This window comes from Flammeovirga sp. OC4, assembly GCF_000812565.1.
Taxonomy (GTDB): domain Bacteria; phylum Bacteroidota; class Bacteroidia; order Cytophagales; family Flammeovirgaceae; genus Flammeovirga.
The window spans coordinates 1-49,851 of the sequence record NZ_JTAM01000021.1; the positions used below are offsets into that span (position 1 = coordinate 1).

The 49,851-nt window shown below is 35.6% G+C and carries 33 protein-coding genes; 18 read left to right on the forward strand and 15 right to left on the reverse strand.

The annotated features are described in order from the left end of the window. From PL77_RS14065 to PL77_RS14085, 5 genes are all read left to right on the forward strand, one after another. A partial coding sequence (locus PL77_RS14065; protein WP_044206429.1) for a T9SS type A sorting domain-containing protein occupies positions 1-578 on the forward strand: 578 nt, incomplete at its 5' end. A 634-nt stretch (positions 579-1,212) separates the two neighbouring features. After that, positions 1,213-4,965, forward strand: a complete 3,753-nt coding sequence (locus PL77_RS14070; RefSeq protein WP_044206431.1) for a sulfatase-like hydrolase/transferase — start codon at positions 1,213-1,215, stop codon at positions 4,963-4,965. Positions 4,966-4,999: 34 nt separating this feature from the next. Next, a complete protein-coding gene (locus PL77_RS14075) occupies positions 5,000-5,644 on the forward strand; it encodes a hypothetical protein (protein ID WP_044206433.1) in 645 nt (214 codons plus the stop codon). A gap of 702 nt (positions 5,645-6,346) precedes the next feature. Further along, a complete protein-coding gene (locus tag PL77_RS14080; RefSeq protein WP_156152371.1) occupies positions 6,347-7,102 on the forward strand; it encodes a hypothetical protein in 756 nt (251 codons plus the stop codon). A gap of 120 nt (positions 7,103-7,222) precedes the next feature. Beyond that, positions 7,223-8,134, forward strand: coding sequence for a metallophosphoesterase (locus PL77_RS14085; protein WP_044206439.1), 912 nt, complete (start codon positions 7,223-7,225; stop codon positions 8,132-8,134). Positions 8,135-8,456: 322 nt separating this feature from the next. Here the strand turns inward: PL77_RS14085 and PL77_RS14090 are convergent, their stop codons facing one another. Together PL77_RS14090 and PL77_RS14095 are read right to left on the reverse strand one after the other, a co-directional pair. Further along, the gene (locus PL77_RS14090; protein ID WP_172665858.1) at positions 8,457-12,467 is read right to left on the reverse strand and encodes an ATP-binding protein; all 4,011 of its coding nucleotides are present in this window, start codon (positions 12,465-12,467) and stop codon (positions 8,457-8,459) included. 521 nt (positions 12,468-12,988) lie between these two features. Beyond that, entirely contained in the window at positions 12,989-14,548 is a 1,560-nt protein-coding gene (locus PL77_RS14095) for a sulfatase (protein ID WP_253273989.1), read from the reverse strand. Between the two features lie 681 nt (positions 14,549-15,229). Between PL77_RS14095 and PL77_RS14100 the strand changes: the two genes are divergently transcribed. From PL77_RS14100 to PL77_RS14130, 8 genes are all read left to right on the forward strand, one after another. Next, entirely contained in the window at positions 15,230-18,283 is a 3,054-nt protein-coding gene (locus tag PL77_RS14100; protein WP_044206444.1) for a TonB-dependent receptor, read from the forward strand. 10 nt (positions 18,284-18,293) lie between these two features. Then, positions 18,294-19,832, forward strand: coding sequence for a RagB/SusD family nutrient uptake outer membrane protein (locus tag PL77_RS14105; protein WP_044206447.1), 1,539 nt, complete (start codon positions 18,294-18,296; stop codon positions 19,830-19,832). A gap of 127 nt (positions 19,833-19,959) precedes the next feature. Further along, the gene (locus PL77_RS30585; RefSeq protein WP_052444415.1) at positions 19,960-22,344 is read left to right on the forward strand and encodes a glycosyl hydrolase; all 2,385 of its coding nucleotides are present in this window, start codon (positions 19,960-19,962) and stop codon (positions 22,342-22,344) included. Positions 22,345-22,504: 160 nt separating this feature from the next. Next, positions 22,505-24,952 (forward strand): glycoside hydrolase family 2 TIM barrel-domain containing protein, encoded by a 2,448-nt coding sequence (locus PL77_RS14115; protein WP_044206450.1) that lies wholly within the window; start codon positions 22,505-22,507, stop codon positions 24,950-24,952. A 144-nt stretch (positions 24,953-25,096) separates the two neighbouring features. Beyond that, positions 25,097-25,960 carry a family 16 glycosylhydrolase gene (locus PL77_RS14120; protein ID WP_172665859.1) on the forward strand — a complete coding sequence of 288 codons (864 nt, stop codon included), beginning with the start codon at positions 25,097-25,099 and terminating at the stop codon, positions 25,958-25,960. 31 nt (positions 25,961-25,991) lie between these two features. Beyond that, complete coding sequence (locus PL77_RS14125; protein WP_044206457.1) at positions 25,992-27,536, forward strand: arylsulfatase; 1,545 nt, start codon at positions 25,992-25,994, stop codon at positions 27,534-27,536. Positions 27,537-27,733: 197 nt separating this feature from the next. Beyond that, positions 27,734-27,868, forward strand: a complete 135-nt coding sequence (locus tag PL77_RS32480; RefSeq protein ID WP_256380339.1) for a hypothetical protein — start codon at positions 27,734-27,736, stop codon at positions 27,866-27,868. A gap of 343 nt (positions 27,869-28,211) precedes the next feature. After that, positions 28,212-29,168 (forward strand): tetratricopeptide repeat protein, encoded by a 957-nt coding sequence (locus tag PL77_RS14130; protein ID WP_044206460.1) that lies wholly within the window; start codon positions 28,212-28,214, stop codon positions 29,166-29,168. 118 nt (positions 29,169-29,286) lie between these two features. On the opposite strand, the gene PL77_RS14135 is transcribed toward PL77_RS14130, so the two are convergent. After that, positions 29,287-30,924 carry a sulfatase gene (locus tag PL77_RS14135; RefSeq protein WP_044206463.1) on the reverse strand — a complete coding sequence of 546 codons (1,638 nt, stop codon included), beginning with the start codon at positions 30,922-30,924 and terminating at the stop codon, positions 29,287-29,289. Between the two features lie 386 nt (positions 30,925-31,310). Here PL77_RS14135 and PL77_RS14140 point away from each other — a divergent pair, with 386 nt between their 5' ends. After that, entirely contained in the window at positions 31,311-32,942 is a 1,632-nt protein-coding gene (locus PL77_RS14140) for a sulfatase (protein ID WP_044206500.1), read from the forward strand. Positions 32,943-33,088: 146 nt separating this feature from the next. Here the strand turns inward: PL77_RS14140 and PL77_RS14145 are convergent, their stop codons facing one another. The 9 genes from PL77_RS14145 to PL77_RS14185 all read right to left on the reverse strand — a co-directional run bounded on the left by PL77_RS14145 (position 33,089) and on the right by PL77_RS14185 (position 41,630). Beyond that, positions 33,089-33,688 carry a superoxide dismutase gene (locus PL77_RS14145; protein ID WP_044206502.1) on the reverse strand — a complete coding sequence of 200 codons (600 nt, stop codon included), beginning with the start codon at positions 33,686-33,688 and terminating at the stop codon, positions 33,089-33,091. A gap of 185 nt (positions 33,689-33,873) precedes the next feature. Then, complete coding sequence (locus tag PL77_RS14150; protein WP_044206466.1) at positions 33,874-34,248, reverse strand: hypothetical protein; 375 nt, start codon at positions 34,246-34,248, stop codon at positions 33,874-33,876. A 314-nt stretch (positions 34,249-34,562) separates the two neighbouring features. After that, complete coding sequence (locus PL77_RS14155) at positions 34,563-35,186, reverse strand: TerD family protein (protein ID WP_044206469.1); 624 nt, start codon at positions 35,184-35,186, stop codon at positions 34,563-34,565. Positions 35,187-35,377: 191 nt separating this feature from the next. Then, entirely contained in the window at positions 35,378-35,938 is a 561-nt protein-coding gene (locus tag PL77_RS14160; protein WP_044206472.1) for a TerD family protein, read from the reverse strand. A 112-nt stretch (positions 35,939-36,050) separates the two neighbouring features. Beyond that, positions 36,051-36,749 (reverse strand): hypothetical protein, encoded by a 699-nt coding sequence (locus tag PL77_RS14165; RefSeq protein ID WP_044206475.1) that lies wholly within the window; start codon positions 36,747-36,749, stop codon positions 36,051-36,053. Between the two features lie 107 nt (positions 36,750-36,856). Then, complete coding sequence (locus PL77_RS14170) at positions 36,857-37,669, reverse strand: patatin-like phospholipase family protein (protein WP_044206478.1); 813 nt, start codon at positions 37,667-37,669, stop codon at positions 36,857-36,859. Beyond that, the gene (locus tag PL77_RS14175) at positions 37,653-39,002 is read right to left on the reverse strand and encodes a 1-acyl-sn-glycerol-3-phosphate acyltransferase (RefSeq protein WP_044206481.1); all 1,350 of its coding nucleotides are present in this window, start codon (positions 39,000-39,002) and stop codon (positions 37,653-37,655) included. Before PL77_RS14175 ends, PL77_RS14170 begins: the two co-directional genes overlap by 17 nt. A 10-nt stretch (positions 39,003-39,012) precedes the next feature. After that, positions 39,013-39,855: an exonuclease domain-containing protein gene (locus PL77_RS31330; protein WP_063769020.1), complete on the reverse strand. Its 843-nt coding sequence runs from the start codon at positions 39,853-39,855 to the stop codon at positions 39,013-39,015. Positions 39,856-40,079: 224 nt separating this feature from the next. Then, positions 40,080-41,630 (reverse strand): bifunctional response regulator/alkaline phosphatase family protein, encoded by a 1,551-nt coding sequence (locus PL77_RS14185; protein WP_044206483.1) that lies wholly within the window; start codon positions 41,628-41,630, stop codon positions 40,080-40,082. Between the two features lie 322 nt (positions 41,631-41,952). On the opposite strand from PL77_RS14185, the gene PL77_RS14190 reads away from it, so the two are divergent. After that, positions 41,953-43,167 (forward strand): hypothetical protein, encoded by a 1,215-nt coding sequence (locus PL77_RS14190; RefSeq protein ID WP_044206484.1) that lies wholly within the window; start codon positions 41,953-41,955, stop codon positions 43,165-43,167. Between the two features lie 119 nt (positions 43,168-43,286). Continuing rightward, positions 43,287-43,580 (forward strand): Dabb family protein, encoded by a 294-nt coding sequence (locus tag PL77_RS14195; RefSeq protein WP_044206486.1) that lies wholly within the window; start codon positions 43,287-43,289, stop codon positions 43,578-43,580. A gap of 69 nt (positions 43,581-43,649) precedes the next feature. Here the strand turns inward: PL77_RS14195 and PL77_RS14200 are convergent, their stop codons facing one another. From PL77_RS14200 to PL77_RS14210, 3 genes are all read right to left on the reverse strand, one after another. Then, positions 43,650-44,357, reverse strand: coding sequence for a hypothetical protein (locus PL77_RS14200; protein WP_044206488.1), 708 nt, complete (start codon positions 44,355-44,357; stop codon positions 43,650-43,652). A gap of 191 nt (positions 44,358-44,548) precedes the next feature. Next, complete coding sequence (locus tag PL77_RS14205; protein ID WP_044206490.1) at positions 44,549-45,256, reverse strand: phosphoadenylyl-sulfate reductase; 708 nt, start codon at positions 45,254-45,256, stop codon at positions 44,549-44,551. Between the two features lie 168 nt (positions 45,257-45,424). After that, positions 45,425-46,609, reverse strand: a complete 1,185-nt coding sequence (locus tag PL77_RS14210; protein WP_156152372.1) for a hypothetical protein — start codon at positions 46,607-46,609, stop codon at positions 45,425-45,427. 585 nt (positions 46,610-47,194) lie between these two features. On the opposite strand from PL77_RS14210, the gene PL77_RS14215 reads away from it, so the two are divergent. Together PL77_RS14215 and PL77_RS14220 are read left to right on the forward strand one after the other, a co-directional pair. After that, the gene (locus PL77_RS14215) at positions 47,195-48,343 is read left to right on the forward strand and encodes a hypothetical protein (protein ID WP_172665860.1); all 1,149 of its coding nucleotides are present in this window, start codon (positions 47,195-47,197) and stop codon (positions 48,341-48,343) included. A gap of 119 nt (positions 48,344-48,462) precedes the next feature. Continuing rightward, positions 48,463-49,806 carry a lipopolysaccharide assembly protein LapB gene (locus PL77_RS14220; protein WP_082026537.1) on the forward strand — a complete coding sequence of 448 codons (1,344 nt, stop codon included), beginning with the start codon at positions 48,463-48,465 and terminating at the stop codon, positions 49,804-49,806. Positions 49,807-49,851 lie beyond the last annotated feature (45 nt).

Below are 49,851 nucleotides of genomic sequence, written 5' to 3' on the forward strand. Positions count from 1 at the left end.
AAGAAGAAACGACGACCAAAACGTTCGATGTGACTGTAATAGCAGCAGAGAAAACGATCGCTGAATTATTGCAGGAAGCCTCAGACGCCTTGATGATCACATATGCAGAAGGCGACAATGCTGAAAGTGTAACCTCAAGTCTTACGTTACCATTGACTTCATCGCATGCCAGTACAGTGGCTTGGAGTTCATCCAATGAAGCAGTGATATCATCAGACGGTACAGTGACAAGACCATCAGCGACTACAACGGTAACGCTTACAGCGACTTTAAGTTTGGAAGAGGAAACAGTGACTAAACTTTTTGAAGTAGTTGTATTGAAAGAAGAGGTTCCTACTTCAGTAGAAGATGGACTTTTGATCCTGAATATATATCCAAACCCAACAGTGGATCACTTAATGGTGAGCACGCCTCAAATGGATGCAGACATTGCAGTGTTTGACTTATTGGGTAAATCGATTGACAATTTTACAATAGAGAAAACAGCCAACGGATACAAACTGAATGTACAGTCATTACCAAACGGTAAGTATATCCTGAAGGTGAACACTCAGAGTAAATTGTTTATCAAAAAATAATCCATCAATTGGAATAAGTAGACCACACATAGGCTGTTAAGTGAGGGTAAAGTCTACAGGAGTTTCGAATCCGAAAGTTAAAATATGGGTAGGTGATAGCGCAATCTCATCAAGACTGAAACTAAAGAAGGTTAAAACACTCAGTTTTGGTGAAGCAATGATCACTTGCCCATTATTTCAGCGATCATACACGATATTCTCCATGATGCTTTATGCTATTTTACATAATACATTGTAAACTAATTGACTTTTAGAAATCAGGAGATTTCTGCCGATCCTTAGGCCACGAATGACACTAACGCTTAACATTCGCGCCAGTGAGCTTTCTACCATTTTAGTTTGGTAGTATTCCCCCCGGCATTGAAGGGAAAAGCGTTAAGAATTTCATGAATTGAGCCGTTAAAAATGATTTTCTTGTTTGAGCAAAGCGAGTTTAAAATCATTTAGGCGAGAGGAATGAAATTTAGCTTTTGACTTCTAAGCCTAGATTTTTTGCTTCGTTTTTCATCAATGGAAAAATGAAGAAGAAGGAAGCCTGAAAGTAGGCCCTATAAAATCTAGCAGAAATACAGATCGAAATTTTACGATAATTCAGTTTACAGTGCACTTAACAGCCTTTTTTAATATTCGACAAATGAAAAAATTCATACTAATCTATTTTTTACTCTTTTTTTCCTCATTACTTCAAGCACAAACTCCCGCTCATGATATGGCCAAAAAGCTAGGAAATGGCTACAATTTTGGAAATGTGATGAGTGCCAAAAATGAAGGAGACTGGGCTGACCCAATAGAGGAATTTATGATGGATGATGTGGCAGCAGCTGGTTTTGACCATATACGTCTGCCCGTTCGCTGGGGAAGCCATACTACAGAAACTTCACCTTACACGATCGACGAAGCATGGTTGTTACGTGTAGAAGAAGTAGTGGAGTGGGCCACTGAAAGAGGATTGATTGTGGTGTTGAATGCCCATGGTGAACATTGGTTTATAGAAGAAGTGACCAAAGAAGATGAAGTTTATACTGATCCTGCAAAGTGGGAAAGGTTTTTAGCCATTTGGACGCAGATCAGTGCTCATTTCAAAGATAAAAGTAATGATGAATTAGTCTTTGAGTTGATCAATGAACCTTATTTTAACATGAATAAAGGATTAGTAGATCAGCTGAATGTTGAATTAGTAGAGACAGTACGCAAAGACAATCCTGACCGTATTTTGATGGTAGTAGGAGGTGGAGATAATGCCATTTTTGCTCCTCAACAAATGGACCCGGCTCTTTTTGAAAATGAAGATAAACTGATACCATGGTTTCATTATTATTGGCCCAATACATTTACAAAATACCCGGAAACGAATAACAGTATTCCGGATTGGGGAACAGCAGAAGAGTATGCTTCATTGAGAGCTGATTTTGAAAATGTAAAACAGTGGGCAGACAATTTGAATTTGCCTTTATATTTAGGTGAATTTGGATCAAATAACTTATGCTCACCTTTGAGCAGAGCAAAATACCATCAAGCCGTAGCCACCTTGGCAGAAGAGTTAGAGATTCCAAGAGCCATTTGGTGTGCCGGTCCAAAAGCCAACAAAACCGTTTATAATCGTAAAGCAGGCGATTGGGTTGAAGGACAGTTACAGCCCTTATTTCCTAAAACACAAAGGAAAAATATTCTCTTTATCATGGTTGATGATTTGAATACTGACCTGACCGCTTTTGGAAATGAGGAAGTGATTACTCCTACTTTCGATAAGCTATCGCAACAAGGTATTCAGTATGCCAACACCCAATGTTCTTATCCTGTTTGTGGTCCTTCAAGAGCTAGTTTCCTTACCGGAACTTATCCTGAAAGAAATGGTATTACCAACCTTACTTTAAAACTGGAAGAGACCGCTCCAAACCTCACCACCTTACCCCAATATTTGGCATTGAACGGTTATAGAACTGCTGCTGTTGGGAAAGTCTTTGACCCAAGAAATGTGGACAATGGACACAATGCTACTTCATGGACTGACGATTATAAAGATCCAAATCATTACGATTATCCAGAAGAATATGGAGATTTTGTATCGGGCAATAACTACAGAGTAGAGGCAGGGGTGTCTTATGAAAAAGGACCGGAAGGAGTAGGAGATGATGGCTATCAAGATGGGCAATTTACATTAGAGGCGATCAAGATGATGAATAAGTTTTCAGTGACGGAACAACCGTTTTTCTTATCTGTAGGTTTTAAGAAACCACACTTGCCTTTTGTAGCTCCGCAAAAGTATTTTGATTTATACAAAGACAAAACCATTACGCTAGCAGATTATCAAAAATTACCTGAAGGAACGGATAGCATTGCTTACAAAGCACCATCAGAACTATTGGGCTACAAGGATATTCCTCAGACATGGGAAGATATTTATAAAGATGCGGAAAAAGTATTGAACCTTGAAAAGCAAAGAGAATTATTGACCGCTTATTACGCTTGTGCATCTTACATTGATGCTCAAATTGGGATGTTGGTCGATCACCTAGACGCGATTGGTGAGAAAGACAACACTTTGATTATTGTTTCTTCGGACCATGGATTCAATTTGGGAGATCATAATATGTGGGGGAAACATAACCTTTTGCAAAATTCGGCTCAGGTGCCATTAATCATCATAGATCCTTCAGAACGATTAAAAGAGTCGGAGAGAGCAGTACAGTTGATAGATCTATATCCTACCATTTGCGACTATGCGTACTTACCCAAACCAACGTTTTTACAAGGTAATTCTCTCTATCATAATGATGAGGAAGAAAGAGCTTACCCATTGGATTTGGCGGTAACTTATTATAAAAGAAATGGTAAAAATGGCTATTCGTTTAAGAAAGGAAACGAACGTTATACCCTTTGGACAAGTAGCAAAGAAATGACTCCGCTGAATGTTCCTTATTCAGAAGTGACGGCCTTTCATGAAGAGTTTTATGTTTATGAAAATAGCCAAGTAATAGAGACTAAAAACGAGATCAATAATGCAGAATTTAGTCAAAATATTGCTCAGCTAAAACAAGATGTAGAGCAATGGTGGAATCAATATTATGCCACAAATGAAGAGCAAATCAATGGTAATCTCATTAAGACGAACCCTAGTTTTGAGAATGGTGTAGAAGAAGGTTGGATCATGACATCGAAGGAGGGTTTAGGGATAGAATATCAACTTCAAAATGATATTCACCCCACTACTTCCTCCAAATCGGCTGCCTTCCATATCACTTCCAATGGTGGGAATTTCTCTAACCTAGGATTTAGAACATCGGATCACGCTATTGGTTTTCCAACCGCTGAAGCTCAAAAGTTTCTGGTGAAATTTTCCGTTTATGCAGATGTTGATACAGAGCTAAGATTTCAGTTACAGTTGGATAAGGGAGTGGATAAAATCAATAGTGAGTCCATTGTAATAGAAAAAGATAAGTTGTACCAAGTGGAACAAGAGATCACTGCTACAATGGAAGGTATGACCACTCTTCGCCTTTTATTACAATTGGGTAAAGTGGTTGGGACAATTTATATCGATGATGTATTTGTATCCGTGGATGGAGCATTAGATGATAATCTTTTCTTGCAAGAAGCTGTCAATGCCACTGAAATAGGGTTTCAATATGAAGATCATAAAAATAATGTTGTACATAATATTTATCTTCCCACGCAGTCAAGTTATGAAGCCACTGTCACATGGAACTCTCATACGGAAGATTTGGTAAGAGTGCAAGGAGATTCAGGCTTTGTTACAACACCTGAAATAGAACATGTTGTCAGATTGGATGCAGAAATCAAATACAAACATTTGGTAGGTCACAAGTCATTTGTCATTAAGTTGAAGGGGGAAATGTCAAGTGAATTAAAAGCCCTAGAAAAAGAGGTATACATTGGTTTTAATGAAAATGATGATGTGCAATCTGTCACACAAAACATCCACCTTCATGCTCCTGAAAGAACGGGATTGGAAGTGCAGTGGGTATCGTCTAATAGTGATATTATTGAAATCGATGGAACCAAAGGTATTGTAAAACCGACTGAACAAAACGAAAAAATCATCATTACGACCCTCTTAAAATTAGGAGAAGAGGAATTGATCAAGACGTATGAATTAACAGTTATCAAGACCAAAACGGAAATTCCTCCAACCTCTATTACTCCTCCGGTCGACTTTAAATTATATCCTAATCCAGCCCTTGGTTTATTGTATATCAGAGGCCTAAATCTAAATAAAAAAGACGTCTATATTTTCGGGATAGATGGAAGGAAAGTCAATGGATTTCAGATTAATGAATCAATGGAAGCTTTAGATATATCCACACTTCAAAGCGGTGTTTACATTCTTCAAATTGATAAAACACGAAAGAAATTCATTAAGCAGTAGTAATCATTTTATTCATTTTTTTAAATCATATACCATGAAAACAAAACTATTGATCGGTGTTCTTTTGATGTGTTCCACGATTGCATGGGGGCAAACCGATGAACAAAAATTGTATGCCAAGAAATTTACAGATTGGGTCAATAAAGTAGTGCAATTATCTCCCGAACAATACGAGCAGATGAAGGCATTGCGAGTGAAATATAATATGCAAAAGGATTCATTAGAAGCCAGGCCTTATTATAGTCACGAGGATAAAGTGAAAATGAACAAGCAGTTTTATAAAGACCGAGATAAGATTTTGACCCTTGATCAACAGTCTGAATTACTGTCCTTCTTGATTACTTCAAGGGAATTGAAAATCATTACGTCTGAGATACCATTGGAGCAAGAAAAAGTGGCAGAACTAAGAGCAAAAATGATGTTGGTCAACAAAAGAATGGTCATCCATATTATCAAACTTGGAAAATTTAATATCAAGTACCTTGAGATGGAAAAGTCATTTGCAATCGAGAAAGACTTGATTTTAGGGAAGGTCCTCACACCTGAACAATATAATTATTATATCTCTGTAAGAGAACAAAAATTGAAAGAACATGCCACTTCTTCTGTAGATTATATGAACATGAAAGCAGATTCTGTTTTGGAAGGCTACAATGTTCTTTTACCAGATGATATTTAAACCAACATTTCTATATATAGAAGCACCAAGACAAAATTATTTAATACTAATTCTATTTATTGTTTTGCGATTACTTCCTTCAAAAAACGCTAAATAGAACCACTATTTATACGTTTTTTAGCGTTGTACTCACAAAAAACAAATTAGAATTAACTATGATCTAATTTTGCCTTAGTACTTATAACTTTTAGATAAGAGGAAAAGTCAAGCTGTTTTAGTTTGGCTTTTTTTATTTTGAAGGATAATAGTACATTGTAAACTAAGTTTACGTTGTTTATATTATTTAGAAATCAGGAGATTTCTGATGATCTGAAGGACACGAATGACGCTGACGCTTAACATTCGCACCATTGAGTTTTCTACCATTTTAGTTTGGTAGTTTTCCCCCTGGCATTGAAGGGAAAAGCGTTAAGAATTTCATGAATTGAGCCGTTAAAAATGATTTTCTTGTTTGAGCAAAGCGAGTTTAAAATCATTTAGGCGAGAGGAATGAAATTTAGCTTTTGACTTCTAAGCCTAGATTTTTTGCTTCGTTTTTCATCAATGGAAAAATGAAGAAGAAAGAAGCTTGAAAGTAGAGCCTATAAATGTTTGTAGAAAGCTTGATTAAAAGTTAACGAAAACTTAGTTTACAATGTAATAGTAACAAATGATACAATTATTTTAGACCTTTGGAGAGGTAAGCAACAACCTCCATTTTTTATGAAACGAACACTTCCCTTATTAGATCAAATGATTCTCTACGTTAATGGCAAATACGGTATAATACCCATAGTTACGTTATTGCTTGGGCTATTCTTACTGTTGCAAACATTTAGCGTAAGTGATATTGATTTTGCTGAAATGAGGTATTTAAATCAAAACACGTCAATTGGAAAAGGGGTAATTACTACTATTTTTGAAACCAACACACTGATTAATGAAGAATATATTTATGGTTATGATTATATATTTTTCTCCCCAATGGGAAATTTCAATTGGACATCCTATTCTATTGGTTATACATATGACGTTAATGATACTGTCGATATTGAATATAATGTATTGAGACCTGATGTAAGTAGAATAAAAGGAATGAGCAATACACCGGGTGGACTATCTTCATTACTATTTACTATACCATTTTTTGTAGGTTTGCTATGGGTATCTTTTAATTTTATCAATGGTTTGATGAAATATCAGTTATTGAAGAAAGGAAAATTCACGAAAGTAAAACTCCTTCGAAAAAAAGCAACTTCTTTGGAAATAGAGGATAGTAGAGTTTATAAATTCATATTTTCATTTTTCGACAAATCAGGAAAAGAACATCGAATAAAGACGATGACAAGTGATCCTAGTAAGTATATGTACCTTGAACAGTTGATCGCTGTTTATGATCCCAAAAATCCCAAAAAATCATTTATGGTAAATAGTTTACCTTCAAGTGTAGCTTATTACGTAAAGAAAAATTGGACTTAGTATTATTTCTTATTTGAATATTTCAAGAATTTAGAACCTTGACTTTTTTGCAATAATTTTGTTTTAAGACAAAACATGAAAAGTAGAAACCATCCATTTCAACATAATTATTAATTAACCATGCTAGACCTTATAGGAGACATCCACGGACATGCCGATGAACTTGAAAGACTTTTACAAAAGCTGGGCTACAAAAAAGTATCTGGAGTGTATGGACATCCTGACCGAAAAGTACTTTTTGTGGGAGATTACATTGATAGAGGTCCTAAAATCAGAGAAACACTTCAGATTGTAAAAGGTATGACAGAAATGGGGCATGCGATTGCGTTGATGGGGAATCACGAGTACAATGCCATCTGTTTTCATTTGCAAAACAAAGAAGGCGGGCATCTCCGAAAACATTGGATCAAGAATATCATTCAGCACTATGAGACTTTAAAACAATTTCAAAACCGACAAAAAGAATACAATGAGTATATCGAATGGTTTTTGACATTGCCTCTATTTTATGAAGATAAAAACCTCAGAGCTGTTCATGCTTGTTGGAATGAGAAAAATATTACGTTTTTGAAAGGTAAATTAAAGCAAAATCGTCTCACCAAATCATTGATTGAAGAAGCGAATACCACAAATGACGCATTGAACAATGCCATTGAGCAAACATTGAAAGGAAAAGAATTGAGATTGCCGGATGGGCTTACTTTTGCTGATAAAGACGGTAATCTTCGTAAAGACATAAGGTATAAATGGTGGGAAGATCCATTAAAAATGACTTTTGAAACAATCAGTGTTCACCCTGTTGAGAACCTTCCATCCCTTCCAATAAAAGCTTCCATTTTGGATGACCTCAGTTATTATAAAGCAGTGGAACGCCCTGTATTTTTTGGACATTATTGGCTAAAAAATCAACCTATGCTTTTCAAACCCAATGTTTGTTGTTTGGACTACAGCGTAGCAAAAGGTGGACTGTTGGTGGCGTACCGATTTGATGGTAAGAAAGAATTACAGCAGGATAATTTTGTAATGGCCTAGTCTCTCTAGAAATCGGGAGATTTCTGGTGATTATAGGGTACGAATGTCGCTCTCGCTTAACATTCGCACCATTGAGCTTTCTACCATTTTAGTTTGGTAGTACTCCCCCCGGCATTGAAGGGAAAAGCGTTAAGAATTTCATGAATCGAGCCGTTAAAAATGATTTTCTTGTTTGAGCAAAGCGAGTTTAAAATCATTTAGGCGAGAGGAATGAAATTTAGCTTTTGACTTCAAAGCCTAGATTTTTTGCTTCGTTTTTCATCAATGGAAAAATGAAGAAGAAGGAAGCTTGGAAGTAGAAAATAAAAGACTTGCAGAAATATCAATTGATAGTATTTTCAACTAGTGTAACCGACTTATTTTTTCTGCAATAATCAGGCTCTACCCCATATTGTTTTTTAAACTCTCTTTTGAAATACCTTACGTCATTGATACCGACCCTTTCAGCAATTTCTTTTAAACTTAAATTGGTATCGATCAATAATTGAGCTGCCTTCTTTAACCTTACAGAACGGATAAAACCAACAATCGTATTATTCGTTGCGGCCTTAATTTTTCGGTATAATGTCGACTGACTCATACACATATGATCCGATAATTGCTCAACATTGAGTTCATCATTGTCAATATTATCTTCAATATATATAACCGCTTTTTGGATGAATTTTTCATCTTCTGAGAGTATCTTGGAAGTGGTTTCTACTTCTTGTTGGGGAGCACTTTGAGGTTGAAGCTGAGAAGTATAAAATGCGATCAAATGTGCTTTGTAAGCCAGTATATTATTGACTTTCTCTTTAATGATTTTACTATTGAAAGGTTTTCTCAAGTAATCATTTGCTCCAATTTTTAAGCTGTTGAGTTCACTTTCTGTAGTGGCATTTGCAGTGAGCAGTAATAGTGGAATACTTTGGTGGTCAGGGTGATTTTTGACTTTCTGACAAAACTCCATTCCATCCATGACAGGCATCATCACATCTGAAATAATCAAATCAACGGGCTGTTTCTCCAAAATTTGAAGCCCCTCTTTTCCGTTTTCTGCTTTGAAGATATGATAGTCTTTTTCAAAGATCGATTCGAGATAACGTAAAATATCGAGATTGTCGTCCACCAAAAGTAAGCTTCTTTGGGTTTCTGAAGCTGTAGTGAATTCAGTGATTTGTTGTTCTTCTACTTTAGCATCTAAAACGGGGAGTTCTACCGTAAATACGGTTCCTTTTCCATAAGAACTTTTGACGTGAATATCGCCACCGTGTAAGTTGACAATACTTTTAGAAAGTGCCAGTCCAATCCCTGTTCCTGCTTGAGGACTTGGAGTTGTACCTTGATAATAGCGATTGAAAATGTTTTTCAGATCCTCTTCTTTGATTCCTACACCTTGGTCGATGACTTTAATTTCAATATGATCTTTCACTGCCAATTCCAGTGTGATAGTCTTTCCTTTTGGTGTAAATTTTATCGCATTGGAAAGAAGATTATTCAATACAATCTCGACCTTTTCCTGATCTAATTTGTAGAGTTGGTTTTCATTGACTTTGGATTTGAAATCAAGATGTAACCCCGACAATTGTAATAAAGATTGAAACTCCCAACACTTGCTTTCAACAACTTTTCGAATAGAAACATAGTCATAAGAAAGCTCCAATTTATTGTTTTCCATTTTTCTGAAATCCAATAATTGATTTACAAGAACCAATAAGTTGTCTGCATTTTTATTGATGATCTGTAACTTACTTTTGTATTTTGAAGGAAGATCTTCTTCCTCCAAGAGATCTTCTAATGGAGAATGAATAAGCGTAAGAGGAGTTCTGATTTCGTGTGAAATATTGGTGAAGAAACGTACTTTGGCTTCTGTAATTTCATGTTCCTTTTCTTTTTCCAAATGGATCAAACGCACTTGGTTTTCTAGTTTCTCTTTGCGAATAAAGAATTTGAAAACACCATAAATGATCAAGAGTGCCACTAAGATATAAAAGAGAATAGCAGGAGTCGAAAACCAAGGAGCCGGTTTCATATCGATCACCAATTGATTGGTTTCACCGCAGTTACCATACAAGCATGCTTTGATTTCCAATACGTTTTTACCAACGGGCAATTGAGTGAAATTGATACTTGAAGAATGTTGATTGTCGATCCATTGATCCGATACTGTTTTTATTCTATAATAGTAATCCACATTTTTTTGATCCACATAGTTGGTGGTGTTCACACTCAAGCGAATCACCTTATCCTTGTACCCCAATTGTATTGCTTTAGTAAATGGTAAAGCCTGTTGCAAAAGCACTCTATTGTCTAATGTGTCATCTACCTGAATGTAGTGATTATTGATATAAAGTTGGGAGAAATAGACATTGGGGAGCGTCACATTGTCGGAGATAAAAGAAGGCGAAAAAAGCACCATTCCTTTTTGTCCACCAAAGTAAATCAGGTCTTTCTTATTGTAAACCGCACCAATATTAATGGAAGAGATATCTACGCCGTCTTCTTTAGTGTAGTTTTGAACGGTATGATTGTCGAGGTGAATACAACTGATACCTTTTGAAAGCCCCACCCAAAGCCTGTTTTGTTGATCCATGGTGATGGCATTGATACAATCATTTTCTAAACCGCTGGTGTGATCATAAAAATGAACAGCCTGCAGACTGTCTTTAGAAGTGTCTAATACCAATAAACCATTCGCACTTCCCACATAAAGTAACGGTAGGTCAGGGTGTTTGAATAACGATAAAATGATATTAGAAGGGAAGTTAAACATTGCCTTGAGGTCAATGAAAGTAGAGGTTTTATCACTTTTATTGAATTTATATAAACCATTAAAAGTACCCAACCAAAAATGTTCTTGATCTGCCTCTACAATATGCTCAATACGGTCTGCTTCAAAATAATATTTTCCTTTACTGACAGGATTAAAATACTCGATTTTAGATAAATCAAATGCTTCTAATGCATTGATACAAGCAATACCATTTTGCTGTAAACCAAACCATATCTTTTGATTTTTTTGATCATAGAAAATGGTTTTTATCTTTCTGAATTTAGAAGAACCATAAAACTCGCTTTTCCCAAAGGGGTCATGAATGGAAAAGATAAAGATGCCTTCAGAGGTGGTAACATAAACTTGATCGCCGATAGTTTTAAAATCAGAAATGATAAGATTCCTTGAAACAGGAAGGTGTTTATATTGTTTCTCAGCTTGTTTCTTATAGGCAATACCGCCGTTTTTTGTGCCAATCCATTGATTATCGAATCGGTCTACAAAAATGCTGTTGATGTTATTGTCTGGAAAGCCGACCTTCTCTTTAAAGGAATTCGCAATTTTATAGATTCCTTTGTTCTCGGTCAGTTTCACTACACCACCATGCGTGGTCGTAATCCATATAATATCATTATTATCAATAAAAATATCCGTGACTCCCTGATAATTCTTATTTAGTTCGTGCGCCGGTCTCAAATCAATTTTATGAAAAATCGATTTCTCAGGATTACTTCGGTACAGACCATTTTTCCAGGTTCCTACCCAAAGTCTGCCCTGTTGATCTATACTTAGTGAATTGATGAGTTTGAGTTTTTCGTCATTTTTTCCAATGAATTTTTTAGTAGAATGCGTATCAATGGAATATTCGAATACTCCTTTTGAGCTACCAAAATAGAGTGCATCTCTTTTATGATCATAAATGATCTTCGTAATCCAAGGTACTGATTTGATAGGGTGTCTTTGAATCTTTAAGGTCTTAAAGTCAAACTCATGCAGGTTTCCCCCTGACCCAAACCATACATTACCATTATTAGTTTCTTGGATGGATTGTATGACTTTGTTGTTAGGATGATGAAAAATAACTTCTTGCTTTTCAATGTCCATTACAAAAAAGCCGCTCATCCAAGTACCGATGCATAAGTAACCATTACTTGTTTCTTTTAATGAAGTAATTCTCAAGAAAGAATTATTTCTACTGTAGTTTTTGAACACATGGTGATAACTCACAAATTGATCTTTAGCAATGTTGTAACTGGAAAGACCACCACTTTTGGTGCCAACCCATAGGGTGTGATGTGCTCCTAATTCAAGAGTTTCAACATCTTCACTGTAAAAATGCTCATAACGGGGCGAAGGCTTCAAATGTTCAAAACCTTGTGCATCAAGCTTTACAATTCCTTCACTACTCGCAAACCAAAATTGCCCCAATTCATCTTTAACTACTCTTGTGACGGAGTTGTTTGATAATCCATTGGAGACGTTGAGGTACTCATAAAGATAACCTTCACTAGCATTTGAGAATCCGAAATTTGGGAGGTGAAAAAATAAAATTAGTGATAATAAGTAATGGTAGTATTTCATTTCATTGTTCATTAAGTCGCTGTACCGTTAGAAGAGTACAATTGCTTACCACTCAAATAAACCTTATTTCAATGGGAAATAATAAGTAAAAAGTATTTATTAATGTTAATACATTGTAAACTCAGTCTTCGTGAACTTCCAATCGATTTTTCTACAAGACTTATAGGATCTACTTTCAAACTTCCTTCTTCTTCATTTTTGTCTTAACACAAAAACGAAGCAAAAAAGTCAAGGCTTAGAAGTCAAAAGCTAAATTCCATTCCTCTCGCCTAAATGATTTTAAACTCGCTGCGCTCAAACAGCAAAATCATTTTTAACGGCTCACTCCATGAAATTCTTGACGCTTTTCCCTTCAAGGCCGGGGTTAGAACTACTAAACGATTAGAGTAGTAGTCCCACTGGCGCGAATGTTAAGCGATAGCGTCATTCGTGTCCTACAGATCATCAGAAATCTCCTGATTTCTAAAAGTCGAAAACATAGTTTACAATGTATTGAATATCAGAAAAAAAAACGTAGGCTATTAATCCACTATACGTTGCGATCCCCACCAATCTGTATTGGGTTGAAAGTCTTCCGCTAACATTTCCATACGTTTTTTCTCTAGTGATTTCATTTTTTTCGTTCTCACTTTTTCCAAATAGCGTTCTTCTTTTTCTTCCGACCAAGTATTATCTCTTTCAGGATATTTTGCTCCTAAGTCATTCAAATAAGTAAATAAATCATCACTCAATTTCTTTACGATGTTAGGGTACTCATTGGAAAGGTCTTGTTTTTCATGAACGTCTTCATTCAGATTATAAAGTTCATTGCGGTTATCTTCATAATAATGAATCAATTTCCATTTTCCAGCACGGATCACAGAAGACGGTTCTCCACCTTGATTACCGTAATGTGGGTAGTGCCATACAATAGAACGATCATCGATGGTTTCACCCACAAAAAGAGGAGCGAGACTTACACCATCTTGGTGTTGATCAGGATGTAAAGGAAGTCCAGTAAGTTCCAATAAAGTAGGGTAGAAGTCCGTGTGTGTAACAGGCACATTGGAATGAATGTTTGATTGCTTTAACCAAGGTACTTTAATGATATATGGAGTTCTCAATCCACCTTCAAACTGATAACCCTTACCCCCTCTAAGCGGATAATTGGAAGTAGAGAAAGCATCGCCTGCGGCTACTCCTCCGTTATCTCCTGTAAACACAACGATAGTATTCTCACTTAATCCTAATTCTTCTAATCCCGATAACACTTTACCTACGGCATCATCCATAGATTCTACAAGGCCAGCATAAACAGGGTTGTCTTGATGTTGGCGGATCGGTAAAAACCTACCCATTTTATATCCCACACTGTCTATGCCTTGTGTTAATGCTTTATCTCTATATTTTCTCCATTTTTCCTCAGTGGTTTGTATTGGACCATGTACCGCATAAAAAGACAAACAGGCAAAAAAGGGTTTCTCTTTATTTTCTCTCATAAAGTCGACTGTTTCTTGTGCAAGTCGGCTACTTAAATTTTCTCCTTTAGGACCATCTTCCAGTCTCGGGTTTTTATAAGGTGAAAAATAACCACCATGAGGACTTCCTGCATGGAAACCACCTTTATTGATATCAAAACCGTGATCCTCAGGAAGTGACCCTTCACCGCCTACATGCCATTTTCCGGCAAAGAAGGTGGTATAACCGTGGGCTTTGAAAGCCTCAGGCATTGTGATATAATTTGTATCTAATTGATGTTGATAATAGGCAGGAAGTAGTTGATTAAATCGCTTTGTTTTTCTCCAGGCTTCTCCCTCTTTTGCTCCAATCCAATCAGTGATACCATGTCGTGCAGGGGATTTACCTGTCATAATACTCGCTCTTGATGGGCTACAAACCTGACAAGAGGCATACCCTTGATCAAATTGAATCCCTTTGGCAGCAATCTGATCAATATGTGGTGTTTCGTAATAATTTGAATTGGTCGTAGATAAATCATGTGCCCCAAGATCATCAGCAATGATCAGTAACACATTGGGTGCTTTTTCAGGCGACTGATAAGCTTTTTTCTGCTCTGTTTTACAAGCAATAAATGACGTCAAAAAAAATATCCCTAGTAGAGATTTAGACAAATGTATCATTGATTAGGAATTGATTAGTGATAAGTGAAATTACCATTGCAAGGACAAAGTACTAAGTCAAAATTATTGAGGAATAACTCTTCATGACCAGGAGTAAATACAGGCAGATTGTCTGTAAGGAAGGTTTCTGTTTTTTGAAAATTATCAATGTAAGAAACCCTAAAAAATAATCAGAATTAATACGAATGTTTTTGTCTTGGTATTTTTACAAATATAAAGCTATAGTTATATTCGTGGGGTGAACAGATTCGTCATTAACGGCGACTAAATTCGTTATTTTTTTAATTGATTCTTGACAAGTAATAAATTATTCAACTCATTTTTTAATCGTAATCACTTATTTATCAGTGTTTTATTTTAAATAAGTGTAAAATAGTCACATATTGACGGATATGGACATCAAGAAAAAAAGAAGACCGCTCATATTTACATCATCGTTGTAAGACGAGAACAAGTAGTTTATCAATTCTTAATCTGATTTTTAAAACTCCTCTTTTAATTATTATTGATTTCAAATGATCAACTACGTTCTATGAAATGAATTATTCAGAAACATGAAAAGCACCGATCTTACTTTATTAAGAAGGTTCATTTTTTTGACTTCAGAGTGTTTCTGGTAGAAAAAATTAAAGCATTTTTTTTATGAAAAGTTTCTATCACGGAAAGAAGAAATTTCCTTTTCAACTATTACTAATGCTCACCTTAATCTTCTTCGGTTTTGAAGCAATAGCACAAGATCGAATCGTTTCGGGTACAGTAAAAGATGAAGCAGGGGCACCTTTACCAGGGGTGAACATCAAAATTAAAGGAACAAGCACTGGTACTATTACTAACTTTGACGGACAGTTTAAACTTGCTGTTGATGATCCAGCAACTTCTATCATTTTTAGTTTTATGGGGTTCGAACCTCAAGAAATGGTAGTAGGACAAAACAAATCTTTTAATATTACTTTAGTAGAGTCTACTGAACTCTTATCAGAAATTGTAGTGGTAGGTTATGGTACTCAGAAGAAAGAAAACCTGACAGGTGCTATTGGTGTGGTAACGCCCGACAAAGACATCGGTAATCAGGCGGTCCCTAACACTGAGTCTCTTTTACAAGGTAGAATCGCAGGTGTGCAACTAACGCAGTCAGGCGGTAAACCTGGAGCGGGAGCCACGATCACAATTAGAGGTAATGGTACCCTCAATGACTCTAGTCCATTGGTATTAATTGATGGTGTTCCGGGGAGTATGCAGGATATCCTTCCTTCGGATATTGAGAGTATTTCAGTCTTAAAAGATGCAGCTTCTGCTTCGATTTATGGTACAAGGGCAGCCAACGGTGTGATCTTAGTGACGACAAAGAGCGGTGGAACAACGGATAAAGTAAAGGTAAATTATAATGGTTATGCAGGATTACAAAAAGCAACTGTTTTACCTGAATTTTTAGACAGCTGGGATTATATGATGCTCAAAAATGAAGGAAACATCAATGCCGGTAGAAGCCCAATTTATTCTGACGAAGAAATTGCGATAGCAAGAGAAGGAAGTGATCCTTATCGATATGGTAATACAGACTGGGCCGATGAAACATTTAAAGATGGAGCCTTTTTCCAAAACCATCAACTGTCTTTATCTCAAAAAGTAGGCAATACACAATATTTGGCATCCGTAGGCTATTTGGATCAAAAAGGAATCATGTACGGTACTTCGGCAGAAAGAATCAATTACAGACTCAACCTGAAGAGTAAATTAGGAAAAGGATTTACTTTTGGGGCCAATATCTTTGGTGCTATCAAAAAATCTGAAGAATCAGCAGATACAGATGATCAAGGTGTTATGCGTTTGATTGCCAATTCTTCTCCTTTGGTTCCGGTTTTTAATCAAGATGGATCATGGGGTTCTGCTTCAGGTAATCCTTATGAAATCAATACCAAAAACCCAGTATTTTATGCTACTGAGGCAAGTAGAAAATTCAATGATTCGAATAAGACAACACTCAATCCTTATTTGGAATTTAAACCGGTAAAAGGTTTAACCTTAAGAACAAATTTGAGTTATTCTTTTACTAAGGGATTAAACAAAGCACATAAATATGATTTCCAATTGACAGGCCCAGATGGTAATGATTCTGATATTGCTAGAGTTCAAAACTCATTGAAAGAAACAAGCAATACGTATGAAACAATGCAGTGGGAAAATACCATCAATTACAACAAGAAATTGGGTAAGCATTCCCTCAATTTTCTTGCAGGTACAACGGTCAATTCTTATGCTCACAAAACGACCAATGTGAATGTCTTTGATTTGCCAAGTAACTCACTGACAGAAATAGGTTCAGGTAGTAACCCAACTGTAGGTGGAGCGTTTTACGAGTCAAGATTACTTTCATTGTTCGGCAGATTCCAATACAACTACGATGATCGCTACCTTTTTGAAGCCAACCTACGTCAAGACGGTTCTTCGAAATTCCCTCAAAACAACAGATTTGCACTTTTCCCTGCATTATCAGTAGGTTGGATCTTCTCTAACGAAGCCTTCTTAAAAGATGTTGAAATGTTGTCATTCGGTAAAGTTAGAGCCAATTGGGGACAGTTAGGAAATGATAAAATTGGTTACTACCCTTATTCTCAGACTTATTCACCAACAGATGGGTATCCTTTTGATGGAGCATCAATCGCTTATGGTGGTTTAGCAGTGACAAACTTAGCAAACCCCGATATTATGTGGGAAACAACGACCTCGTACGGTGTAGGGGTTGATTTAGGATTCTGGGAAGATAAGCTGACAGTAACGGCAGACTATTTTGTAAAAGATACTGATGATATTTTATTGAAATTACCGATTCCAGGTGCTACAGGTGTAGATACTCCAGCTTTCCAAAATGCCGGTAGAGTGAAGAATACAGGTTGGGAATTAGCCGTCAATCACTTCAACCAAATCGGAAGTACAGGTATAGAATACTCTATAGGTTTCAATCTTACTAAGATCAAAAATGAGATCATTAGTATGCAAGGCGAAACACAATACCCTAACAACAGACAAGTAAATATGGAAGGACATCCGATTGGTTCTTTCTACGGTTACAAAAGTATTGGCATTTACAGAACAGAAGAAGATCTTGAAAAATACCCATATATCGATGGTCAGACGCCACAGTTAGGTGATTTAATCTACGAAAACGTAAATGGTGATGATGTAATCAATGATGAAGATAGAACAATCATTGGTAATCCCAATCCAGAATATATGTATGGTATCAATATGGGACTTGCTTATAAAGGATTCGATTTGAAGTTGTTCTTCCAAGGTGTTCAAAATGTAGATATCTATTCTTCAGCAACAGGACACCACAGTGGTAGTGCAAACAACCTGATGAACTGGACTACTGATTGGTTGGACCGTTGGACACCAGAAAATCCGGATGCTTCTATGCCTCGTTTGGGTAATGTGAATAATGATCAGATTTCATCATTCTGGGTAGAAGATGCTTCTTACCTGAGACTGAAAAATGTAGAATTGGGGTATACTTTCAACGAAAGTGTTTGTAAAAAATTAAGATTACAATCTTTAAGAGTTTATGCGAACTCAACCAACCCTCTTACATGGTCTAAATTGCAACATTGGGATCCAGAACGATATGCTAATCAATCTAGAAACGAAGCGTATCCTCAAACAACAACTTTAACTTTTGGAACAAACATCATTTTCTAAACGCATCATCATGAAAAAAGCAATCATAACACTTTTAGGTGCCGCATGTTTTTCATGTAGTAACTATTTAGATTTACAAGATAATAACACGCTGAATCAAGATTCTTTCTGGCAAACAGAAGATCATTTAGCACTAGCCGTCACTGCTGCATACGAAAGCTTGACTCCGGAAGAGTTGTATGGAAGAGGCATTCGAGACCTCGATTGTGTAAGTGATAATGGCTACAATGAGTGGACTTGGATGAAATATTGGGACATCAGTGTAGGGCAGCACAACCCTGCTACGGATCGAATCAATTGGGTCTGGAATGACAACTACAGAGGTATCCGAAGAGCCAATGAGATCTTGGACAATGCTCCTACAATGGACATCAATGCCGAGGTAAAAGATGTAGCCATCGGTGAGGCCCTTTTCTTGAGAGCTTTATTTTACAATAACTTATCGATGTTGTTTAATAATGTGCCCCTCATTTTGAAAGTAGTTTCTCCGCAGGAAGCACGTATCGAAAAATCGACCAAAGAGGAAGTCGTACAGCAAATCATAGAAGACCTTACAATGGCCATTGATTTACTTCCTACTAAATCGGAACAGGTAGGTAAAATCAATAAGTACGCTGCTTTGGCACTAAGAGCAAGAGTTTATTTATACAATCAGCAATACGAAAATGCGATAAAAGATTGTGAGGAAGTGATCAACTCTGGCAAATTTGGTTTGGTAAGCGATTATGATTTCCTTTTCTCTGCCGAGGGACAAAATAGCGAGGAGTCTATCTTTTCAGTACAATTTGTTTCTAATTTGAAATCAGGTGAAAGGTTTAGTGGAACGTACAAAAAACAACCTCAGTCGCACTTTGGTGTATTGCCTAACTTGGTGTATGATTATTATACTAAAAATGGTTTAAAGCCTGAAGATGATCCTGATGCAACACCATTTTCCGTTTGGTCTGATGAAAATGGAGTACCAAAGAGTGAAAAAGAATTGGAAGCAGAAGGCTTAAGTATTTATGACTATTGGGCAGAATTTGCCAACCGTGATCCACGACTTGATCATACGATCTTAAGAGGAGGGGAGCCTTGGTTGGATCAGGCAAAATGGGACAATACGGTGAAAGCTACAAGATATGGTATTCAAAAGTACATTCGTAAAGAAGTGGGATTATACACTGATGGAGATCGTAACTTTATGATACTACGTTATGCAGATGTTTTATTGATGTATGCAGAAGCTAAAAATGAGTTTAGTGGCCCTTCTGGAGATGTATTTAATGCATTAAACCAAATCAGAAGAAGAGTAGATATGGCTGATTTTGATAGTTCATTAAGTCAAGATGAATTAAGAGAAGAAATCAGACATGAAAGAAGAGTAGAATTGGCATTGGAAGGCCTAAGATATTTTGATGAGCTGAGATGGAAAACAGCCAAAAATGATTTTGAAAACAATGTCATTTTCCATGATCGAACTTTCAATGAAAGCAAGCATTATTGGTGGCCAATTCCTCAGACTGAGATTGACAGAAATCCAAACCTTTCTCAAAACTCAGGTTGGTAAAAACAATAGAATAATGGTTTACGGATACAGACCATTCACATCTGACTTATTTTTTTGAATGACCTAGCATGGAGGTATTGAAAGCCTCCGTGCTAGAGCGAACTTCAACACTCAAAAAAGAAATGAAATGAAGAAAATTGCCTATAAAATAATATTACTTATTCCAATCCTTATTGCAGTAATGAGTTGTGATTTGGATGACATGATCAACAATAGACCTTCACCGGGTGAAGAGGAAATTGCACCAGAGGAATCATTTGGTAAAAAAGGGTACGGACAAACTTTAAAAAGTCCAGTATGGAGTAATTGTGTGGCCAATGTGATGCCGTACTGGCATTACTCATGGGGAAGTGATTACCCTACAGGCCTTCCTGATAATGTTGAATTCGTACCAATGATTTGGGGACGAAATGATGTGGAAGGAAAAGTGGAGAAATTAAAAGCGTTAGCTGCTGAAGGAAAAATCAATTATTTGTTGGGTTTTAATGAACCCGACAAAGAAGATCAAGCCCATATGTCTGTAGAGGAGGCAATAGAATTATGGCCACTTCTAGAATCAGTAGGCGTGCCATTAGGTTCTCCGGCACCAGCATCAATGGGAAGTGGGTGGTTAGATGATTTTATGAGCCAAGCCAATGCTAAAGGTTTAAGAGTAGACTTTATTTGTATGCACCGTTATACAGACTCTATTGATCCCAACAAATGGATGGAAGCTTTCCAAAATGCCAATACGAAGTGGGGATTACCCATTTGGATTACGGAGATGGGATTGGCAGATTGGACTGCAACAACGCCAGAAAATAACAAGAGAACGAAAGAACAAGCTTATGACTTGATGGAAGCTTTATTGCCTATGATGGATCAGGCCTCTTACATCCAAAGATATGCGTGGTTTGATGGTGGAAGAGCAAAGAATCAAGCTGCTTTGCACATCTCTACAATTTATGAGCAAAACACAGACATGTTGACTACATTGGGCGATTTGTATGCAGAGAATGACCCTAACCTTAAAGCAGGGTCAGGCAATGGAGAACTTCCAGAAGCAGGAGACTATGGTTTAGTGATTGATGGAGGTTTTGAGTTCAGAAACGTTGAAGGTGCTTGGACAGGATATGATAATGGTTTCACTGACGAAACAGCGGCTAAAAAAGGATTAATCTCAGGAAAAATTCAAGCGGATAAAAACGGTGATGGTGGTTCGATGATTCAGGCCATTGAAGTAGAGCCAAATACAGTATATGAATTTAAGTATTCAACCAAATGGGCAGAAACTCCTGATGGTACAATGATGGTACAGGTTCAAGACAGAACTCCAGACACTAAACCTGAGGCAGGTTGGGAACGACTTTATATTGAAGAGCTTTCTACAAGTACGGATTGGACAGATGTGACGACTAAGTTTACAACAGGACCTAGCACAACTTCGGCTTACTTGGTCTTCTACAAAGGAGGAACAAATGATGGCAGCAACGCGGGGTTAACAGTGTTGTACCTCGATGAAGTAGCAGTATTTAAAACAGATGAGCAAGTAGATCCTGAACCCGAACCAAAACCAGTACCCGATTCAGGTTTAATTATTGATGGTGGATATGAAGCGACTACAGCAGGACCGTTCCCATCAAGTGGAGATAGCTGGTATGGATTTGATGGTAATTTTGTAAACGGTGTCGCTGATGCTCATACAGGAGAGAAGTATGCAATTTTAGCGACAGACAACAATGCAGATGGAGCCTTTTTAAACCATAAATTAAATACTGTTGAAGGCTATAAAGAATATACTTTAGACCTCCATTCTAAATGGGGTAATGTACCAACTACAGCAGGTATTGTAAAAGTATTTGATATTACGAGCGGTGGAAAAGTAGAATTATTGAATAGTAATTATGCTTCTCAAACAGATTGGACCAATAGTTCATTTACTTTTGAAACGGGAGAGAATACCGCGGAAATTCAGATTACGATCATCAAGCCAGGTGCAGAGGCAAATAATACAGTGATGATCGATGATGTATTATTATTTGAAACAGGTGATGTAACGCCCGCACCTCCAGTGAAAGTAAACCTTGTTCAAAAAGGAGATTTTGAAGATGTAACAGCAGGAGCATTAAAAGCAGACTCTTCTCCTTGGTCAGGGTATAACTCTGGTACGGCTGATATTGTGACATCTGCTTTAGCAACTCCTTATGAAGGTGCACAGTGTGCAAGATTGAAAAAAGATGAGGCTTCAATTGCTCAAACAATCACAGTAGAAGAAGGGAAGACTTATGTATTTTCAATGTTTACAAAGTGGAGTGATGGTGATGGTGTTGATTTGAAATTTACCATAAAACCTTCTAACGTTGGAAGTATTAAACACCAAGAAACAATTACTGCGTCCACAACTTGGACAGAGACTACATTTGAATATACAGTGCCGGCAGGACATACCTCTTTGACTTTTAATGTCTATAAAGCAAAAAATAATGCGGCAGGGTTCTTCTACCTTGACAATGTGGTGGTGACTGAGAAATAAATAACAAAGGAGAGGACTGTTGTAATGAAATAGACCAACCTTTTAATTGAAAACAGGGGCTTATGATGGGATTTTTTCCATTGTGAGCACAAGATCATCATAGGCCCTATTTCAACCTTAGGTCTAGAAACACAGCCTTCAACTTCTAAATAAAGAGACTATGAGAACGAACTACTTATTTTATCTTCTAATTGTTTTTTGGAGCTTGATGTTGAGCTGTCAGAAAATCGAAAAGGTAAATAATAACAATAGAGAAATTATTCGCTTAACGGATCAATGGGAATTTCAATACAATGACACATTGGATCAACAATGGGAAACTGTGACAGTACCGCATGATTGGGCTATTTCAATGCCCTTTGATCAGGAGGTAGACAAGCAAGCCGTCATTGTGTTGGAAGATGGAGAACGTGTACCCAAAGTACGTACCGGTAGAACTGGAGCATTGCCACATATTGGTAAAGGATTTTATAAGAAATCACTTTACTTTACGCAAGAGGATCAGCAAAAGAAAATCTTTATCCAATTTGATGGAGCCATGAGCCATGCCAAGGTGTACCTCAACAAGCAGTATGTAGGAACTTGGCCTTATGGGTATTCCTCTTTTGAATTTGAACTAACACCCCATATCCAATTCAATCAAGACAACTTACTGGAAGTACATTTAGAAAATAAATCACTTTCTTCAAGGTGGTATCCTGGAGCAGGAATTTATAGAGAAGTAAGAATCGTAAAGACCAATCCAATCTATGTGAAAAATTGGGGAACTTACATTACAACTCCTCAAATCACGGCTTCAAAAGGAAATGTCAATATCAAAACAAGCTTACAAAACAGAACCGCTCAAAATCAAAATATTGAACTTATCCAATCGATCTTTTTTAAAAATCAAAGGGTGAGCACAAGTACAAAATCGATTAAACTAGACCAAAACGATAATGAAATTGAAATGAATTTGGTGGTCGACACCCCTCAGTGGTGGTCTATAGAAACACCAAATCTTTACAAGGTAATCACAGAAGTAGTGGTAGGTGATGAGATCGTGGATATTTATGAAAGTCAATTTGGATTCAGAACTATAGAGTTTACAAACAATGATGGCTTTTTCTTAAATGGGAAACCACTTAAGTTCAAAGGTGTTTGTTTGCATCATGACTTAGGACCTTTAGGAGCAGCACATAATCTTTCAGCATGGAAACATCGCTTATTGAAATTGAAAGAAATGGGTGCCAATGCGATCCGTTCGACACATAATCCCTCTGACCCAAGCTTAGTACAACTAGCTGATGAAATGGGTTTCTTATTTATAGCTGAGGCATTTGATGAATGGGAAATTCCGAAAACTGAAAACGGGTACAATACTTTATGGCATGATTGGGCTGAAAAAGATTTGGTGGCTCTGATGCACAGAGACAGAAACCATCCTTCTTTGATCATGTGGTCTATTGGAAATGAAATCAGAGAGCAAAATGATCCGAATGGAGCTAAAAACGCACAATTCCTGACAGATATTGTACACCGAGAAGACCCAACGAGACCTTCAACAGCGGGCTTCAATAATTTTAAAGGAGCTATTAAAAATGGTTTGGCTGACGCAGTGGACATTCCGGGTTGGAACTATAAACCACAGAAATATGAAGCGTTCCATAAAGATCATCCAGAATGGAAAATGTATGGAAGCGAAACAGCCTCAACAGTAAGTTCCAGAGGAGAATATTTCTTCCCGGCAAAAGAAGCAAAACATAAAATTCGTCCTAACCTTCATTCAAATTCTTTTGATATGGATTTTCCTAACTGGGCGCAGACACCCGACAGGGAATTTAAAGCACAGGAGAAAAATGATTTTATCATGGGTGAATTTGTATGGACAGGGTATGACTATTTAGGCGAACCTACTCCTTACAATGAACAGTGGCCCACAAAAAGTTCTTATTTCGGAATTATCGATTTAGCAGGTATCCCAAAAGACCGTTTCTATTTGTATAAAAGTCATTGGTCAGAAGAAAAAGTATTGCATTTACTACCACATTGGAACTGGAAAGAAGGACAAACAGTAAGTGTACATTGCTATACAAATTATGATAAAGCAGAGCTTTTCTTAAACGGAAAAAGCTTAGGAATCAGAACAAAAGACGCTTCACAACTTTATGATTCTTACCGTTTAAGATGGGATGATATCGTTTACCAAAAGGGCGAATTGAAAGTAGTGGCCTTAGATAAAAAAGGTAATATTTTAGCGGAAGAGGTGAAATATACGGCAGGGTCCCCAGTTGCATTACAAGTGGAACTCGATAGAAATCAAGTAGCTGCCAATGGAGAAGAAGTTGTATATGCTACAATTTCAGTGGTGGATAAAGAGGGTGTTTTATGTCCTAGAGCCAATAATTTGATTCATTTTGAAGTCAAAGGAGAAGGACAACTTAGAGGGGTTGGAAATGGAGATCCTACATCATTAGAATCCTTTGTGGATCATAAAAGAAAAGCATTTAATGGAAAGTGTGTGGCTATTTTACAGTCCTCAAAAGATGCCGGAAATATTATTTTGAAGGTGTCTTCTGATGGACTGGAATCCAAGGAAATAACGGTCAATACATTAAGTTTAATGTAATAAAATGTAAGTAGTAAATAGAGAAGCAGATAAGAGATCAATTATAAAGTTACGCTTCTTTGAAACATCGAAAGCATTTGTACTGGTAATTAAATGGGAGGGTGTTATGGTCCTCCCTTTTTTCATCAATTTATCAAAACAATAATGAAAAATCTATTTTACCTGCCTCTTCTTCTTTTATTCGTGATAGCATGTCATCAGGAAAAAGAAGGAAGTAAAGTGGAGCAGCCTCAACCCTATATTTTTACAGAAACGACAGATGCACTTCCCCCTACAAAAGAGTGGGAATTGGTGTGGTCTGATGAGTTTGAAGGCACGTCTTTAGATACTACAAAATGGAGTATTACAACAAGTCAAAGTAGTAGGCGACCAAGACCTAAATTGGGTATTTCTTCATGGTTTTGGGTGAAAGATCATATTTGGTTAGATGGTCAGGGTAATTTGGTTATGAAAAGCTCAAAAGTAACAGAAGACAAAATGTATTGTGGAAGTGTTGACTCAAGAGGGAAGTATGAACCGAAGTATGGTTATTTTGAAGCAAGAATTAAAGTTGCAGATACTTCTAAGGGTAATCATACTGCTTTTTGGCTTCAAGGTCATCACCAACGAAATGTAGATGGTACTGCTAATGATGGGGCAGAAATTGATATTTTTGAATCAGCTTGGCTTTCAGAAACAACAAAAGCAGTAGTGCATATTGACGGATATTCTGAGGATCATAAAGCCAATACAAAGAAGTTTGACACTCCAAAAATTCACGAGGGTTTCCATACTTATGGATTACTTTGGGAGGAAGATAAAATGGAGATCTATTATGATGGTGTGTTGAAAGTCACCTACAAGGATACTTGGGTACCTAATGTTAATGAGTGGTTATGGCTTTCCGTTGGTGCAAGTTTTGCTGATGGTAATTTCAAAGATCAACCGATTGGAAAACTATCGGAAGCAAAAGTAGATTATGTGAGAGTGTGGAAAAGTAAACCTCTTCTTCCAGCGCATGTGAATTGAAAACAGTAAAACGATTTAAAGAAGAAAAGAAATGAAAAAGTTACTACTTGGTTTGACATTCTTAGGGATGATGGGATGTCAAAAGTCTAACTCTAATGAATCAAAATTATCGGAGAAGACAGACAAACCTAATATTATTATTTTTTATGTAGACGATTTAGGGTACGGTGATATAGGAGTCAATGGATTGAAAGGAGCTCAAACTCCTGTAATTGATAAACTGGCCAACGGTGGTGTCTTATTTACAGACGTTCACTCCCCACATGCTACTTGTACGCCGTCTCGTTATTCTATGCTGACGGGTGAATATGCCTTTAGAAAGAAAGCACAAATCTTACCTGGTGACGCACCTTTGTTGATTGATACCAATAAGAAAACCCTTCCTGATATGTTGAAGGAAGAAGGGTACAAAACAGCCGTAGTAGGGAAGTGGCATTTAGGCTTAGGCAATGGAAATGTAGACTGGAACAAAGCCGTAAAGCCAGGACCATTGGAAATCGGATTTGATTACTCTTTCCTTTTACCTTCCACAGGCGACAGAGTGCCTTCAGTTTATTTAGAAAATCATAATGTAGTCAACCTTGATCCAAATGATCCGATCACCGTTAGCTACAAAAAGAATATTTCAGATCGTCCTACAGGAAACGATCACCCTGAACTATTACGTCAAGGAGCAGACAAACAACACGGCAATACCATCATCAATGGTATTTCAAGAATCGGTTATATGAAAGGCGGTGAAAAAGCATTGTGGACCGATGAGGATTTCCCTGAAAAGTTAGCTGGAAAAGCATCCGATTTTATCCGAAAAAACAAAGACAATCCATTCTTCCTTTACTTCGCATTTCATGATATTCACGTACCACGTCTTCCTTCAGATCAGTTTAAAGGAAAGTCAGAAATGGGCGTTCGCGGTGATGTAATTCTACAAATGGATTACACGACAGGTTTAGTAATGAAAACGCTTAAGGAGTTAGGTTTAGAAGAAAACACGTTAGTCATCTTCACATCAGATAACGGAGCCGTTCTTACAGATGGTTACGATGATCACGCCATCGAATTACTAGGAGATCACAAACCCAACGGCCCTTACAGTGGCGGAAAATATTCTTCTTTCGAAGGAGGCACAAGAGTTCCAATGATTGCTTACTGGCCTAAAAAAATCAAAGCAGGCCAAGTGAACAACGCCACTTTCTCCCACATCGATTTCTATGCATCTTTCGCAGATCTATTGGGTAAAAAACTACCGGAAGGCATCGCAAAAGATTCCAAAAGTATGCTTCCAGCATTAATTGGTGCCTCACAAGATGGCCGTGATTATATGGTGGAAGAAGGCTTTACATTAGCCATAAGAAATCACAATTGGAAATACATTCAGCCCATTCCAAAAGGTAAAAGAATCCCGAATTTTATGGATAAAACCAAAAATATTGAAGGAGGTATGTCACATGAACCACAGTTGTTCAACCTAGACAAAGATCCTCAAGAACTCACAAACCTAGCAAAAGAATATCCTGAAATAGTAGAACAACTTCAAGCGAAGTTGGATTCTATAAAGGCAGTGGAGGTACTTTAATTATGATAAACACCTTTTCTAATTTCGGTTAGGGAAGGTGTTTTTTTATCGGATGATCAGAGCTGTCAAATACTTCTTTATTTTTGAATCTTAAAAGTTCTTGAGTACTTTAAAACTGATTTTTTGAAATATATTATTGTAGCTAAATATCCTCATAGCTCCGAATTGATTTTCTACAAAATGAATCAAATTTAAATATGCTTTTAATTAATCAAGATAAGTACATCATGTTAGGATCTTTTGAAGAGAGAACAGAAACACATTGCCGTACTTTTGAAGATGATACAGACTTACTTATACTGATCAATCATCTAACAAAAATTTTACAGTAGAGACTTTTCAGAAACAAGGTTTTTGTAATGTTGAAACGATACTAACATCAGGAAAGAATTATATTTTTCTGAAAAAATTACCAGAAATTATTCAATTCAAAATTGTAAAAGGAGCCACAAGGAGTGTTGATATGTATTAATTCTCAAGATAGCTTTTGCCTTTTGAAAGTAACATGAATTCACCTTTTATTTGTAATTGTATTTTGTATGTCAAGAGATTTTATTTTCAGCAGAAAGAATAACTTAAGCTTTTGTTCAGTTAAAAAGTACTTTAATACAGGAATGTATGGCGTTATCGAAAGTATACCTTAATTTCAAACTTACAATTACCATTAATTAAACAATGAAATCAATATTAAAACAAACTCTCTTCATCTTTTTTATTAGTATACTACTTTCATGTTCAAAAAATATAGAAAATCCTGAAGAATACATACAAGATACTATTGTACTCTTTAACGCTAACGATTATGCTTCAGTAGTGAAACGAACTAACGATCTTTTAGAGTTGGACCCTGAAAATTATTCTTTATGGACCATGCAAGCGAGATCATTATTTCATTTAGGTCATTTGAGAGAAAGTTATGAAGCAATCAATAAAGCAATAGAAATAAACCCTCAATATTTCTACGCTTATGGCTATAGAGCTATAATAAAAGCGACTTCAGGGAGATTTGATAATACTCAAATATTACAAGATGTAAATAAAGCCCTTGACCATTATCCTGATAACCCAGATTTTTTAAGAGTGAGTGTTGGCTTATTTTGGAAATCAGGAGATTTCCAAAAAGCAAAAGAGGAATGTGAACGAGTACTTACTATTGTTCCAAAAGATTATCATCTCAACGTAATGTATGCAACATCCCTAAGCCGGTTAGGTGATTTTGATGAGGCTCTGAAATGTTATAATAAAGCAATACATATCGATTCTGTACAATCTTATGCTTATCAAGATAGAGGGTATACTTATTTAAATGCGGGTAAATTTAATGAAGCAGTAGCTGATTTCAATAAGATAATTGATAGTTCAGCAGAAACTTCAGTAAAGGCTTTTGCTTATAACAATAGAGGTTATTCCTTTTATAAATTGGATCTAAATGAGAAAGCATTAAAAGACATTGAACAGTCCCTAAGGCTGTTACCTTCAAATTCATTTGCTTATAAAAATAGAGCTCTAGTGAATATTAAGTTGAATAATCTTATACAATCTTGCTTGGATTTAAACAGAGCTGAAGAATTGGGATATTCTAAAATGTATGATTCAGAAGTGAAAGAACTAAAGGAGAAATATTGTGATTAGAGTACCCTTGTAGAGCCACAATGCCTTGTGGTTCAGGCACCACCTCAAAATCAAAAAGGCAACCCCCATCAGAGGTTGCCTTTTTACTTACAAGATTGTTACAAATGTACTCTTACTATTACTTTGTGTATTTATTATGTTCATAAACGCGTCCGATGCGGACGTCAGTTTTCTTCATCATGTCTTCTTGAGAATCTTCTTGATACTCACTTTGAGCCGCTAATAAACGTTCTTTTAGTTCAGCAGTGATTTCCTCATAACCTGCTTTACCATAAAGGTTATTCAACTCGTTAGGGTCGTTTTCTAGGTCGAAAAGTTCCCAATCATTTTCCCTCCATTCATTCTTCGCTACCTCAGGGTTGTAGTAGAAGTGGATCAGTTTGTACTTTTCAGTACGGATACCATAATGAGGTAAAACGTGGTGCCACCAAGGGAATTCGTAGTAGTGATAATACACTGCATCTCTCCACTTGTCTTCCTCTTTACCTTCTACAATATTGCGGAATGACTTTCCTTGAATATCTTCTGGAATTTCAACACCTGCAAAATCAAGTAATGTAGGGGCGAAATCCACGTTCATGGCTAACTTATTAGAGACCGTTTTCGGTTGAATATGATTTGGATAACGGATCAAGAAAGGCATTTTGAAAGACTCCTCATACATCATTCTCTTATCAAACCAACCGTGTTCACCTAAATAGAAACCTTGGTCAGAAGTATAAATTACGATTGTATTTTCAGCTAATCCAGATTCATCTAAATAATTTAAAAGTTCACCGATGTAGTGGTCCACACCTTTCACACAACCCAAATACTCTTTCATGTACTTTTGGTATTTCCATTTCTTCAAGTCCTGACCTTTTAAGGTGTCATTTGGCGACCAAGGTTCTTCATTGGTATTTCCGTATTTGTACCAAGCATTGATTTCTTGCTTAGACATTGCCTCAATATTTTCAGGATGTACTTTTAAATCCTTTCTATTTAAGTTTCTTTCGATCGTTTGCCAAGTATTACCTGCCGCAACCTTTCCTTCATAAGTATCATTGAAAGTTTCTGGCTCAACAATTTCAACGTTGTCAAATGTATGTTGGAATTGAGGGTCAGGATCCCAAGGACGGTGAGGAGCCTTGAACTGATACATCAACATAAAAGGTTTCTTCTGATCGCGACCTTTCGTTAACCACTTTTTCGCATCTTCCCAAACCTGTCTTGATGAATGGAAACGATTTTCAGTCACTGTATCTTGACCATTTTCTAAGAACACTGTATTAAAATAAGTACCTTGTCCACCATGATTGATCATCACTTTAGAGTAGTCGAATCCTGTTGGAACAGTACCTAAATGCCATTTACCAATCACTGCTGTTTGATAACCTGCTTTTTGTAATAACTTAGGAAATGTTTGTTGAGAACCATCAAAATCCCCACCGCTTTCATTCTTAAAGAACCCATTGACATGACTGAATTTTCCTGTTAAAATTGCCGCTCTTGAAGGACCGCAAATTGCATTCGTACAGAATGTATTTTGCATGATCATTCCCTCGTTGGCTATACGGTCAATATTAGGCGTAAGATCAGGAAATTGTTGCGCTAATCTACCACCATATGCACTGATGGCGTTGGTAGCGTGATCATCACTCATTATAAAAATAATGTTAGGTTGTTGTGTCTCTTCTTGAGAGCTATTCATCTTGGAGCAACTCCCTAAAGAAAGAAGTCCAATCATAAATGGGAAAAAAATAAGTAATCTTTTCATCTGATGGTTTTCAACTATATACAATGAATCGTGATCAATTCATTTCTTATTAAAAAAATATTGAAAGTGCTAATTCAAAAATAGATGTGATTATAGTCTTGACTTAGAACTTAGGTACTTCGAGTAAAAAGTACCTATGCAAAAGTAGTTTGTACCATTGTGATTAAAGTTGAATAATGATTCTAGTAGGTCGGTAAATAGTTCACAATAAAAACATTAAATAATTGCAAATGTCTGATTATCAGTGTTGATTGTTATTCAAGTGTGCAAAAAAAACAAATGCAAACATCATTGAACAATTTTTCACCCTCATTAAAAATTACATCTCTGATATTTGTAACATCAACAACGAGATAACATTCCCAACAATAGAATTATTATTTGGTATGAAAAGAAGTGGAACTTTAATGCTATTACTCTTATTAGCATTGTCATCAATAGCACAAGATCAAAGACCGAATATCGTTTGGATCACATTCGAGGATATGAGTCCATTATTGGCTTGCTATGGTGATTCTACTGCTCAGACACCAGCAATTAATTCGCTTTCAGAAGACAGTAAAGTATTCAATAATGCTTTCTCTACAGCAGGAGTTTGTGCGCCAAGCCGTTCTGCAATTATTACAGGTATGTATCCTACTTTTTTAGGAACAAATCATATGCGTACAGGAAGAGACATTATGGGAGAAAGTCGAGGTGTTTACAATAAAAATAAAAATGTAACAGATCGGGAAGGAAATAATGTGATTGAATACAGTGCGGTGATTCCTTCAAATGTAAAGTGTTTTCCAGAATACTTAAGAAGAGAAGGCTATTATTGTACGAATAATGCCAAAACGGATTATCAGTTTGCCTCACCATTTACAGCATGGGATCAAAATGATACAAAAGCACATTGGAGAAACAGAAAAGAAGAACAGCCTTTTTTCGCAGTTTTTAATTTTAATGAAACACATGAGTCGAAATTGTGGAAACACAATCATCTTCCTCTTACCGTTTCACCTCATAAAGTAAGTGTTCCTGATTATTATCCTGACACTCCTGAAGTAAGAAAAGACATCGCAAGAGTATATAGTAATCTTGAGTTATTGGATAAAAGAGTGGGGGAGATTATCCAACAGTTAAAAGAAGATGGACTGTATGATAATACCTATATATTCTTCTTTTCTGATCATGGAGGACCAATGCCAAGGCAGAAACGTGAGGTTATTTCTTCAGGATTACATGTTCCCTTTATGATAAAATACCCTCAAAGTGCAGAGAAAGGATATAGCGATCAAGTGGTGAATTTTATTGATTTAGCTCCAACAGTGTTGGAAATAGCAGGAGTGAAAATACCTAAACATTTACAGGGGTCAAGTATTCAATCCCAAAAAAGAAAATACTCTTTTGCCGCAAGAGATAGAATGGATGAACATACTTCGGCAAGAAGAAGTGTGACCGATGGAAAATACCTTTATGTAAAGTATTTATATGAATTGCCATCAAGCTATCAAGATATAGAGTACAGAAAAAATGTACCTACCATGCAAGTCTTATTAGAATTGAAGGAGCAAAAGAAACTTTCAGGTGATCAGATGAAGTGGTTCGCTCCTGTAAAGGAATTGGAAGCATTGTATGATTTAGAAAATGACCCTGATGAATTGCATAACCTGATTGGCAAAGCAGAGGTGAAAGAAGTAGAAAAAATCATGAGAGGGGTAATGAATAAGTGGCAGCGAAATATTAATGATAGATGTAAAGCAGTGGAGTCAACAATGATAGAGGAGATGTGGCCTAATCAAGAACAGCCAAAGACCGATGAGGTAGTCTATAAGGTGAAAAAAGGAAAACTTCATTTATCCTGCCCCACCAAAGGAGCCTCAATCGGGTATAAAAGAGCGGATAAAGAGTGGAAAGTATATACAACGCCAATTGAAATAGACGAAACAGATTCAATAACAATTAAGGCAATTAGAATAGGTTATAAGACTTCAAATAAACAGTGTGTGACGCTTTTTCCTAACAAATTTTTTTAACAGGTAGATGTTTTTAAAAATCCTGTAACTGTACAACTTGTGTGTGACTATCTTATAATGAAAAAGCCATCTCGGAGTATTCCAAGATGGCTTCTTTTATCTATTTGATAAGTACTTTATAATATCAAGTACCTATAGTGTGCTAATTACTTAGCAGCTTCAAATCTTTTTGCAACTTCTTCCCAGTTTACAACGTTCCAGAATGCAGAGATGTAATCAGGACGACGGTTTTGGTAGTTTAGGTAGTAAGCGTGCTCCCAAACGTCAAGACCTAAGATTGGAGTTCCTCCGCACTCACCTTTCATTAATGGGTTGTCTTGGTTTGCAGTTGAGCAAACTGAAACAGTACCGTTATCTACACATAACCAAGCCCAACCTGAACCGAAACGTGTAGCAGCAGCGTTAGCAAAAGCTTCTTTGAAAGCATCGAAAGAACCAAATGCAGCATCAATAGCAGCCGCTAAATCGCCTGTAGGAGCACCACCACCGTTTGGTGATAAGATTGTCCAGAATAAGTTGTGGTTGTAGAATCCGCCACCGTTGTTTCTTACAGCACCTGATAACTCGTCAGCTGAAAGTAAGTCTTCGATAGACTTGTCAGCGTCAGCAGTACCTTCGATCGCTGCGTTTAATTTTGAAGTATAAGCAGCGTGGTGCTTAGAGTGGTGAATTTCCATTGTACGAGCGTCAAAGTGTGGCTCTAATGCATCGTATGCATACGGTAACTGAGGTAATTCGAATGCCATTTTTTGTAAGATTTTATTGTTAAGAATAATATTTTTCGTTTTCAAAAAAAAGCGATTTACCCCCATTTTGATGAGGTAGATCATTTTTTTCTTTCGCAATTAACACAATAAACTCTAAAAAGTGAATTAAAATCCAATCGAAAAAAACTATAATTCAATAAAGTTTATTGATACTGTAAATTCAATTAGAATAGACGAACAAGATTTTCTTTTTCTACCAATTCAATGATCTCAGAAGTACCCTTAGAGAAGTCTTTACAAGTCCATTCCCAGGTCTCTTTTAAGATCAAACTCCCATCTGACTGTCTTTCAGGAACTGACGTGCATTTTCCTGTCATGATCTCGTCATTTGTATTCACATGTTGATAGGTAAATTCCAAAGAACTGTCTTCTTTTACAAGCCCAGTGATGGTTCCCATTCGGATGTTAGTGCCATAATAAGTGGCCCAAATTACATCTCCACCTTGTCTGTAATGAAAAAATGTTTCGCTGTCTACTTCTCCGTTTTCAGAGTTAGAAAGTGCCTTAAATCGCTTGTTATGATAGTTGATTTGTTCCATAGTGTAATGTAATAGTCAAAAGTTTATTTGGATAAACACTAGGGTAATAACCTGAGTCCGTCGAATTCAGGTTGATTAGTGTTCAATATTATTTTTAATAAAAAGAAGGTAATAAGTAGTGGACCGATTACCCTCAATATTTTGTAATTATCATCAATTTACTAAGATCAATAGGAATAAGAAAGAGTAAAGAATAGTGTTATTCTTTATGTATTACATAGTCCTCTTTCTTAAACTCGTCTTAGTGGCTATTTTTCTATGAGAAAGTTTAATCCATTTCATTTCCTACTTTTTCATAGAAAAGACAGATAAAATTAAGAATATTTTACCTGTAAATATTTTATAGTTCCTTCAATGTCTCTTGAACGGATAGGTTCACCGAGTGCTTCAAACTTCCAGTTTCCTTCTATTTTATAAAGGCGTCCCATAATCATAGAGACATAGCCAGCAAATTCAGAATTGGAAGAAAGGTTGAAGGTTGCAATCAAGTCATTTCTCGTGTATATTCTGATTTCAGAGAAAGGAATTGTTGCAAAGTCTTGTTTCTTGTATGAGTTGAGGTATAAAAAGATCTGATCTACCTCTTGTGCTACCTCGTTGAGATGTATCTGAATTGTTTCATTGTCTAGCCCATCATTTTCTCCAGCATCTCCTTCAAGATCATCACCAGTGTGCGTTACGGCACCATCAGGTGAAATTAATTCGTTATAGTAAACTGTATAGATTTCGTTCATTTCTTTATCGAAAGCACTAATACTAGCGTCAAGATCTACGTTCACTTTATTATTGAGAAGTCCAAAAAGTAATTTACCATGAATCGCCCCCCAATTCGCACCCACTCTGATATAATCGAGTGTGTTGCCATCTTTTTTAAGGAGAGATATTTTACTTCCTTTTGATAATGAAATTCCAGTTTTTTTCTTGAGAGATGTACCCATCGAATAATAGATTACTTTGTTTATGAATAGCTTGATTGTATGCTTTTGTTCTAAAATATCAAGAACAAAGGCGAAATTAATACTAAGTGATCAGAATGAGTAGTAATTACCCATATTTAGTGATAAACTAACTTCGCCTTTTTGTTTAAAATGACTTAAAGAGGAGTACTTAAAAAGTACCAAAAGATAATTTAAGCATAAATATCTACATAACCTTGTAGACCCTTTTTAGAACCATCACCAGAGGCGATAAAATTCCACTCACCATTTGTTTTTTTAAGTCGACCAAATTCCATGTCAGTGATACCAGTGTAGTTTTCATTCAAATTAAAACGGATAATCTCTCTTTGTGTATCAATGTCAACAATACGGATATAAGCATTTTGAAGCATTCCAAAGTGATGTCTTAAGACCTCAGCATTATGGATAGAAGCCACAAAAACCATTTCCTCTACGTCTTTTGAAATTTTTGAAAGATGAGCTAATATCATCTCATCATCTCCATCTCCTTTACCGGTTCTGTTGTCTCCAGTATGTTCAACACTATTGTCTGGCGATTTTAAATTATTGAAGAAAACAAAGTATTCGTCGGCGGGTAATTTACCGTTTGCATTGATCATGAAAACAGAAGCATCTAAATCTAGGTTATTGCCAGGTACCATATCCCAACCCAAGCCTACCATAATTTTATCCAGGCCTTTTTCGTTTTTTGTTAGGTTGAAGCGGTTCCCTTTTTTGAGAGAAATACTCATAATTAAGCTGTAATAGTAATAATAAAAGTTTGTTTATAAAACGTCAGAATATGCCTGAAGTTGTTTATAAGCTTAAATATATTTAGAAGAAACTGAATATTAGATCTTGGAGCTATTTTTTATTAAAAAAATCGTCAATTTTTTTCTCTTGAGCGGTTTGAGGTTTTGTTCTCGTAAAAAAAGAATTGATTATGTTTTCTTTTGATTCTTCTGTAGTAGAGTGGGAGTTTGTATTGGGATGAATTTCTTCAAAAAACTGTTGTATTTTTTCTTCAGATTCCTCACTATCTGTATTTTGCTCCAATGCTAGATCTATTTCCATAGACAAAAGTTCGTCTTCAGGAATTGTACTTTCTTCAGTTGTATTGAATACATCGTAAAGAAAATCTTCTACATTAAAACTGTCATTTTCTTGATTGGTTTTTAGAAATATCAGTTGTGTGGAGATCTTTTCTTTTTGAATCTGAATCACGGAAATTTTACTGGACGTATCAAGTAACTTCAGTTCTAATTCTTTGATAGACTTGACGTAATGATCTCTTTCTTTTTTCAAAGTATTACCGTAATTATTCAATTCCAACGCCTTAGAACGTTGTTCATTGCTGATTGCAGCTTTGATATCAAACTGGTTTTTCTTGATATGTTTTTGAAGATGATCCGATTTTCCTTTCAAAGTTATGACTTGAGATTTCAGCGACATTTGTAAATGATACAAGTGCTCAGACTCTTGCTCTAGTTGTAAGGAAGTATTTTTTAATATCTCTTTAGTTGATAATTTATGATGAATAATTTTCTTGATTCTACTCCACATCACCGTTACTTGATAAGCTTATTAACACAGTTAAACTTTAGTAAACCCAATATACTTACATTCATTTACTTTTTTATTGAAATACCTCTCAAACTACCATTCTGATCTTAAATTTCCCTTAAATCTCTTCTTAATTGTATCAACTGATCGTGATATTTTGCGGCTTCGTCATAACCCACTTCTACAATCTCGATTAATTTTTCGGGGTCAGTATCAAAAGTATTGTAATGGATGAGGTCTTGAGGGAAGATATGAACGTCACAATCCTCCAGTTTTTTGAGTTCTGCTTTATCACCTTTCAATGACAATGCTCTCAATGTGATCTTTTGAATATTGTTTAACTCCCCTTTCTCGTATTGACGGATTGGAGATACGTATACGCCAATGACCTTTTCACATTGCTCCCGCAAAACATCCACTGGAAAGTGATTGAGTATACCTCCATCACTATACAATTGATCGTCAATTTCCATGGGAGAGAAAACAAATGGATAGGCAATAGAGGCTAAGATGGCATCCGTAATAGAGCCTGATGTAAATACCTTTTCTTCAGCAGAAAGCATATTGGTGGCTACAATAGAAAGCTCTTTATCACAATGCCTGAAATCGTCATCCGGAAATACTTTAAGCAGATCCTTTTTGAGTGTTTTAGGGTCAACAATTCCTCTAAAAAGTACATTGGATTTAAAGAAAGATCTTCTTTCCCAGTCAAACAAATCTGTCGTTAAGAAAAACTCTTGAATTTGGGTGAGCGGAATGCCATACGCATACATACTTCCTATTATCGAACCTGCACTTGTTCCAGCTACAGCATCAGGAACAATTCCTAGTTCTTTCAGATAGAATAAAACTCCGATGTGGGCCAATCCTTTGGCGCCACCACCTGAAAATACAATACCTAATTTATGCTTCTTTGCCATGTTGATTGATGATTAGATCAATTGCTTCGATAATCTCTTTTCTTTCTTTCTTGATGGATTGATAAGCTGTTTTGTTTCGTTTGGATAACAGAAATACTCGCCAATCGGATAACAGAAAGTGGATATAACTATTGAAAAAATACGAAGCATACGTGAAAAATGGAAAAATGAGAACCACTAGGAAAGTATACCATACAAATCCTCCAGTGAGGAAATAGGCAATCATCAGATAAGTAAAGTAGAAAATAGGGAAAATAATACCACATAAAGCAATCAAATTTGCACCCCAGACTTCCATTTCATCAGATGTTTTCAAGGCAATACTTTTGGATAATTTATAGGGTATCTTATTCAAGATCCAATTCACCCAATGGAATGGTAAAATAAGCAACGTAATCATCGATCTAAAAATCAAAGAAAACACACTTTTAAAGCTCTTTCCTGTATTCCAAAATGACTCATCTTTTATTTTATTTTTCTTTAAAAGGCCATCATAATTTTCAATCTTTGCTTTTATAGTATTTAATTGCTTTTCTGATAGTTTCTCTAAAAAATCTAATCCTTTGTTGAGGTAATGGAAATAATCCCTCAATGATTGCTTTCGTTTGAAAGGAGTGGTTTCTGTATACATGGTAACCGCTTGAACCAACGGTGCTTCTGCTTCCAAATTAGGAAGAGTGAAATAGCTTTTTAAGATTTCCTCTTCAATCTTTTTAGTAATTTCTTGAGCCGTTTTACCACTGTTTTTCTCGTAATCCTCTTTGTAATCACGGACTTGTATTGGATTTCCAATCTCAATACTTACACTAGGAAACACACTCCCAATATGTGTATAATTCAACGCTACAGGAACGATATGTACATTGGATTGAAATTGATTAGCCACTTCTGTCTCCAAAGCGATTCTTGCAGTGCCAGACTTCAAACCTCTTAATTTTCTCTCCCAAATACTTGTTCCCTCGGAGAAAATAAGAATGTCACCTCCCTTGGTAAGTGTGTCTATACAATGTTTGAACATGTCTTTATTCGAAAAGGGTTGCCCTTTCGGTACATCCTGTTTTCGTACTACGGGAATCATGTTCAGTTTTTGAAAGAGCCATTTGTTGAATTTCCCCTTAAAAACAGTGGATTTGGTAATAAAATAGAGCGGTTTATGATAACTACATCCTAAAACCAATGCATCGATATACATCAGTGGATGAGTAACAGCAAATAAAATAGGTACATCTTTAGGGATTTTCTCCCAACCCGTTTTTTCAACTTTATAAAATACCAGTTTCAAATAGACGTACTTTACAAAAAAACGAATGGTGTTGTATAATAGGTTTCCCATTAGGAATAGGTTAATTATGATTCAAAACAGCGAGGATCTCTTTTAACTCTTCTTCTTTGAGTATTTCAATATTTTTTCCACCAGCATTAAGAGCATTTACCTTCTGTAATTTAGTAGGCCCTGGATCTGTACCTACCAGAACAATATTTGTAAGACCTGAAATATTAGAATTAATTTTTGCTCCTAAACCTTTGATAATGGTAGCAAGTTCTAATCTTTCCCAAGTATTAAAAATACCAGTAATTACGACCTTTTGTCTATAAAAAGGGCTATCAGGATCTGCATTTTCAAAATCGGGTTTTAAAATATCTCCAGAAAGTTGTGTACGGTAAGGAGGGTTTGTTTTTTTCTTTTTGAATGGATTTTTCTCAAAAATAGGTAACTCTTTTTCTGAAATACATTCAATATACAATTTTGCACAAGCTTCCGCATCTGCCAAAGCATTATGATGATTAAGTGCCCAACCGTAAGTGTAGCAAACATCATCTAATGCAGCACCAGTGATTCTATAAGTACAATCGTATTGGAATTCAGGAACATCGAGGTCGTACAATTCTAAAGTTTGTTCTAATGCTCCAACGTCAAACCCAGCATTATGTGCGACGATCAGTTGCCCTTCAATGAAAGGTTTTATTTCATCCCAAACTTGAAAAAAGCTGGGTGCATTTTTAGTCATTTCAGCGGTAATACCATGAATAGTCGTATTGAAACTATGGTATCGGTTATCAGGAGGACGAACCAAAGTTTCATAACGGTCAATGATTTCACCGTTTTTCACCTTGACAATTCCTACTTGACAAATACTCCACCTTGCACCATGTGCTGTTTCAAAATCTATTGCTGTAAATTCCATATATTTTTATACCTCGAACATCGAATTTACAAAATTCGGCATTATGAAGCATAATTAACAATGGTTTAGGTCATTAATGCGGTTCATTAGGAAAGGTTAAGAGAGGAGGAGAGAAGTGAGAGGTAAGAATGAAGAGGGAAGGGGCGTAGTGATATATCCATTATGAACCACAATACGAACCACTCTCATCCCTCTTCCTTTTTACCTCTTACCTAAAGGAAGAACTATTTTTTACTCAGCTCAATAAACGGAATGATCATTTCATCAATAGAAATTCCACCATGCTGGAAAGTGTCTTTATAGTAACTCACGTAATAATTATAATTATTAGGATATGCAAAGAAGTAATCTTCAGTTGCAAAAACATACGATGTAGACACCTCTGTTTTTGGTAAGCCAAAGTCTTCAGGATGACGAGCTACAAGTACATTTTTCTTATTGTAAGAAAGGTTTTTACCTTGTTTGTACCTTAAGTTGGTATTTGTTTCTCTGTCCCCAATAATTTTATAAGGCTTTTTAGTTCTTACCGTACCATGGTCTGTTGTGATGTATACTTTACAGTTTTTATCAGCCAACATTTTTAGCATTTCATATAATGTAGAGTGTTCAAACCAAGATTTTGTAATAGAACGGTAGGCCGCTTCGTCAGGTGCAAGTTCTCTCACCATATTGGTATCGGTCCTTGCGTGAGACAGCATGTCAACAAAGTTATAGACCACAGCATTGAATTTTTTATGCAATAAACTATTGATTTGGTCATTGACTTGCTTGCCTTGAGAAGCACGAATTACTTTGTGATAACTGTATTTTTCTTGGATACCATGACGGAGTAATTGCTCACCTAATAACTCTTCTTCATAATTATTTTTACTGTCTTCATCATTGTCATTTACCCACCATTCAGGGTAGGTAGCTTCAATTTCAGAAGGCATTAAACCTGAAAAAATGGCATTTCTTGCATAAGCAGTAGTGGTCGGTAAGATGGGGCAATAGACCTCTTCTTTAACATTGAAAAGGTCGGATACTAATGGCTCAATTACCTTCCATTGGTCATATCTTAGGTTATCAATCAGAATGAAAAAGACACTTTCATCGTTTTCTCTAACATAAGGCAAAACTTTTTCAGAAAGTAACTCATGCGAAAGAATAGGACGGTTTTCAGGGTCCTCCATCCAATCAATGTAATTATCTTTTATAAATCGACAGAAATTATGGTTGGCTTCATTTTTTTGCATTTCAAATACCTCACTCATACTTCTGTTTTCAGTCTGAGTGATTTCAATATCCCAATACACAAGTTTCTTATAGGTTTCTACCCAATCTTCCCATTCCATATCATTCATAAATGACATCATGATACTTTGGAAATCTTGTTGATAAGCAGAGTTGGTTTTTTCAGAAACTAGTTTTTTTGTATCTAATATCTTCTTGATTGACAGAAGAATCTGTTTAGGGTTAATGGGTTTAATCAGGTAATCTGCTATTTTGGCCCCAATAGCATCTTCCATGATATATTCTTCCTCACTTTTTGTAATCATCACAACAGGAATATTCGGCTTGATTCTTTTGATTTGCTCCAAAGCTTCCAATCCTGTCATACCCGGCATATTTTCATCCAAAAAGATAATATCAAATTCCTCTTCTTCACATTTTTCAATGGCATCCAAACCACTTAAAACTGGAGTAACTTCATAACCTTTTTTTGTTAAAAATAATATGTGAGGCTTTAGTAAATCAATTTCATCATCTGCCCATAAGATGCGTTGTTGGCTCATATGTTTTTTATATTTTTTGTGGAGTAACAATTTATGAAATTGTGATTCAAAACACACCAAGATTTCACCACAATTATTTTTTTTTAGATTTTTAAAATTTCAGATTCAAATAATCGTTATAAAAATAGGACGTAAAACGAATATTATATATCATATAAAATCAATTCTCCCTCAATGTGATAGTCTTTTTTTGACGGAGGCCAAAATTATTAATGAGAATGAACAATAATATCTGCAATTTTGTAATAACAAAGAGTTGTTTTCAGGTGTTATTGTTGAGAAAATAAAAAAGCAATACCAAATATTAAATTAGCTATAGCGTATGGAAGATAATACAAACGCATCATCATCAAAATTATTGATTATTATTGGAGCTGTTTTCGGAGGAGTTTTACTATTAACCTCCATCTTCTTCTTTATTTTTAGTGATGATGAAGAAATCGATCCTCAGCTTGTTACAATCGATGAGTTTATAAAAGAAAAAGCAATTTGGGAGCTTAATGGCGATGCAGTGGAAGGAAGTGCAGTCGCTATTACACTACGTTTGCCTAATATGAATATTAAACAAGTTGAAGATGCAGTGGAGCGTGCAGACCAAAGTGTGAGACAAGTAGATGCTGATATAAAAAAAATATGGAGTTCTTTGGGTGAAGATACTGGAGATTTAGAAAACAGTCTTCATAATTTACAAGATGAACTTGCAGGAATGTCAGATATTTATGAACACACTGAAGTGATTGCAGGACAGATTGCGGTAGATGATGCTTCAGGAAAGAGTGGGGCAGTTCAGTCTGCAGTAGTTCGACTACTATCAACAAGAGATGGTTATATCAGAGACATTAATTTGATGCAGGAAAATATCGATAAGGTATTGAGCGTATTGGATGATGCAAAAAATCAAAATGGATCAGTCGGAGGAGTTACAGAAGCCATCGAGGAGCTGGAAGTAGCTAATACAAGATTGTTTGAAGAAGGGAGGTCACTTTTAAGAACTTTATTTGCTTTTGAGTATATCTACAATCAACATAGACAGTCAGGAGATACAGGAGATAGAATCGATGTCTTTTATATTGCTTTACAAGATTACTTATATGACAAGATTATTGTAAAACATTCTCAAGATGATTTTTACCGAAAGAAAGGAAAGTTTGATGATGTGGTTGCAGAGACAAAAGAACGATTGGGGTCATTAGATGAGGTAGTCGCTCTTCAGCAGAAAAGAGAGATGAAACTCAATGAATACAATAAGCTATCAGAACATTTAGGGGCATTGAATGAGCTTTATAGCAACGCCAATGTGTCTATTACAGCAGATAATTTTACTGAATTGAATTTTGTTTCTGATGAGGAATGGGAGTATTCTATTTCGGAAGAAAATGCTCATACACCTTTGGTTGTGGTTTATAGAGTAGAAGGAACCCCCTTGTCTTCGGGACTTGTAGTGGCAAAAGCATCTTACAATTTGTCATTCGAAAATGAAGATAGTGATGAATTAATTTTACCAGGTAAATTAGAGCATGACGTGAGTGCTCAATAGAGCTAAGAATAAATAGAATTGAAAAACCTGATTGGAGTGAAGCTTATTATTCATTCCAATCAGGTTTTTAATTTATTGAAAGGTTTCTATTTTTGTGCTGAACAATAAAATATAGACAGATGATTAATCATACAGTACTTTTCAAATTAAAAGAAGAGACAACAGCAACTCAAAAACAAGAGTTAATCGATGCTCTACAGGCATTAGGTGGAAAAATTGATGAGTTAAAAGAAATTCAAGTAAAAGAGAATTTTTCAGACCGTTCAAAAGGATTTGATGTAGTTCTTTATTCTATTTTTGATTCAAAAGAAGCTTTGGAAGCTTATCAAGTTCACCCAGCACACGTAAAAGTTGTAGGTGAAAATGTAAAGCCAATTTTAGCCGATATACTTGTTGCTGATATTGAATATTAATTTTCATTTCTGAACATAAAAAAAGCCATTACAATCGAAATTGTAATGGCTTTTTTTCAAGGCTGAAGTTTAGTTTCTTCCGCCTCCTCTATGACCGTTACCGCCTCTATTTTTACCACCTTTGTGTCCCATTCTCTTCATTTGTCTTTTTTCCATTTCATCAGCAAGTTCATCCACTGACTTCGAAGGGTCCATTAAGACAAACATAACTGGTTGATAATGTCCCATCATACCTTGACGTCCCATTTTTCCTTTACCTCTACCTTTTCTGCCATTACCTTTTTCATGACCATTACCTTCACCTTTATTTTCAGGCTTGTATTTTGTCATAATGGCTTTTATATCGCTTTTCCATTGTTCTTGCTGAGTTTTTGTAGATGCTTTGATTGCTTCTAAATCAGCCTCATGGTTGTCCACAATTTCCCAAGCAGCAGTAGTAATATGGCGCATTTCCTTTTCCATTGCCTGACGCTCTTTTTGTTGCTCTTCTGTAGGCTCTCCTTCAGGGCGTTTCATACTTTCTTTTTTCTTAGAAAGGGCGTCTAGTCTTTCTCTTAATGATACTAATGTTTTCTTTTCTGAATTAGATAACTTATTATCAAACTCTTTTCTGTTTTCTAATACTACAGGAAGCACTTGAGCTTTCATGTATGCTTTGATTTCCTTACGGGCTTCATCTCTTTTCTTTTTCTTTTCTTGTTGAGCTACGCTTACAAATGATACAGCAAGAGTTGCTACTGCGATTAATGATAGAATAAGAACTTTAGATTTTTTCATGACACTAACTTTTTAAATTGTTTTCGTTTGATTTTGTATACTCCAAAGGTCATATCAAGGATGCAATATTGATAATCATTTCAACGAATGGAGTTCTTTTTTCAACGAACGAAAAGCTGAGGTATAAAAAAAAGTCCCAAGTACTTAAACTTGAGACTTATTTGTTCCATTGTGTATTACCAGTTAGTTTCTTATAAGCTAGTATGTAAACCACATTCTGTTTTGGTTTTACCAGCCCATCTACCCGAACGGTCATCTGACCATAAAGGCTTTGTAGGATCTGCTTTAGCCGTACATGGCAAACAACCTACACTAAAATACCCTTTTGCAATAAGAGAATGTAAAGGAAGCTTTCTTTCATTGATGTATTGGAATACCATTTTTGAATCCCAATCTAAGATCGGGTGATATTTCGTTACACCATGTTTTGCTTGTTCTTCCTTTTGCATTTGAGAGCGAACAGCAGATTGTCCTTTTCTGATACCGTTAATCCAAACATCGTTTTCTTTTAAGATATCTTCTAAAGGCTCAACCTTGTTGATATGACAACATCTGTCATGATGATGAACATGAAGTGGTTCACCATTTTCATCCACTTGTTTTTCAACAGGGATTTTCGACTTCAAGTCTATAATATTTAATCCAAGCTTTTTGGCTAATTGATCTCTAAATTCGATTGTTTCAGGAAAATGATAATTAGTATCTAAAAAGTATACTGGTATATTTTTATCTACTCTGCTGATGATATCCAACAAGACAACACTTTGTGGTTGAAATGAAGAACTAGCAAAAATTCTTTTCCCTTGCGAATGATAGATAGCCACCTGCTTTGCGATTTCATCAACTCGCTGATCAAATGATATTGCTGAAGCTTGTGGAATGATGCTTTGCGATGACATATTCTTTTCTTTAACTTTTATTTAATCTACTAATTATATAGGATAAATGCGAATTAATGAAAGAATCTACTTTTTTCAAAATTTTATCACAAAAAAAAAGGATCATTTACGAATAAATGATCCCTTTTGTACTGTATTGAAAGTAAGTTGATTAATTTCTATAACAACTTAAAACCCTCTTTTTAATTCTATACTAGCTCTGATTGGTCTTGAAATATTTCCTGCTTCATCCTTAAATTTAACATAAACGTATTTCATTCCATCTGCTTCACCGTTTAATTTCCATTCATTAATTGAAGGCTTTAATTGTTGCCAATGTGCCCCTTGGAAAGAGGATTTGTTACTGATCATCATCATTGCGGCATCATCACCATCTATGTTAAGTGAGACAAGTTTGTTGATGTTATTTGTAAACTCAGCTCCTTGGTCAATAGTAAGCGAAATATTTTTTGGTGCATTAGTGTCAAAAGAAATGCTAGAAGAATAAGTTTGTGTCTGATTCCCAGCAACATCTTTATATTTCACAAAAACCTGTTTTATTCCATCACCTTCAGATACCTTATACGTTTTTTTCGTAACGTAAGGAATCCACTCTCCACCTTCAAAATTACTACTTTGAGCAACGATCATAGAATCGGCTTGTCTACAGAAGAAAGAAAGGTTGACCTGATGGTCTTGACGGTTGGAAATTTTTTCACCGTCATTAATCGTGATTTTACCACCGAATGGAGCTGTTCTATCCACGATAATTTCATCAGTTACTACACTTGTAATATTGCCCGCTTGATCTCTGTATCTGGCATAGATCTTACGTTTTCCATCATCACCAGGTGCTAAATCCCATTCAATATATTCATCTTGAATGAGGCGCCATTTGTTACCATGAAAAGCAGAAGTATTACTAATTTGAAAATATTTCGCCCCCTTATGTCCTAAGATTACTCCTACCTTTAAACTGTTCGGATCAGTGAAATATTTGGTTGGGACATCAATCTTAACGGAAATATCAGAGGGAGGCGTGGAGTCAAGGATAATTTTCTTCATTAATACTTTTGACTCGTTGCCATCAATGTCTTTGAATTTAAAATAGACTTCTTTGGTGCCATCACCGTCAGAAAGTTGGTAAGAGAATAATTTTGAAAATTTTATCCATCTTGCTCCATCAAAAGATTTTGAACCACTGGCCATCATCTCTGCAATGCCTACACCATGAATTTCTATATCAATATGAGTTGATTTGGAATATTTTCCAGATTTAAATATTATTCGTGTACGGTCTAATTCGTTTTGAGCGAATAATTGTGTGTTAAAAATTAAGGTTGATATTATTGAGATAAGTAAGGTTCTCATCATGAGTTTTTCTAAATAAGTAAAATTTCTTTTTAGTACTACTAAGACAAAAATGTTCCAAAATAACCCTTGTGGCTTTTTCTATATACATTTTGCTAAAAAAAGTTGTGTAAAGTTTTTAGCGATAGTAATCAAAAAAACAATTGTACAAAGAGTTGACACTGAAGAAATTTTGTTTTAGTAATTTACCTTTTAATAAGTACAACGTACATTAATGCAAAAATAGTACTCAATTAAGTAATAAGACAAGTGTAAATTGATAATTTCGGGCTAACATATTGAATCATAAAGTGACAGTTTTAGTGAAAACATTTTTTTTATATTACATTTTCTTACCAAATAAAGTTTACTCAACATCATTTGAAATTTGGTTTGTACATTTGTTCTGCAAAAAATAATGCATTAACGGAACAAGATTTGTTAGTAAAGAATTGTCGAAGTTATTTTATTAAAAAATGTCCTTTCATAAATCTTCATAATTGATTTGAGAGGTATTTAATGAAAAACTTGTATTTTTTTTGTTTTTCATTTGAATTTGGAGAATAATTTCAGATTACAATTGTTTATTTATCGTAATCACTATCAAATTTGAATATTGTTAAGAAGTCGGATATGTTTTGTTGCACTAGAAAGATAAATTCATTTTTTTTCTGTTTCGCTATTATTTCTTCATTTTGTTTAGGCAAAGCTATTGCACAAGAAGTAACAGAAGGGCATTCATATACTCCGGGGAGTTTATCTCAGGAACCTGTACAAGTTAAAAAAGAGTTGTTTCCTACAAGCTCATCTGAGGTGGGGGATACAACTTTTACAATATATGGAGATGCGTCGATCCCTTTCAAAATTTATTTTGTCAATGGACCGCAATACGATAACATCTTTAATCCTAACCCAACGGGTATCATATTAGGCGATAGAGAGTTTAATTTTTTCTGTTCAATGGAGAAATCTATTCGTCAGAATTACTCCAATGTCTTAGAAGCAAAAGAATTCGATTATTTAGGAAGAAGCTACTTAATGCTTATTTCGTTTAGAGAAGATTGTTTGGGAGATAACTGTAGATATCGTTGTTACAACGTATTTGATATTACAGATCCAACAAGAATCCTACAAACTTCTTTTTCAAGCTTATTCCAAGGAACAGACAGTTTTGGTGATTATAACAACGATGGTAAGTTAGACTTCCTAAGGGTTGCACCAAAGCCTCCAAAAGATCAACAGCCAGGAGAGTTAGTAAGTAATTACTTAGTGACTGCTTATACTATGAGAAGAGGTATTCCAAAACAATTAACTGATCAAGGTAACTCTTATTACTTATATGTTGATGGCGATGAGGAAGCTACAAAGTTTAATGTTTTACAAGCTTATTGGTTCTTCAATGTCAAAAATAAAGAAGGTGCAGATGCAGAACCTACTACATATTTTGCAGAGTACATTTCTTTTGATCCAATGTATAGGTACTTATATAATCCTAATGGCGTAAGAATAGAGAAAAACAGATGGTCTGTACTCATTACTGATGTAGGAGATTTGGAATCAGCACAAGAACATTGTCATCTTGTTCAAGAATATGAAATCGAAGATGTTTATATTATGATTGATCAATATAGTGGCGATATTACTTATCAAGTTTTTGCTGGAAACTTTGTAAGTAAGGAAAGTGCAGAATCATACCTGAAAATATTGCATTCTCATGGTGTTGATGGTCAATTGACTGATTTCTTAAAGTCCTATTAATTTTTCTATTACGAAATACTAAAGTGGTACAATTCTTAGTTTAATTAGAAGAAGCACTTTAGTTTCAAAGTTTTTTTTAATAACAATACAAGAGAAAGTAATTCATTTTTATAGCATCTATGAAACTATCACACTTAAATATTATACTGTCCTTATTCTGTTCATTGTTTTTGGTCACGGAATTAAAAGCTCAGGAGGATGTTGCAAAAGCTCATCTTGAGACAGCTGACTTTCTATTAGCGAACAGTCGCTACAGTGAAGCTCTTGAAGAATTAGACAAAGCGATAAACGCGAATCCAACAGATGGAAGTGTTTATTTCAAGAAGGCAAATACGCTCCTTGCTATTACTAAATTTAATGATGCTATTAAAACATTAGAGGCTTGTGTAAAATCTGATCCTAGTTTTTTCAGAGCATATGAAATGTTAGGCGATCTTTATTCACAGAAGAAAAAGCCATCTGCGGCAGTTAAATATTATGATTTAGCTTTTCAAAAGGACGAAAATATTGAGCAAAAATACCTTTATAAGCTTAAGATATTAGATATTTTAGATCAAGCGAATAGACATCGTTTCTCTAAAAAACACATTGATGATTTAAGAAAATTAGATTTAGCAGAATCTTTTGATCTTGATTACTATGAGTCAATGTACTGGAATGAAATTGATCATCCAGAAAAGGCGGAAGAATTAATGGCTAAAATTATTGGTGAAATCGAACCTTTATCAGGCAATGAAAGATATTACTACCAATACATTTGGGCATTATTTAATCAAGGTAAATATAGTGAAGCGAAAGAGTGGATGGATAAAATCACTACAAGTGAAGCTGAAGCGATGTTTACAATCTTTAGAGAGGAATATTATTTCAGTTTAGCTCAAACTTATTTCCAGGTAATGGATTACACTAAGTCTCAAAAAATGATTGATGTGACTTTAGGTATTAATTCATCTTTCATCGAGGCTTTTGATTTACAGAAGCAATTAGCGGCGATTCACACTGATAAAACAAAGGTGATTGCAGCACAAGATAGAGCTTTGATGGCAGAAAAAGATATTAAGAAACGTTCTGCAAAACTATTAGAGCTTGCTACTCTAAACTATCAAGCAGAGGATTTTGCTACAGCGTATATTCATTTAGAAGAATATCAAGATGCATTGCCACAAAATGAGAGAAACATTAATGTGATCTTTATCAAGACAATGTGTGAGAAAAATTTAGGAGAGGTTGGATCTTCAACTGAAAAGTTGAAAAAGGTAATCCACAATCCTTCTATCACACCTCAAACTAAAGCAAAATATAATTTTTCAATTGCTCTAGTTTATAAGGAAGTAGGTGATTATAAAAATGCAGAGACTTTCTTAAAAGCGGCTTATGGTGGTTCATATAAGAACGCTGTAAGATACGAGTTTTCAGATATTCAAAAATTGAAAGATCTTAAGGAAATCGAATCGATGAATTAAGAATATAGAATATTAAAAAAAATGAGGCTGTCTCATAACTAGTTT

Excerpts from the sequence above, each read along its gene's own strand:
- PL77_RS14070 (WP_044206431.1), top strand. The coding sequence starts at position 1,213 with ATGAAAAAATTCATACTAATCTATTTTTTACTCTTTTTTTCCTCATTA.
- PL77_RS14075 (WP_044206433.1), top strand. The coding sequence starts at position 5,000 with ATGAAAACAAAACTATTGATCGGTGTTCTTTTGATGTGTTCCACGATT.
- PL77_RS14080 (WP_156152371.1), top strand. The coding sequence starts at position 6,347 with ATGAAACGAACACTTCCCTTATTAGATCAAATGATTCTCTACGTTAAT.
- PL77_RS14085 (WP_044206439.1), top strand. The coding sequence starts at position 7,223 with ATGCTAGACCTTATAGGAGACATCCACGGACATGCCGATGAACTTGAA.
- PL77_RS14090 (WP_172665858.1), bottom strand. The coding sequence starts at position 12,467 with ATGAAATACTACCATTACTTATTATCACTAATTTTATTTTTTCACCTC.
- PL77_RS14100 (WP_044206444.1), top strand. The coding sequence starts at position 15,230 with ATGAAAAGTTTCTATCACGGAAAGAAGAAATTTCCTTTTCAACTATTA.
- PL77_RS14105 (WP_044206447.1), top strand. The coding sequence starts at position 18,294 with ATGAAAAAAGCAATCATAACACTTTTAGGTGCCGCATGTTTTTCATGT.
- PL77_RS30585 (WP_052444415.1), top strand. The coding sequence starts at position 19,960 with ATGAAGAAAATTGCCTATAAAATAATATTACTTATTCCAATCCTTATT.
- PL77_RS14115 (WP_044206450.1), top strand. The coding sequence starts at position 22,505 with ATGAGAACGAACTACTTATTTTATCTTCTAATTGTTTTTTGGAGCTTG.
- PL77_RS14120 (WP_172665859.1), top strand. The coding sequence starts at position 25,097 with ATGAAAAATCTATTTTACCTGCCTCTTCTTCTTTTATTCGTGATAGCA.
- PL77_RS14125 (WP_044206457.1), top strand. The coding sequence starts at position 25,992 with ATGAAAAAGTTACTACTTGGTTTGACATTCTTAGGGATGATGGGATGT.
- PL77_RS32480 (WP_256380339.1), top strand. The coding sequence starts at position 27,734 with ATGCTTTTAATTAATCAAGATAAGTACATCATGTTAGGATCTTTTGAA.
- PL77_RS14130 (WP_044206460.1), top strand. The coding sequence starts at position 28,212 with ATGAAATCAATATTAAAACAAACTCTCTTCATCTTTTTTATTAGTATA.
- PL77_RS14135 (WP_044206463.1), bottom strand. The coding sequence starts at position 30,924 with ATGAAAAGATTACTTATTTTTTTCCCATTTATGATTGGACTTCTTTCT.
- PL77_RS14140 (WP_044206500.1), top strand. The coding sequence starts at position 31,311 with ATGAAAAGAAGTGGAACTTTAATGCTATTACTCTTATTAGCATTGTCA.
- PL77_RS14145 (WP_044206502.1), bottom strand. The coding sequence starts at position 33,688 with ATGGCATTCGAATTACCTCAGTTACCGTATGCATACGATGCATTAGAG.
- PL77_RS14150 (WP_044206466.1), bottom strand. The coding sequence starts at position 34,248 with ATGGAACAAATCAACTATCATAACAAGCGATTTAAGGCACTTTCTAAC.
- PL77_RS14155 (WP_044206469.1), bottom strand. The coding sequence starts at position 35,186 with ATGGGTACATCTCTCAAGAAAAAAACTGGAATTTCATTATCAAAAGGA.
- PL77_RS14160 (WP_044206472.1), bottom strand. The coding sequence starts at position 35,938 with ATGAGTATTTCTCTCAAAAAAGGGAACCGCTTCAACCTAACAAAAAAC.
- PL77_RS14165 (WP_044206475.1), bottom strand. The coding sequence starts at position 36,749 with ATGTGGAGTAGAATCAAGAAAATTATTCATCATAAATTATCAACTAAA.
- PL77_RS14170 (WP_044206478.1), bottom strand. The coding sequence starts at position 37,669 with ATGGCAAAGAAGCATAAATTAGGTATTGTATTTTCAGGTGGTGGCGCC.
- PL77_RS14175 (WP_044206481.1), bottom strand. The coding sequence starts at position 39,002 with ATGGGAAACCTATTATACAACACCATTCGTTTTTTTGTAAAGTACGTC.
- PL77_RS31330 (WP_063769020.1), bottom strand. The coding sequence starts at position 39,855 with ATGGAATTTACAGCAATAGATTTTGAAACAGCACATGGTGCAAGGTGG.
- PL77_RS14185 (WP_044206483.1), bottom strand. The coding sequence starts at position 41,630 with ATGAGCCAACAACGCATCTTATGGGCAGATGATGAAATTGATTTACTA.
- PL77_RS14190 (WP_044206484.1), top strand. The coding sequence starts at position 41,953 with ATGGAAGATAATACAAACGCATCATCATCAAAATTATTGATTATTATT.
- PL77_RS14195 (WP_044206486.1), top strand. The coding sequence starts at position 43,287 with ATGATTAATCATACAGTACTTTTCAAATTAAAAGAAGAGACAACAGCA.
- PL77_RS14200 (WP_044206488.1), bottom strand. The coding sequence starts at position 44,357 with ATGAAAAAATCTAAAGTTCTTATTCTATCATTAATCGCAGTAGCAACT.
- PL77_RS14205 (WP_044206490.1), bottom strand. The coding sequence starts at position 45,256 with ATGTCATCGCAAAGCATCATTCCACAAGCTTCAGCAATATCATTTGAT.
- PL77_RS14210 (WP_156152372.1), bottom strand. The coding sequence starts at position 46,609 with ATGATGAGAACCTTACTTATCTCAATAATATCAACCTTAATTTTTAAC.
- PL77_RS14220 (WP_082026537.1), top strand. The coding sequence starts at position 48,463 with ATGAAACTATCACACTTAAATATTATACTGTCCTTATTCTGTTCATTG.